Genomic DNA, 48,000 nt, shown 5'->3' with positions numbered 1-48,000 from the left:
GACCGGGAGGTGACCTGACCATGCACGTCCTCGTGGTGCACAACCGCTACTCATCGGCGCAGCCGAGCGGGGAGAACCGCGTCGTCGACCAGGAAGTGGGGCTGCTGCGCGCGGCCGGACACCGGGTCGAGACGTTCGAGCGGCGCAGCGACGACATCGCCGGAAAGTCCCTGCGCGGCAAGGCCGCGGTGCCGCTCCTGGTGCCCTGGAACCCTGCCGTACGCAAGGAGCTCACCGTCCGGCTGCGCGCCGAGCGGCCGGACGTGGTGCACATCCACAACGTCTTCCCGCTGCTGTCGCCCGCGGTCCTCGCCGCCTGCGCCGACGCGGGCGTGCCCGCCGTCGCCACGCTGCACAACTACACGCAGGTCTGCCCGCCCGGCACCCTGCACCGGGACGGCCGGGCCTGCACCGAGTGCGTCGGATCGGTGGCGTCGCTGCCCGCCGTCCGGCACGGCTGCTACCGCAACTCCCGTCTGGCGACGGTGCCGCTCGCGGTCAGCCTGACGGCCAACCGGCGGCGGTGGTGGTCCGGCGTCGCACGGTTCTTCTGCATCTCCGCGGCGCAGCGCGACGTCCTGGTGCGCTCCGGCATGCCGGCCGAGCGGCTGACCGTGAAGCACAACTTCGTCCCGGAGCCGGAATCACGGCGGGCGGGCACCGGCGAGCAGGTGCTGTTCCTGGGGCGGCTCGCGGAGGCCAAGGGGATGCGGCTGCTGATGGCCGCGTGGGACGAGATCGCCGCGGGCGGCGGCGTCGGCGTGCCGCTCGTGCTGGCCGGCGCCGGACCCATGGAGCCGGAGGTGTCCGCCTGGGCGGCCGGCCGCGACGACGTGCGCTACGTCGGCCTGCTGACACCGGACCAGGTCCGGCAGGCCGTCGCCCGGTCGGTCGCGGTCGTGGCGCCCTCGATGGCCATGGAGACGTTCGGCCTGGTCGTCGCGGAGGCGATGGCGGCGGGGGTACCGGCCGTGGCCGCCGGACACGGCGCCTTCGTCGAACTCGTCGAGGACGGACTGACCGGACTGCTGCACCGGCCGGGCGACACCGCGTCACTGGTGTCCTGCCTGCGCCGGATCACGGCCGACCCGGCCCGCAACGAGGAGATGGGCCGGGCGGCCAGGAGCCGCTACGAACAGCGCTTCAGCCCGGCCGTGGGGTTGGAGCGCCTGGTGGACGAGTACCGCACCGCCATCGCGGGGCGGACCGAAAAAATGGGGGACAGTAGATGACACGATGCCGACTCTGCGGCTCGGAAGCCATGGCCAGCGTCGTCGATCTCGGGGCGACGCCACCGTGCGAGAGCTTCCTCGCCGCGGACCGACTCGACCAGCCGGAACCGGCGTACCCGCTCCACCTGCGGGTCTGCACGGACTGCTGGCTGGCGCAGATCCCGCCGCTGATCACGCCCGAGGACACGTTCAGCGAGTACGCGTACTTCTCCTCCTTCTCGACGTCCTGGGTCGAGCACGCGCGCACCTTCGTCGCCGACGCGGCCACCAAGGTGGGGCTGGGACCCGAATCCTTCGTGGTCGAGGTCGCCAGCAACGACGGGTACCTGCTGAAGCACGTGGTGGACCGGGGGATCCGCTGCCTGGGCGTCGAACCGTCGGTGAACGTCGGCGCCGCGGCCCGGGAGGCGGGCGTGCCCACGCTCACCGCGTTCCTGAGCCCGGACACCGGCTCGGCCGTCCGCGCCGAGCACGGCCCGGCCGACCTGGTCGTCGCCAACAACGTGTACGCGCACATCCCCGACGTCGTCGGCTTCACGAAGGGCCTGCGCGCCCTGGTCGCCGACGACGGCTGGGTCTCCATCGAGGTGCAGCACCTGCTGACGCTGATCGAGGAGAACCAGTACGACACGATCTACCACGAGCACTTCCAGTACTACACGGTCGCCGCCGCGATCCGGGCCCTCGCCAGCGGCGGACTCGCCCTCGTGGACGTCGAGTTGCTGCCCACGCACGGCGGCTCCATCCGGCTCTGGGCCCGGCCCGCCGAGGCGGCCGGCGAGCCGACCGAGCGGGTGGCCGACGTGCTGGCCCGGGAGAAGGCCGCAGGACTGCAGGAACTGTCCGGGTACACCGAGTTCTCCGCCCGGGTCGCCAAGGTGCGCCGCGACCTCCTCGCCTTCCTCATCACCGCCGCCGAGGAAGGCAAGTCGGTCGTCGGCTACGGCGCCCCCGGCAAGGGCAACACGCTGCTCAACCACTGCGGCATCCGGCCCGACCTGCTCGCGTACACCGTCGACCGCAACCCCTACAAGCACGGCAGGTTCACCCCGGGCACCCGCATCCCGATCCTGCCGCCCGAGCAGATCGAGACCGACCGGCCGGACTACGTCCTCGTCCTGCCGTGGAACCTGCGGACCGAACTGGTCGAGCAGCTCTCCTACGTGCACGAGTGGGGTGGCCGGCTCGTCTTCCCCATCCCGGAACTGAGCATCGTCGAGGCCACGCCGGTGAAAGAGGTAACAGCATGAAGGTCGTCCTGTTCTGCGGCGGTTACGGGATGCGCATGCGCAACGGAACCTCCGACGACGTGCCCAAGCCGATGGCGATGGTCGGCCCCAGGCCGCTGATCTGGCACGTCATGCGCTACTACGCGCACTTCGGGCACAAGGAGTTCATCCTGTGCCTCGGCTACGGCGCCCACCACATCAAGAACTTCTTCCTCACCTACGAGGAGACGACGTCCAACGACTTCGTGCTGCGCGGCGGGCGGACCGAACTGCTCTCCACCGACATAGCCGACTGGACGATCACGTTCGCGCAGACCGGCATCGAGTCACCGATCGGTGAGCGGCTGCGCCGGGTCCGCCACCACCTGGACGGCGACGAGATGTTCCTCGCCAACTACGCCGACGTGCTGACCGACGCCCCGCTGCCGCAGATGATCGACTCCTTCGCCGGGCGGGACGCCGGCGCGTCGATGATGGTGGTGCCGCCGCAGTCCTCGTTCCACTGCGTGGACCTCGGCGAGGACGGTCTGGTGGGCGGCATCACCGCGGTGAGCGACATGCCGCTGTGGGAGAACGGCGGCTACTTCGTGCTCCGCCAGGAAGTCTTCGACCACATACCGGAGAACGGCGACCTGGTCGCCGACGGCTGCGCCCAACTCGCCAAGCAGGGACGGCTCGTGGCCCACCAGCACCGCGGCTTCTGGAAGCCGACCGACACGGTGAAGGAGCGCGCCGCCCTCGACGACGCCTACGCCAGGGGCGACCGCCCGTGGGCCGTGTGGGAACGCGCCGCCGCCGTCGCGGGGTCCGCGTGATCCGGCTCGGGGCCGGCCCCCTGGACCGGATCGTCGCGGTGGGCGCGCACTGCGACGACATCGCCATCGGCGCGGGCGGCACCCTGCTCGCGATCTGCCGCGCGCGGCCGGGAATCCGGGTCGACGCCCTCGTGCTCTCCGGCGGCGGCACCGACCGCGAACAGGAGGAGCAGGCCGCGCTCGCCGCGTTCTGCCCGGACGCCGACCTGCGCCTGACCGTGCTCAAACTGCCGGACGGCCGGCTGCCCGCCCACTGGGAGGAGGCCAAGGCCGCCGTCGAGGAACTGCGCGAGCGGACCGACCCCGACCTGGTCCTGGCCCCGCGCACCGACGACGCGCACCAGGACCACCGCGGCCTGGCCCGGCTGATCCCCACCGCGTTCCGCGACCACCTCGTCCTCGGCTACGAGATCGTCAAGTGGGACGGCGACCTCGGCCGCCCGTCCGCGTACCAGCCGCTGACCCCGGAGCTCGCCGAGCAGAAGGTCAGGCTGCTGCAGGAGCACTACCCCTCGCAGCGGCACCGGCCCTGGTACGACCGCGAGGCCTTCCTCGGCCTCGCCCGCATCCGCGGCATCGAATGCCACGCCCGCTACGCCGAGGCGTTCGCCGCCACCAAACTCACGCTCGACCTGGGGGACTGAACCTTGCGCGTACTGCTCACCGGACACCAGGGCTACCTGGGCACCGTGATGGCCCCGGTCCTCACGGCCGCCGGGCACGAGGTCGTCGGTCTCGACGCCGGCCTGTTCGCCGACTGTGTCCTCGGCCCGACGCCCGCGGACCCGCCCGGGCAGCGGGTCGACCTGCGCGACGTCACGGCCGAGCACGTGGCCGGGGTGGACGCCGTGATCCACCTGGCCGCGCTCTCCAACGACCCGCTGGGATCGCTCGCCCCTGAACTCACCTACGACATCAACCACCACGCGTCCGTCCGACTGGCCCGACTGGCCCGCGACGCCGGGGTGACCCGCTTCCTGTACGCGTCCACCTGCTCGGTGTACGGCGCCGCCGGCGGTGACGAACTGGTCGCCGAGGACGCCCCGTTGCGCCCCGTCACGCCGTACGCGGAGTCCAAGGTGCGCGTCGAGGACGACCTGCACGCCCTGGCCGACGACGACTTCACGCCGGTGTACATGCGCAACGCCACCGCCTTCGGCCACTCGCCACGGCTGCGCGCCGACATCGTGCTGAACAACCTGGTGGGCCACGCCCTGCTGTCCGGCGAGGTCCTCGTCCTCTCCGACGGCACGCCGTGGCGCCCGCTGGTGCACGCCGCCGACATCGCCCGCGCCTTCACGGCCGCGCTGACCGCGCCCCGCGAGGCCGTGCACGACCGGGCCTTCAACATCGGCAGCGAGGTCAACAACGTCACCGTCGCCGAGATCGCCGAACAGGTAGCCGAGGCGGTGTCCGGCGCGAAGGTGCGGATCACCGGGGAGAACGGCGCCGACCCGCGCTCGTACCGGGTCGACTTCGCCCGCTTCCGCGCCGCGATCCCCGGCTTCGACTGCGAGTGGACGGTCAAGCGGGGCGCACTCGAACTCGCCGAGGCATACCAGAAGTTCGGGCTGACCAAGAAGGACTTCGAGCAACGCTTCACCCGCCTCGCCGTGCTCCGCGCGGCGTCCGACGCGGGCGCCGTCGACGACACCCTGCGGTGGCGCCGATGACAGCGGTCGGCGAGGAGATGCACGCACTGGTGCGGCGGCTGTACCCGCTGTGCCGGAGCATCACCGGCGACGGGGTGCGCGCCACCCTGGACATCGTCGGCGAGTACCTGCCGTTGCGGACGCACGAGGTACCGACCGGGACCCAGGTGCTCGACTGGACGGTGCCGCAGGAGTGGAACATCCGCGACGCCTACGTCGCCGACGCCACCGGCCGACGCGTCGTCGACTTCGCCGCGTCCAGCCTGCACGTGCTCGGCTACAGCGTGCCGGTGGCGACGAAAATGCCGCTCACCGAACTCCGCGCCCATCTGCACACCCTGCCCGACCACCCGAACTGGGTGCCGTACCGCACCAGTTACTACAAACCGGAGTGGGGCTTCTGCCTCGCCCAGGAGACCCTCGACGCGCTGCCGGACGGCGAGTACGAGGTACGGATCGACTCCACGCTCGCCGACGGCCACCTCACCTACGCCGAGCACGTGATCCCCGGCCAGGTCCCCGACGAGGTGATCGTCTCCTGCCACGTCTGCCACCCGTCGCTGGCCAACGACAACCTGGCCGGCATCGCCGTGGCGACGTACCTGGCCCGGGCGCTCGCCGAGCGATCGCCCTACTACACCTACCGGTTCATCTTCGCGCCCGGCACCATCGGCGCGATCACCTGGCTGGCCCGCAACGCGGACCGGATCGAGCAGGTCAAGCACGGCCTCGTGCTGGCCTGCGCGGGCGACCGCGGCTCGCTCACCTACAAACAGAGCAGACGCGGCGACGCGGAGATCGACCGGGTGCTGCGGCACGTGCTCACCACGTCCGAACGCCCCCATCGCGTCGACGAGTTCACCCCGTACGGCTACGACGAGCGGCAGTACTGCTCGCCCGGGTTCGACCTCGGCGTGGGCTCGCTCAGCCGCACCCCGTACGCGGGCTACCCCGAGTACCACACCTCGGCCGACAACCCGGACTTCGTCTCGCCCGATGCGATGGCCGACACCCTCGCGGTGTGCCGCGAGGCGTTCGACGTCCTCGACCGCAACCGCAGCTACGTCAACCTCAGCCCCTACGGCGAACCACAGCTGGGACGGCGCGGGTTGTACGAGGCGCTCGGCGGGCGCAGCGACACCCAGCAGGCCCAGATGGCCATGCTCTGGGTGCTCAGCCTCTCCGACGGCGAGCACAGCCTGCTCGACGTCGCCGAGCGGTCGGGGCTGCCGTTCGACACCGTCGCGGGCGCGGCCGACGCCCTGCACGGCGCTGGGCTGATCAAGGCATGACCCCGATGACCACCGAGGGGGAGAAGACGACCACACCGGCGGCCCGGGCCGGACACGCCCGGCGGGCCATCGTCGGCCGGCTGTCCTGGGGACTGGCCGACCAGGCGGCCTCCAGCCTGTCCAACTTCGTGGTGGGCATCTACGTGGCCCGCTCCCTCGGACTGACCGCGTTCGGCGTGTTCAGCCTGGCCTGGGTGACGTACGGCGTGGTGCTCAGCGTCTCCCGCGGCCTGGCCACCGACCCGCTCGTGGTGCGGTTCAGCGGTGTGCCCGACGCGTCCTGGCGGACGGCGGTGGCCCGCTCGTCCGGCACCGCGCTCGGTGTCGGCGCCGCCCTCGGCGCGGTGTCCCTGGCGGCCGGGCTCGCCGTCGGCGGCCACGTGGGGCCCGCGTTCGCCTGCCTCGGCGTGGTCCTGCCGGGGCTGCTGCTGCAGGACGCCTGGCGGTTCGCGTTCTTCGCGGCAGGGACCGGACGGAAGGCGTTCGTCAACGACGTCGTGTGGGGCGTCGCCCTCGTCCCGGCGATGGTCGTCGCGGCCCGCGTGGGCAGCGTGGCGGCCTTCGTGCTCGCCTGGGGCGGCTCCGCCGCGGTCGCGGCGGCGTACGGCTGGTTCCAGTCCGGCATCCGGCCCCGCGTGTCCGGAGCCCGCACGTGGCTGCGCGACCACCGCGACCTCGGCAGCCGCTACCTGATCGAGAACGTCGGCGTGAGCGGCGCCGGCCAGCTGCGCGCGTACGGGCTCGGCGCGATCGTCGGCGTCAGCGCGGTCGGCGTGGTGCGCGGTGCCGAACTGCTGCTCGGCCCGTTCATGGCCGTCCTGATGGGACTCTCGCTGGTCACCGTCGCCGAAGCGGCCCGGGTGCTGCGCCGCGCACCGCACCGCCTGGGCGTCTTCTGCCTGCTGCTGGGCGGCGTGCAGGCCGTCGCCGCGCTGCTGTGGGGCGCGGCGCTGCTGCTGATGCCGGACCGGCTCGGCGAACTCGCCCTCGGCGACGTCTGGCCCGCCGCGTCGCAGCTCATCGTGCCGGTCACGCTCGGCGTCGCCGGCGCGGGCCTCGGCACCGGCGCCGCGGCCGGACTGCGCGCGCTCGCCGCGGCCCGGCGCAGCCTGCGCAGCCAGCTGATCGCCTCCACCTGCTACGTCATCGGCGGGCTCGGCGGCGCGGCCGCCGCGGGCACGGTCGGCTCGGCCTGGGGCGTCGCCGCCGCGACGGTCTGCGGCTCCGCCGTGTGGTGGCTGCAGCTGCGATCCGCCCTGCGCGAGCGCCGCCCCACCCCCATCCCCGAAGTGAGGACGACATGACCTCCCACCCCAGGCTGAGCATCGGCCTGCCCGTGTACAACGGCGAGGAGTACCTGGCCGAGTCGCTCGACGCGCTGCTGGGCCAGACGTACGAGGACTTCGAACTGGTCATCACCGACAACGCGTCGACCGACGGCACCCAGGACATCTGCCGCAAGTACGCCGCGCAGGACGCGCGCATCCGCTACATCCGGCTGCCCCGCAACATCGGCGCCGCCCCGAACCACAACTACGTGTTCACCCAGTGCCACGGCGAACTCTTCAAGTGGGCCTCGCACGACGACCTGTACGCCAGGGACCTGCTGCGGCGCTGCGTGGACGCGCTGGACGAGCGGCCCTCAGTGATCCTCGCGCACGCCGACCAGGCGGTCATCGACGAGGACGGCCAGGTCAAGGTCCCCTACGCGTACACGCTGGCCACCGACTCGCCGCGGGCGCCCGAGCGGTTCCGCAGCATGCTGTTCGAGCCCGGCGGCGACGACTTCTACGGCGTGATCAGGGCCGACGTGCTGCGCCGGGTCAAGCCGCACGACAGCTACCACCACGCGGACCGCACCTTCGTCGCCGAGATCGGTCTGCACGGACCCTTCCACCAGGTGCCCGAGCTGCTGTACTTCCGTCGCGACCACCCCACCCGCGCCGAGCGGGCCAACCCGTCCAAGCGCTCCCGGTGCGTCAACCTCGACCCGCGCAGGGCGGGCCCGCTGCACCCGACGCCCCGGCTGCTCGCCGAGTACGTCTGGGGCTTCGTCGCGGCGATCCGGCGGGCGCCGCTGTCCGCCGCCGACCGGCGCGCCTGCTACCGCCACCTCGTGGAGTGGGCGACCAGCCGGGCCAGGCCGGGCGCCGGCGAGCGGGTCGAGGACCGGGCCCCGGTCGACCCGGACAAGCTGACCGTCTCCGTCGACGACCTCGTCGCCGGACGCGAGGGGAGGCGGACGTGACCGCCGTCCGCGTCGGGGTGTTCGGCCTCCTAGGCTCCGGCAACCTCGGCAACGACGGATCGCTCGAAGCCGTCCTCGGACACCTCCGCGCCGAGCACCCCGGCGCGGTCGTCGACGCGCTGTGCGGCGGACCCGAGGCCGTCACGGCCCGGTACGGGATTCCCGCGACCCGGCTGCACTGGTACCGCGGCGAGTACCGCACCGCGTCCCGGGCGAGTGCCGTCGCGGGCAAGGGACTCGGCAAGCTCGTCGACGTCGTGCGCACCGCCGCGTGGGTGCGCCGGCACGACGTGGTGATCGTGCCCGGCATGGGCGTCCTGGAGGCCACCCTGCCGCTGCGGCCCTGGGGCTTCCCGTACGCGCTGTTCCTGCTCTGCGCGAGCGGCCGCCTGGTCGGCACCCGGGTCGCGCTGGTCGGCGTCGGCGCCGGCCCGATCGGCAACCGGCCGACCCGCACCCTGGTCCGCTGGTCGGCGCGGCTCGCCCGCTACCGCTCGTACCGGGACACCCAGTCCCGCGACGCGATGCGGGAGATGGGCGTGGACACCGCGCGCGACGAGGTCTACCCCGACCTCGCGTTCGCCCTGCCGACACCGCCCGCGGGCCCCTCGTCCGGCACGGTCTGCGTCGGCGTCATGGATTTCCACGGCGGCAACGACGACCGCGCCCGGGCCGACGAGATCCACCGGCGCTACCTCGACGGGACGACCCGCTTCGTCCGCGCCCTGGCCGACGACGGCCGGACCGTCCGGCTGCTCACCGGCGACGCGTGCGACGCCCCGGTGGTCGCCGCGATCCTCGACGCGGTCGACTCACCGCTGGTCACCGCCGCCGAAGCCGGCTCGCTCGCCGACCTGATGAAGGAGACGGCGGCCGCCGACACCGTCGTCGCCACCCGCTACCACAACCTCGTCTGCGCGCTGAAGGCCGGCACCCCGACCCTCGCCCTCAGCTACGCCGCGAAGAGCGACGCGCTGATGGACCGCATGGGCCTCGGCCCGTACTGCCACCCGGCCCGCGAGGTCGACGCCGACCGGCTGCTCGAACAGTTCCGCGAGGTGGAGAAGCGCTCGACGGAGCTGAGGAAGACCCTCGCCGAGCGGAACCGCACCGTCACCGCCCAACTCCAGCGCCAGTTTGCCGACTTGACCGCACTGCTGCTCCACGCCCCGAGGAAGGCTTCATGAAGGCAAGCGAAGTTCCGGAGATCACCGGAGCGTTCCTGTTCGAACCGACGCCGTACGCCGACGAACGCGGCTTCTTCTGCCGCACCTTCGACGCCGACGTGGTCCGCTCGGTGGGCCTCGACCCGGACGCCTTCGTCCAGGACAGCGTCTCCCGCTCCGTGCGGGGCGTACTGCGCGGCCTGCACCTGCGGTCAGGCAAGGGCGAGGCCAAGCTGGTGCGCTGCTCGTACGGGCGGATCTTCGACGTCGTCGTGGACCTCCGGCCGGACTCGCCGACGTACCGCAACGTGGCCACGTTCGAGCTGTCCGGCGAGACACAGACGACCCTCTACATCCCGGCGGGGTGCGCGCACGGCTTCCAGGCGCTGACCGAGACCGCCGACACCTCGTACCGGATCGACCGCCCGCACGACCCGGCCGAGGACGTGACGATCGCCTTCGACGACCCGGAACTGGCCGTCCCCTGGCCGATGCCGCCGGTGTCGATGTCGGCACGGGACCGGGAGGCGCCGGGCCTCGCCGAAGCGCTCAAGGAAACGGGGAGCTGATCCGCACGTGGACACCGAGGACTTCCGGCTGCCCCGGTCGCACGAGGCCAACGAGCGGCTGCACGAACTGATCCCCGGCGGCGCGCACACCTACGCCAAGGGCGACGACCAGTACCCCGAACACCTGGCCCCCGTCATCAGCCACGGCCGCGGCGCACACGTGTGGGACATCGACGGCAACCGCTACGTCGAGTACGGCTCCGGCCTGCGGTCGGTCAGCCTCGGGCACGCCCACCCGCGCGTCACCGAGGCCGTCCGGCGGGAACTCGACCGCGGCAGCAACTTCGCCCGGCCGTCCGTCCTGGAACTCGACGCCGCGGAACGCTTCCTGGCCACCGTGCCGACCGCCGACATGGTGAAGTTCGCGAAGAACGGCTCGGACGTCACCACCGCCGCGGTGCGCCTCGCGCGCGCCGTCACCGGGCGCCGGCGGGTCGCCATCTGCGGCGACCATCCGTTCTTCTCCGTCGACGACTGGTTCATCGGCACCACACCGATGTCCGCCGGAATCCCGTCGCAGACCACCGAGTTGACGGTCTCCTTCCCGTACGGGGACCTGGCGGCCACGGAGGAAATCCTCACCCGGTACGAGGACGAGATCGCCTGCATCGTCCTCGAACCCGCCGCCCACACCGAGCCCCCGCCCGGCTACCTCGAAGGACTGCGCGCCCTGGCCGACCGGCACGGCTGCGTCCTCGTCTTCGACGAGATGATCACGGGCCTGCGCTGGTCGGAGGCGGGCGCCCAGGGCTTGTACGGCGTCGTCCCCGACCTGTCCACGTTCGGCAAGGCGCTGGGCAACGGGTTCGCCGTCTCCGCGCTCGCCGGGCGCCGCGACCTGATGGAGCGGGGCGGGCTGCGCCACTTCGGCGACCGGGTGTTCCTGCTGTCCACCACGCACGGCGCCGAGACGCACTCCCTGGCGGCAGCCATGGCCGTGCAGACCACCTACGTGGAAGAGGGCATCACCGCGCGCCTGCACGCGCTCGGCGAGCGGCTGGCCGCCGGAGTCCGCGACGCGGCCGCGGCCATGGGCGTCGCCGAGCACGTGGTCGTCCGGGGCCGGGCCAGCAACCTGGTCTTCGGCACCCTCGACCAGCACGGGCGGCCGTCGCAGGAATACCGCACCCTGTTCCTGCGCCACCTCCTCGCGGGCGGCGTCCTCGCCCCGTCGTTCGTGGTGAGCAGCGCGCTCACCGACGCCGACATCGACCACACCGTCGACGTGGTCGCGCAGGCGTGCGCGGTGTACCGCAAGGCACTGGACGCCGGCGATCCCACGCCGTGGGTGGGGGGACGGCCGGTGAAGCCCGTCTTCCGCCGCCTGGCGTGAGGGGACGTCAGCCGGGTGTGCGCCGGGCGGCATCCGCCGTCCGGTCGACCAGCCACGCCGTCGCCGGCACCACGGCGAGCGCGGTGCACCAGCCGCCGAGGACATCGGTCGGGTAGTGGGCGCTCAGGGAGACCTGGGCCCACCCCATCACGGCGCCGGCCACCAGCCCCGCCCCGAGCACGAGCAGCGTGCCGACCGCCCTGCCCAGCCCGAGCCGACCGGTCACGAGCAGCGCCGCCACGAGGGCGAGCGCGGTGGCGAAGGCGGTGTGCCCGCTCGGATAGGACAGATTGCCCGGACCGTGAATGGTGCGTCCGACCAGGGACTTGACCACCGTCGCCGTCACCACGGACACACCGGCCCCGGCGACGAGGAACACGGCCGCGCGAGGCCACCGCAACAGCAGCAGACACCCCACCACACCGACCCCGACGAGGATCGCCGCACCGGCGGGCTCCCCCCAGAAGTCCGTGGCCAGCGCGACGCGCCGCCAGGGCGGCCCCACGCTGTCCTCCGTCGGCAACACGAACCACCGGTCCACCTGCCCCGACTCACTGTGCCCGGCGTACATCACCCCGACCAGGGCGACCACCAGCGCACCGAGCCCGGCGACCACCCACAGCCACCCACGTAACGCCCCGGGCAACACCTCGGGCACCGCCCGCCCGCTCACGTCCCGCTCCACTTCCACCACGCGCCCCAACGCGAGCCCCCCGTCGTCTAGCTCCCCGAAGCCGGAGCTTTCATCTTGGCGTACGGGGGCGGAGGAGACGGGCCAAATCGAGTGGGCGGGGAAATATCGGCGTTAAAGGGTACGAGGGCTTGGCTGGAGACATGCCGTGTCGGCGCGGCCTCGCCCGGAGGCGGCTAGGGTTCGGAAGCCGGGCCCTGCGTCTCTTCCAGGTGCTGCGTCTCCTCCAAGTCCTCTGGCCTGCCGAGCTGTTGAAGGACTTCGGCGAGTTTGTCCGCGGCCGCGCTGTTTCCCGCGTCCGCAGCCAGCCGCAACCAGGGCTCCGACTCCTCCGGACGTCCTGCCGCGCACAGGAAGTCTCCGTAGAGGAAGGCGGCTGGATCGATCTCGGCTTCCGCTGCCTGACGCAGCAACTCCGTGCCCTCAACGATGTGTTCGGGGCCCGTCCCGATCAGCACCACGCCGAGGCACATCCTTGCTTGCGGGACCTGGGCGGCGGCCCTACGCAGCCAGAGTTCGGCTTCCTCGAGGCGATCATCAGCCATGAAGCAGTGATACCCCAGTTCGTGCGCGGCTTCCATGTCACCGTCCTCGGCAGCGAGCCTCAGCCAGCGCTCTGCCTCGACGTGGCCTTGCTGAAGGAGCAGGGAGCCCAAGTGGCGGGCCGCCTCCATGTGGCCTCGGTCGACGGCGGTCCGTAGCCAGGCAACAGCTTCATCGCTCCGGCCTAGGTGGTGCAGGACCTGTCCGAGAAGGCTCGCCAGGGACCCGTCGGTCGAGAAGGCGTTCGCCTCGGCGGCTCGGCGGAGCCAAGGCTCCGCCTCTTCGAACTGCTGCTGGGACATGAGGAACAGCCCCAGCTCCGCCGCCCACACTTCCTGTTTCTCAGCCAGGAGCCGCAAGGTCGGCTCGGCCTCGTCCCGCAGGAAATTCAGGAACATGGTCCCCTTGGTGTTGCTGGCTTCCGCGGCCCGACGCAACAGGGGCTCCGCCTCACACAGGCGGAGTTGACCGCAGAGAACTGCTCCCAGGGTGGCGAGACCTTCAGCGTCACCATGGGCGGCGACTTTGCGTGCCCACGGTTCGGCCTCCTGAAAGCGCCCTTCGCCCAAGAGGCGCATGGCCAGGGCGATGGCTGCGTCAGCGCGGGAGTACGCGGCAGCGCGCAGCCACTTCTCCGCCGCCTCGGGCCGCCCTCGTTCGGTGAGCGCGTGGCTGACGTCGATGAAGTGCACGGTGACACCCATGTCGAGAGATGCCCGCAGCCACTCCTCGGCTTCGTCCGGTCGTCCCAGACGGATGAGCGTGATCGCAAGCCTCGGCGCCGCGTATCGGTCGCCTGCCTCCGCGGCTTTCCGCAGCCATGGTTCGGCCTCGTCGCACTTGTCCTGGCCGAGTAGGCAGCTGCCCAACGCGAGCGGTGCGTAGGGAGAGCCTGCCGCGGCCGCCGTCCGATACTGCTCCGCCGCCTCCGACGCGCGGCCCTGGCGGCCCAGAACGTCTCCGAGGAGCAGCGCGACATTTCCCTTGTCCGTCAGTCCGTTCTCGGCTTCCCAGCGCAGCATGGGTTCCGCTTCGTCGATTCGGCCGAGCTGGGTCAGCAGGAGGCCGTAGGCACCCGGGGCGAGGATGTCGCCGTCCGCCACAGCTGACCGGAGGAGTGGTTCGGCCTCCGCGTACCGCTGCTGCTGCGCGAGAATCACCCCCAGAGTGCGACCGCTCTCCTCGCCGTCCTCCCACATCGCCCGAAAGAGCCTCTCGGCAGTACGTGCGCGGCCCGCAGCGTGCGCGGAGAAGGCCACTCCTCGACGTTGGGATCCCGTGGCCTCACGTTCCGCGATCTCCCACACCGACTCGGGCACGGCGGGGAAACCCTGCTTCCTCTGGGCTTCGTCGACGAGATAGTCGAAAACCCTCCAGGTCCCCGCTGCCGCGTCGGGAACGAGGAGACTCGTGGATCCGAGGCGGACGAACGTCGCCCACCGCACGGCCTGCCCCAGGGTCTCCTCCTCCGGACGGAGATGCGCGGCACTGCGCAGGTAGGCGTAGTGGGCCTCGACAACCACCTCATGCGGTACGGGGCCCATCATCCCGGCCCGGGCCAGGTCGATGGCCGCGGCAACCAGCGCGTGACCGCGGGGCCGCCCGCCGGCCCGCAGAGCACCTCGCCACTCCTGCCAAAGGAGCGGGCCGGCCGCCAAGTACTCCGCGACGCCGAACGGGCCGTGGTTCGCCAGCGCGTCCTGAAGCCGCGCGTCCGGGGCGTGCGCCGTGCGGAGAAGTTCCTCGGCGCTCCAGGCGCGCTCGATCTCCACCTGCATGGCCATGTTCAGGACGCGTGAGCCCGCTTGCGCGACCAGATGTGCCTGAAGATTGTCGTCCCTGATGGCCGCGTGTTCACCGCTGGGTCGGTACAGGTCGTACAGGCTCTCGCGCAGCGTGGCCAGGACGACGACCCCGGCTGCCGACAACCGGGCCAGAAGGTTCGGGTCCAGACCCTGAGGGTGCAGGTGCCCCTCCAGGTCGTCCAGCCACAGCAGGAACCTGTTCTCCGCTCGCGCCCCGATCACCGCGGGCAGTTCCCGCAGATCCGCCCCAGGGGGTGGCGCCCATAGAAGATGACCTGGCAGGACACGTTGCATGGCCTCGTAGGCGGTCCGCGTCTTCCCGGCGGTCGAATCGCCTGTCAGCAGGACCATTCCGCCGTTCTCACCGGCCTCCGCCAGGATGCGGTTCAGCTCCTCATCGGCGTCACGCGGAACATAGGGCGGCAGGCTGTTCACGCCCTGGTCCGACCTCGGGCGGTGCACACCGAGTGCTATCGGGTCGGCCTCAGCGACAGGAAGCCAGGTCTGGGTCGGGAGTGTCAGTCGGCGCGCCGCGCTCTCGTCGCCGCGCCGCCAGCCCGTAGGCGTACCCCTGGTGGCCCGCACGACGCGTCCACGAGCCTCGATCCACGGTTTCGGATCCTGATCGCAGGCTGTCACGAACGCACGCAGGGTTTCGGTACGGGGCAGGCCAGTGGATCCGCTCAGGATGCCCTGCACGGTGGCCGGGCTCAGATCTGCGGCCGCCGCCAGACGGTGCACGCTCCATCCCCCTGCATGGAAAACAGCCACCAACTGCGTGCAGAGATCTTCTCGCGTGCGGATCCGGGAAAAGTCGATCGGCCCCAACGGAGTTCTCCCGACGTACCGGTTTCGTTCGCCTACGTTCAGGTTGGCAGCGCGCGACGGACCCGTCCATCAGGGAAGTCGAGAAATATTGCTGCTCCGGCACGGACCTCCCTCGAAAGCGAACAGCATCCTCTCGCAGGATTCCCGGGCGAACGCAGCACTGCTGAGACCCGCATGAGGGAGTCCGATCGTGAAACTTTCATCTCGCCTCACCACTCAGGCGACAGAACACCCGGCAAGCAGTCGGTTCACGCGCCGACTTGCGCAGGTGGCAATGTGCGCCGGAGTCAGGGGACTCGCGCACGCCATGGGCACCGCGGCAGGGACGGCGATCGTGTCTCTGGCGTGGGAGTGGATCAATCGCCGCTGAAATCCGTCGACTCGGAATCCGGAGTCGGCAGACGTCCAGGTGACCGTGCTCAGCGGGTGTCTGGAAGGGCAGAGCCCCCTCCAGACACCCGACGTGAGGCTCTAGAAGAACCCGAGCTTCTGTGCCGAGTACGACACCAGAAGGTTCTTCGTCTGCTTGTGGTACAGGCTCGGTTTAGCCTCTGACTTGTGGCTATGGGTCGAATTGACTGCGGCTGATCCGAGTTGGTCCGCGCCTGGTCCGGATCTTGGTCAGGCGATGGCGGCCGTCGTGCGCGGCTGGTTGCCCGGGGCGTACATCTGCATCCTTGCCGTGCTGCCGACCAGGTGGAGGCGTTCGGTCTGCCAAGGGCGTCCGGTGAAGCCGTCGACCAGCGCCAGTTCGAGAGAGGGGCGGGCGGCCGCCAGGGCGGCGAGGGGTGAACGAAGCCGCTGGACGGCCTGCACCGGCAACTCGCCCAGGAAGGCCAGGGTGATATCCGGACTGGCGTCCGGCGGGTGGAAGCACGTGGAGATCATCAGCGTAGGCAGGGAACTGTCAGAAGCGTGTTCGCGCCGATCGAGGCGAGGGCCGGCTCATTGGGTGAATGACAGCAGCCGGAGGACCGGTCGTACGGCGCTCCCGGGATCGTCGTCGAGTCCGGTCGGCAGCGCACCGCTCAGCCACAGGTTGGCGAAGCCGTGGACGATCGACCAGGCGGCCAGCTCGGTGGTTTCGCCGGCCGATGCCGAGAGCGCCGTAGTGAGTGCCTGGCCGGCGCGGTCCTGCGCGGCGAGGAGTTGGGCATCGTCGGCGTTGTGCAGGCTGGGCTGGAACATCACCTCGAAATGCGCCGGGTGTCCCACCGCGAACCGTACGTAGGCCACGCCGGCCTCGACGAGGTCGTCGCCCACGGCGGTCACGGCGTCGGCCAGCAGGTCGAAGCCTTCGGCCGCCAACGCGGTGAGCAGGCCGGCCTTGGAGCCGAAGTGGGGTGTGAAGGCGGCGTGCGAGACGCCGGCCCGACGGGCCACGTCGCGCAGGCTGAGCGCGGCGGGCCCGCCCTGCTCGATGGCCTCGATGGCCGCGGTGAGTGCCGCCCGGCGGACGTTTCCGTGGTGGTAGGGCCGATCAGTCATGGTCGACATCTTACCGTTGGCAACATTGCAGGTCGATGTTATCTTGCCAATGGTAAGTTCCGCATATGCGCTGTCAGTTGGAGGCTCCATGGAACCGCTTGTCGCTCTGTTGGTCGGCTTCGGTGCCGCCCGGGTCGCCGGACTCGCCGGTATCGACGTGCTGAACGCCTGGCAGCCCGCGCTGCGGGTCGGGCTGGCGGCGATGTTCCTGCTCACCGCGTTCGCCCACTTCTATCCGAAGCTCCGCGCCGATCTCATCGGCATGGTCCCGCCCGCACTGCCCCGCCCCGGCCTCCTCGTCACGCTCACCGGGATCCTCGAACTCGCCGGAGCCGTCGGCGTCCTCGTCCCGGCGACCAAGCGCCTCGCCGCGATATGTCTCGTCGCGCTGCTGATCGCGATGTTCCCGGCGAATGTCTCGGCGGCCCGGCGCGGCGTGGCTCAGGGCGACGCGATCGGACCCCGTACCGCACTGCAAGTGGTGTTCGTCGCCGCGGCGGCACTCGTCATCCCGTGACGACCTTGTCGTAGGTCTCATCAGGCTGCCGCTGTGATGGGAGCAGTGGTGTCCTGCATGTTGCGGTCTGGGCCGCACCAAGGCTCGGGGTGTTCGTCAGCGGACATCGGAAGGCGCTGCAACTGCACGGGGCCGGGGTGAAAGGCTGAACTGTCGGGGTCGCTCATGTTTTCGCCGATGAGGTAGCGGTAGAACCATTCCGCGAAGCTCATGTGGCGCTCGGCCGGGCCTGAGCGGGACGTGCGGAAGGCGCCTGACGGGCATAAGCACAGGTCAGGCGCCCTATTTCGTGCTCCTAGAAGAAGCCGAGCTTCTGTGCCGAGTACGACACCAGAAGGTTCTTCGTCTGCTGGTAGTGGTCCAGCATCATCTTGTGGTTCTCGCGGCCGATCCCGGACTGCTTGTACCCGCCGAACGCGGCGTGCGCCGGGTACGCGTGGTAGCAGTTCGTCCAGACGCGGCCCGCCTGGATGGAGCGGCCCGCTCGGTAGGCCGTGTTGATGTCGCGGGTCCAGACGCCGGCGCCGAGGCCGTACAGGGTGTCGTTGGCGATCTTGATGGCGTCGTCGTAGTCGGCGAACGAGGCGACCGAGACGACCGGGCCGAAGATCTCCTCCTGGAAGATCCGCATGCGGTTGTTGCCCTCGAAGATCGTGGGCTGGACGTAGTAACCGCCCGCGAGTTCGCCGTCGTACTCGATGCGCTGGCCGCCGGTGAGGACCTTCGCGCCCTCCTGCTGGCCGATGTCCAGGTAGGAGAGGATCTTCTGGAGCTGGTCGTTGGAGGCCTGGGCGCCGATCATCGTGTCGGTGTCCAGCGGGTGGCCGGGCTTGATGGCCTCGGTGCGGGCGACGGCCGCGTCGAGGAACTCGCTGTAGTGGCCCTGCTGGATCAGCGCGCGGGACGGGCAGGTGCAGACCTCGCCCTGGTTCAGGGCGAACATCGTGAAGCCTTCGAGCGCCTTGTCGCGGAAGTCGTCGTCCTTGGCCCAGACGTCGTCGAAGAAGATGTTCGGGGACTTGCCGCCGAGTTCGAGGGTGACCGGCTTGATGTTCTCCGAGGCGTACTGCATGATCAGGCGCCCCGTCGTGGTCTCCCCGGTGAACGCGACCTTCGCGACGCGCGCGCTGGAGGCCAGCGGCTTGCCCGCCTCCACGCCGAAGCCGTTGACGACGTTGACCACGCCCGCCGGGATCAGGTCCGCGACGAGGGACAGCCACACGTGGATCGACGCGGGGGTCTGCTCGGCCGGCTTGATGACCACCGCGTTGCCCGCCGCCAGCGCCGGGGCCAGCTTCCACGTCGCCATCAGGATCGGGAAGTTCCACGGGATGATCTGCGCGACGACGCCGAGCGGCTCGTGGAAGTGGTAGGCGATCGTGTCGTCGTCGATCTCCGAGAGCGACCCCTCCTGCGCGCGGACCGCGCCCGCGAAGTAGCGGAAGTGGTCGATGGCGAGGGGGATGTCGGCGGCCAGGGTCTCGCGGACCGGCTTGCCGTTCTCCCAGCTCTCGGCGACGGCGAGGAGTTCGAGGTTCTGCTCCATGCGGTCGGCGATCTTCAGGAGGATGTCCGCGCGGGCGCCCGGCGACGTGCGTCCCCACGCGGGCGCGGCGGCGTGCGCCGCGTCGAGGGCACGCTCGACGTCCTCCGCGGTGCCGCGGGCGATCTCCGTGAACGGCTGACCGTTGACCGGGCTCGGGTTCTCGAAGTACTTGCCGAGGGCCGGCGGTACGTACTCGCCGCCGATGAAGTGGTCGTAGCGGGCCTGGTAGGAGACGACGGAGCCCTGCGTGCCGGGCGCTGCGTAACGGGTCATCTGGGGGCCTCCTGTGCGCGCTGCCCGCCGTTGGGCAGCTTTCGCGTCGGAGGCTAGGAGTTGCGACGTTGCAGCTACGTTGCGTCGTACCGAGCAGTTACGTTGCGGCGTAGCCCTGTTCGCCGTCGAGCGCCGCCAGCCGGGCGAGGACCGGCGGCGTCGGGCGGACCGCGGCGAGCGCCCGCCACACGTCGAGGTCTTCCTCGCCCCACGGCGCGTGCGCCCAGTCCGCGAGCAGGTCCGGATCGCGGCGCGCGACGAGCGCCGCCCGCAGCTCGTCGGCGAGCCTGCGCCGCACCCGCGCCACCGCGGGCGCCAGCGAGGCGGGCAGCAGCGGTCCCGTGTACGCGGACGCCGCCGCCGTCACCGCCCCGGAGGCGAGGCGTCGCTCGACCGTGGCCAGGTCCGAGTCGACCGGTGAGGCCAGCCGGTAGGGGCGGGACCTGAGCACGTCCGGGCCCAACACCCGGCGCAGCCGCGCCAGTTCGGCCCGCAGCGTCACCGGCGTCACGGACTCGTCCTCGTACAGGAAGCAGAGCAGTTCGTCGCCGGTCAGGCCCTCGGGGTGGCGGGCCAGGAGGACCAGCAGTTCGCTGTGCCGGCGGCTGAGCCTGATCTTGTGGCCCGACGGGGTGAGGAGCAGGGCCTCGTCGCGGCCCAGCACGTTCAGACGCAGCCCCTGATCCGTCGCGGACGGCGGGGCGAGCAGGGCGAGTTGGGACTCGGCGGCGCGCGCCACCGCCTGCACGAACGCCAGACTGTGCGGGTGCGCGAGCCCGTCCCCGCCGGTGATGTCGACCGCGCCGAGCAGCCGCCCCGACCGGGGATCGTGCACTGGTGCCGCCGCGCACGTCCACGGCTGCACCTTGCGGATGAAGTGCTCCGCGGCGAACACCTGGACCGGGCGGTCGACGGCCACGGCCGTGCCCGGCGCGTTCGTGCCCATCGCCGACTCCGACCAGCGGGCGCCCGGCACGAAGTTCATCCGGCCCGCCCGCTGCCGCGTCCCGGCGTGGCCCTCGACGTACAGGAGCCGGCCCTGCGCGTCGCACACCGCGAGGAGGTGCTCGCCGTCGGTCGCGAACGTGCCCATCAGTTCCCGGAACAGCGGCATGACCCGGGTCAGCGGATGCTCCGCGCGGTACGCCCCGAGGTCCCCGTCCGTCAGCTCGACCGACGCCGAGGCGTCCGGGTTGACGTGCGCGCCCGCCGAGCGCCGCCACGACGCGGCAACCACCGGCCGCACCGGCCGGGCCACCGTGCCCGCCGCCGTGAAGCGCTCATGGGCGCGGCGCAGCGCCCGTACCCGCTCGGACGGATCGGCGCCCGGCTCCAGGGCGACCCACGGATCGGTCAACTCGGCCTCCAGGGACGGCGATGCGGCGCTGGGGCCATCGTCGCTCCGGGGGAGCGGGTCGACAAGGAGCCGGACACAGATGTCGCGAGGTGGCACATGCCGCACACGGGTGTGGAGATCAGACGAAGTTGACCATCCTGATGTACCGCGTCCAGTCCCAGTACGGGCCGGGGTCGGTGTGGTCGGTGCCCGGCACCTCGACGTGCCCGAGGATGTGCTCACGGTCCATCGGGATGCCGTAACGGGCGCAGATCGACGCGGTGAGCGCCGCCGACTGCTGGTACATGGCGTCGGTGAAGTACTCCGGCTGATCCACCCAGCCCTCGTGCTCGATGCCGATGCTGCGCGTGTTGTAGTCCCAGTTGCCCGCGTGCCAGGCGACGTTCTTCTCCCGCACGCACTGCGCGACGTGCCCGTCGGCGGAGCGGACCAGGTAGTGGGCGGAGACCTGCTTGGCGGAGTTCTTGAAGATGGCGAGGGTGTCGGCGTACGTCTCCTGCGTGACGTGGATGATCACGTAGTCGATCGGATACGACGAAGGGCGGCTGGACGCCGTGTAGTTGGAGGTGCTGGCGGGGACGGACTCGGCCGGCGGGTAGTCGACGGCCAGGGCCCGGGCGCCGGCCCGGCCCGCGGGCAGCAGCGCTCCGGGCACGGCGGCCAGCGCACCGGCCTGGAGGAGACGGCGGCGGGTCGGGCGCGGGCGACCGGCCTGGTCGGGAACGTGTCTTGCTCGGTCCATGACGATCCTGCCTTTCGAAGGGCTCGGACGGTGGGGGGAACCGGCGGCGCCGCGGCGCCCGTCAGTGCTCGGGGCGGGGCAGCGTCGCCGCGATCTCGCGCAGCCGGGCGTGGATGCCGCGGTGCGTCTCACGTGCGGGCAGCCACTCCTTGCGGAGCTTGGCGACGCACGTGTAGTTGGTGTCGCAGACGTTCGCGAGCGGTGACTCGACGGTCTGGGTGGCGAACTGGTACGCGTCCAGTTCGCTGAATCCGTAGTCCCGTACGAGCCACTGCACCAGGTCGAGCTGGGAGATCCGGAACGCGTCCTCCAGCGGGCGCGCCGAACCGGTCGACACGATGTGGGTGTCCGACTCGATCCGCGGCCAGGGCGTCGCCACGCCCTTGAGGAGCTCGACGATGACGACGGTCCGCATGGCGCACTCCACGGCCACGCCGCATGTCTCGCCCTCGCCCTGCCGTGCGTGGCCGTCGCCGAGGCTGAGCAGCGCTCCCTCGACGTTCACCCCGAGGTAGCAGGTGACGCCCGCCCGCATCTCCGGCGTGTCCATGTTGCCGCCGTGCGCGTCCGGGACGAGGGCCGAGCGGACCTCCAGGTTCGCCGGGGCCACCCCCACCGTGCCGTGCATCGGGTCCATCGGCAGGTCGACGGTGAACTCGCCGTCCCGCGCGGCGAACCGGGCCGTGCGGCGCTCCCGGTCGAGCTGCCAGATCCAGACGGTCTCCTCCAGGGGCGGCTGCAGCGTGGCCGTGGTGTGCGTGGAGGTCAGGGCGCCGAACAGCGGCACGGTCGTGGACGCCGCCCAGTCGCGGGCCGGCTCCACCGACACGAAGTGCACCGCGACCGTGTCGCCGGGCTCCGCGCCCTCGATGTGGAAGGGGCCCGTCTGCGGATTGAGGTACGGGAACTCGCAGACCTGCGAGACGAGGTCCTTCTCCGACCGCACCCGACCGGCGAAGCAGTCCTCGGTGAAGAGGTCGAGCACGGTGCCGGGCGCGATGCGCGCGACGGGCGGCGCTCCGCCGAACGTCCAGGCGTACTCGCCGGGTCCGGGCCGGACCGTCAGCATCCGGGGGTCGCTCATGACGGCGGTGCTCCGCTCTGCAGGGGGGTGGCCGCGAAGCGGTGGAGCGCCTCGCGTGAAGTACGGTACGGCGCCCGCAGGTTGGGGCGGAAGAGGGCGCGGCGTGCCGGTGGACAACCCGTTCAATGTGAACAACCGCACGTCAGAGGTCCGAACCTCTGGCGGGTGCGCGGGCGGGGCTGGACCGGGGGAGTGCCTCGGTGGTGGTCCTAGAGGCCGTAGTTGCTGAGCTCCCGATGGGAGAACCGGCGTGCGGCCCGGCCGAGCGTGCGGACGAAGACGATGTTCTCGCCGCGGGCGCCCGCGACCCTCGACCAGTCGTCCGGGTTGGTGGTGTTCGTGAGCTGCGCCGTGTCGCGGATCTCCTCCTTGGCGGCCCGGATCACGTCCTGCACGCGGATGCCGAGCGGCTCGTCCCGGCCGGTGAGATGACGCTCGACCGCTGCCGACTTGGCCCGGTCGACGATGTTCTTGATCGCCGCGCCCGAGGTGAAGTCCCGGAAGTGGAGCACCTCCTTCTGCCCGCTCTCGTAGGTCACCTCGACGAAGCGCGTGGCCTCGTTGTCCGTGTACAGATACGCCACGGCGTGCTGGATCATGTTCCGCACCGCGAGGTCGGCGGCACCGTGGTGAGCCGCGAGGTCCTGGGGATGGAGCGGGAGACCGGCCGTCAGGTGCTTGCCGAAGATGTCGAGCGCCGCCGCCCGGTCGGGCCGGTCGACGCGGATGCGCAGATCGAGGCGGCCCGGGCGCAGGATCGCCGGATCGAGCATGTCCTCGCGGTTGGAGGCGCCGATGACGATGACGTTGTCCAGGCCCTCCACGCCGTCGATCTCGGAGAGCAGCTGCCCCACGATCGTGTTCTCCACGTCGGAGCTGATCCCCGAGCCGCGGGTGCGCACCAGGGACTCCATCTCGTCGAAGAAGACGATGACGGGACTGCCCCCGGCCGCCTTCTCCCGCGCCCGCTGGAAGATCAGCCGGATGTCCCGCTCGGTCTCACCGACGTACTTGTTGAGCAGTTCGGGCCCCTTGACGCTGAGGAAGTGGGGCGGCCCGGAGTGCGCACCCATGGAGCGGGCGAGCCCGCCCGCGAGGGCCTTGGCGATGAGGGTCTTGCCGCAGCCGGGCGGACCGTACAGCAGGATGCCCTTCGGCGGGCGCAGCCCCATCCGCCGGCAGACGTCGGGGTGGCGCTGCGTCAGCTCGACGGCCCGGCGGATCTGGGCGAGTTGTTCGTCGAGGCCGCCGATCTCGTCGTAGCCGACGTCCGGAAACTCCTCCAGGGCCAGGGGCTCGGCCTCGGTGTGCGGGATCACCTCGTAGACGTATCCGGAACGCGGTTCGAGCAGCAGCCGGTCGCCCGGGCGCAGCCGCACGTCGTACAGCGGCTCGGCGAGCATCACCAGGCGCACCTCGTCCGTGTGCCCGATCGTCAGGGCGCGCCGCCCGTCGTCGAGCACTTCCTTGAGCGTGACGATGTCGCCCGCCTCCGGGAACGTGAGCACATCGATCACGTTGAGCGCTTCGTTGAGGAGGACGCGCTGGCCCGGCACCAGGGACTCCGGGTCGATGTGCGGCGACACATTGAGCCGGAGGCTGCGACCGCCGGTGAACACGTCGACCGTGCCGTCCGTGTAGAGCCGCTCGAACTGGCCGTAGCCGCCTGGAGGTTGGGCGAGGAGATCGACCTCTGTCTTCAGCGCGACGAGGTGGTCCCGTGCCTCGCGCAAGGTGTCGGTGAGCCGTCGGTTCTGGTCCAGCGTGCGGGCCAGCTCGGCCCGCAGTTCGGCGACTTCCTCCGCCGCGTCGCTCATGAGGCGCTCTCCTCCCGCAGGGCCGCGTCGAGACCGAGTTCGATCGCCGGATGGAACGTGGTGCCGAACCGCACCCTGAGGTCCGGCTGGTCGAGGAGCATGGAGAGGGAGGTGACATCCATGGCGTCGGCGAAGGGGACGAATCCGTGCTGTGCGCTGACCGCCGCGAGCGTCGCGAGACCGGACGCCTGCCGGCCGACCCGGGACATCCGCTCCGCGAGCTGTCCGAGCGTCTCCACCCCGGCCAGGTTCGCGACGCCCACGAGCACACCGGCCGACCAGCGCTGCTGCTCCGGTTCCTGCTCGCCCAGGTCGTCGAACCCGGCATCGTGCGCGACCTTCAGGACTGCGCCGACGGGCAGCCGCGGCCGGCTCGTCATCACCGAGTCGAGGTCGACGGGCAGTTGGGTCCACTCCTCGGTGCGGGTCTGGCTGAGATAGCGGGCACGCAGGGAGTGCACCTCGGCGCGGTAGCTGCCGAACAACTCGTCGCCGGTCTCCATCAGGGCCGCGACCCGGAACAGCCTGCGCCGCACCTCGGGCGGGATCTCCGCCTCGTTCTTGTAGTCGAGGCTGTGGCTGATGACGCCCCAGGCGTGCTGGAGCACCGTACGGACCTGGAACTCGATGCGGAACTCGCCGTAGGCGCGGTACTCCGGCAGTTCGCGGCGCCGGGCGTCGAACCGGCCGATCAGATGCAGACTCCGGTACCCGAACGTCTCGGGGGACTGCGCGTGCCTGCTCTCCTCCTTGAGGATCTCGAACTCCTCGTGGAGCAGATCGCGCACCTGCTCCACGTCGTCGAGGTAGAACGTGACGATCCGTACGCCGCACAGGTCCTCGGCGTCGGCCAGTCGCTCGTAGTGCGGATGCCGAAGGAACTTCTCCCGCAGGCTCTCCGGCTCCTTGGCGCGCGCCTCGACGGTGTGCACCTTCACGTCGTGGTTCGCGCAGAGCTGCTCCAGCAGGGCCCGCACCGTGGCGGCGCAGGCGATCAGGGCCGGATGGACCTGCGGATAGAGCTCTGCGACACGGTCCCGCGGAATGTCGTCCCCGTACATGACGCCCCCAGGGGACGGCCGCTCCTGGTGAGTGACGGTGCCCCGCACCAGGTTAGGGGCGCTGCACGGGGCGCGGCACCCCGTCGGCTCAGGTCCGGGGCATCTGCTCGGCCGCCCCGATCGGATCATCGAGGACCGTACGGACCACGGAGTGCGCCGCTCCGAGCAGTGGGCCGTCCGAACCCAGGTGGGAGACGGCCACCCCGTCCTCGGGCGTCGCCGTGCGGCGGGTCAACTCGCGTTCCAGGGACGGCAGGAGCCAGGGGGCCAGGCGGGAGAGGGCGCCGCCGAGGACCACCGCGCGCGGGTCGAGGAGGTTGACCGCGCCGGTCAGGGCGATCCCGAGCGCGGTACCGGCGGCGCGCAGCGCGCGCCGGGTGTCCGTGTCGCCCGCGGCCGCCCGCTCGGCGAGCAGCGAGACCCGGTCGGCGCCCGGTTCGACGCCGGCCGCGCGCAGCACCGCCTCCTCGCCCGCGTACTGCTCCAGGCAGCCGCGTCCGCCGCACGGGCAGGCCGGACCCTCGGGGCGCACCGGCACGTGGCCCAGCTCGCCCGCGAACCCCCGGGTGCCGCGCAGCAGGCGGCCGTCGACGACGAGGGCCGCGCCGATGCCGATCTCCGCCGACACGTGCAGGAAGTCCGCGGGGGACTCGGTGCCGAGCCAGAGTTCGGCGAGCGCCCCGAAGTTGGCCTCGTTGTCGACGGTCAGCGGGACGTCGCCGGGCAGCAGCGCGGCGACGTCGGTGCCGTGCCAGTCCAGGTTGGGGGCGCGCACCACGGTGTGGGTGCCGCGCGCGACCAGGCCCGGCACCGCGACCGCGAGGCCCGCGGGACGCAGCCCCGCGGCCTCGGCCTCCGCGCTCACCTGCCGCACCAGCGCCGCGAGATCGGCCAGGACGGGCTCCGGCGCCCGGCCCCGGTTGCCGACCCTGCGCTCGGCGCGCGCCCGTACCTCACCGCGCAGGTCCACCGCGCACACCGCGAGGTGGTCGACCCCGACCTCGGCGCCGAGCCCGGCCGGTCCCCGGCCGCTGACCGTGAGCGCCGAACCGGGCCGGCCCACGCCGCCCGGCCGCTGCGGCCCCAGCTCCTCCAGGAGTCCGGCCCTGATCAGCTCGTCGACCAGCGTGGACACGGCGGCCCTGGTCAGCCCGATGTGCTGGGCGACCGCGGCCCGCGACAGCGATCCCTCGGCGGCGACCGCGTACATCACGCGGGACAGATTGCGGCGGCGCATGCCCTGCTGGGTGTCGGGCGTCCCCGGGCGGGACCGGTGCAGTGGTGCGGTCATGCGGCCATGTTCCCAGGGCGGGCCGGACGCGCGGCCCTCGGGGCGCCCGGACCCGGCGGGACGGGCCGGCCCGTGGCCCGCGCGCTCACGCGCCCTCCAGCAGCGGCGCCCCGCCCGAGAGGACGCCCGAGATCCGGCGCAGCGTCGCCTCGTCCCGCTCGACCGGGTCGAGGACCGGGCCGCGTGCGGTGTCCCAGCGGCGGGCGACGGCGGCCGGGTCCTCGCCGGTGAGCAGCCCGGCGGCCTGGGCGGCCGCGCCGAGTGCCACCAGTTCGCGGGCCTCGGGCACCTGCACGGCCCGCCCCGACAGCCGGCGCACGGTCTGCTGCCAGGCGGTGCCGCGTGCGCCGCCCCCGATGAGCAGCAGCGGCACGGACCGGTCGGCGTCCTCGTCCAGGACCCGGTCGAGCGCCCCGAGCAGGGCGTGCACCGCACCGTCGTAGGCGGCCTGCAGCAGCTGGCCGCCGGTCGTGTCGTGCCGCAGACCGGTCAGCAGGCCCGAGGCGTGCGGCAGGTCGGGGGTCCGCTCGCCGTCCAGGTAGGGGAGGATCGTCGCCGTCCCGCCGCGCTCGACGGCCTCCCGGTCCAGGCCGAGCAGCGCCGCGATCCGGTCGACCGCGAGCGTGCAGTTCAGGGTGCAGGCCAGCGGCAGCCAGTCGCCGCGCGCGTCCGCGAACCCGGCGACGGTGCCCGTCGGGTCGGTGGGGCGCCGCCGTGACACGGCGTAGACGGTGCCGGAGGTGCCGAGGCTCAGGACCGGGGTGCCCGGCAGCAGGCCGAGGCCGAGCGCGGCGGCGGCGTTGTCACCGGTACCGGCCGCCACCAACGTGCCCTTGGCGAAGGGGAGTTCACCATCGGCGGCGTGCACGGTGCCCGCGACCTCGCCGGGCCCCACGACCCGGGGCAGCAGCGCGGGATCCAGCCCCACCCGCCCGAGCACGTCCTCGTCGTACGCCTCGGTCGCGGACGCCCACCACCCCGTACCGGACGCGTCGCCCCGGTCCGTGGTGCCCGCGCCCGTCAGGCGGCCGGTCAGGTAGTCGTGCGGCAGCCGCACCGCGGCCGTCGCCCGGACCGCCTCCGGCTCGTGCTCGGCGAGCCACGCCCACTTCGACACGGTGAACGAGGCCCCCGGCACGCTGCCGAACCGCTCCGCCCACGCCTTCGCCCCGCCCAGCTCGTCCACCAGGCGGCGGGCCTGCGGCGCGGACCGCACGTCGTTCCAGAGCAGCGCGGGGCGGACCGGCCTGCCCTGCGCGTCGAGGGTCACCAGGCCGTGCTGCTGCCCGCCGACGGAGACGGCCGAGGCCCGGCGCGCCGCGTCGCCGCACTGGGCGAGCGCGGTGCGCAGCGCCGTGTACCACTCGTCGGGGTCGCTCTCCCGGCCCGCGCCCGAGGTCACCGTGTGCGGTGCCTGCCCGCTCGCCACCACCGCGCCGGTGGCGACGTCGACGACGAGGGCCTTCGTGGACTGCGTGGAACTGTCGATCCCGACGACGAGGGGTCCATCGACACCATCGGCAGTGGACATGCGGCTCTCCTGATTCGTGCGGTCCGGTGGGGGGCTTCCCAGCGGCGTGCCCGCATACTAATTTGTAAAGCGCCATGACGAAATAGGCGGGCGGCATTGTGCTGCCGTCCGCCGGGCTACGGCGAGGGAGCCGCAAGATGACGTACCAGCCCACCCCCGACGACAAGTTCAGCTTCGGCCTGTGGACGGTCGGCTGGCAGGGCCGCGACCCGTTCGGTGACGCCACCCGGCCCGCGCTCGACCCGGTCGAGACCGTGCAGCGGCTCGCCGAGCTCGGCGCGTACGGCGTGTCGTTCCACGACGACGACCTGATCCCGTTCGGCTCGTCCGAGTCCGAGCGCGAGGCCGTCGTCAAGCGGTTCCGGCAGGCCCTGGACGCGACCGGCATGAAGGTGCCGGCCGCCACCACGAACCTGTTCACGCACCCGGTCTTCAAGGACGGCGCCTTCACCGCCAACGACCGCGACGTCCGTCGCTACGCGCTCCGCAAGGTGATCCGGAACATCGACCTGGCGGTCGAGCTGGGTGCCACCACGTACGTCGCCTGGGGCGGCCGCGAGGGCGCCGAGTCCGGTGGCGCCAAGGACGTCAGGGACGCGCTGGACCGCATGAAGGAGGCCTTCGACCTCCTCGGCGACTACATCACGGAGCAGGGCTACGACCTGCGCTTCGCCATCGAGCCCAAGCCGAACGAGCCCCGCGGCGACATCCTCCTGCCCACCGTCGGCCACGCCCTCGCGTTCATCGAGCGCCTGGAGCGCCCGGAGCTGTTCGGCGTGAACCCGGAGGTCGGCCACGAGCAGATGGCGGGCCTCAACTTCCCGCACGGCATCGCGCAGGCCCTGTGGGCGGACAAGCTCTACCACATCGACCTCAACGGGCAGAACGGCATCAAGTACGACCAGGACCTGCGCTTCGGCGCCGGCGACCTGCGGGCCGCCTTCTGGCTGGTGGACCTGCTGGAGTCGGCCGGTTACAGCGGCCCGAAGGTCTTCGACTTCAAGCCGCCGCGCACCGAGGGCTTCGACGGCGTGTGGGAGTCGGCCGCGGGCTGCATGCGCAACTACCTGATCCTCAAGGACCGTGCGGCGGCCTTCCGCGGCGACCCGGAGGTGCAGGAGGCGCTGCGCGCGTCGCGGCTCGACGAGCTGGCGCAGCCCACCGCCGCCGACGGCCTCGCCGGACTCCTCGCGGACCGGTCCGCGTTCGAGGACTTCGACGTGACCGCCGCCGCCGAGCGCTCGATGGCCTTCGAGCGTCTCGACCAGCTGGCGATGGACCACCTGCTGGGCGCCCGCGGCTGACGCCGACTTCCGCCAGGGGGTCGCGCGTTCGGCCCCCGGCGGCGACCCTGGGGGTATGTCCGTACCCCCTCCGCCGCCGCAGCCGCCCCCGCCGCCGAGCGACCGGCCGCCCTCGGGCGGCGGGTTCGGCCCGCCGTCCGAGGGCGGCTCCTTCGGCGCGTCGCCGCCCGACGGGCCGCGCCGTGCCCGGCGGGGTCCGCTGCTGCTGATCACGGTGCTCGTCGGGCTCGCGGTGATCGTGGGCGCCGTGGTCCTGGTGGCGACCCGGGACGGTTCGTCGGGCAAGAACGACGAACCGCCCCCGAGCAAGAGCAGCCAACGGGTCAGCAGGTCCCCGTCGTTCGGCATCCCGACCCGGCTGCCGAGCGAGCTGCCCAGCAACCTGCCGTCGAGGATTCCGAGCAGGATCCCCAGCGAGCTGCCGAGCGAGTTCCCCAGCGGGCTGCTCCCGAGCGACGTGGAGAGCCTGTTGCCCGAGTGATCCCGGGATGCCGGGAGACCGGGAGACCGTGGCGCCGGGTCGGGGTGCCGGCTAGAGCGCGCCCTTCGGCAGCTTCACGTAGGTGACCTTCGTCTCGATGCCGCTGTCCACGAGGCGGCCGTTCGCGTCGAACGCGCCCGTGCCGTCGGTCATGCCGAAGTCGTTGTCGTTGATCAGCGCGAGCCTGTCGCGCCCGGCGACGGCCACGCCCTCGATCTTGTCCGGCACGCCGTCGAGCGTGTGCAGGTCCACCACGAGCCGCTTCCTGAGCACCGGCACCCCGGCCGCCGCCGGATCGTCGAGCTGCTCCAGGGACGGCGACGTGGCGGCGTCGTCCCACGCGCCGCCCAGGATGTCCGCACCGCGCGTCAGCCTGACCTCCTGGAGGCGGGCCGCCTTGTCGGTGCGCTCCTCCACGAGCAGCCGGTCACCGCCGACCGCCACGACCGAGGAGATCTTCAGCTCCGACGTGTCGTCCTCGCCCGGGTCGACGACACCGACCGGGTCGAAGCGGTACGCGTACTCGGCCGTCACCGCCTGCTTCTTCGGCGAGAACCGCAGCAGCCGCGTGGTGCGCGAGGCGTCGCCCGCGTCCCCGTCCGGCAGCGACAGCGGGCTCTGCACGGCCAGCACCAGGTCACCGCCGGGCAGTTGGGCGAGTCCCTCGAACCCGCGGTTGATCTTCCGGTGCAGCAGCACCGACGGCAGCGACTCGACGACCGGGTAGCCGGCGCCCTTCAGGTTCAGCCCCCGGGGCACGTGCCGGGCCAGCACCCGGCCCCGCGCCGAGACGTGCACGAGCGACGGACCGTACTCGTCGACCAGCCAGAACGTGCCGTCCGCCGCGCGCACGATGCCCTCGGTGTCCAGACCGGCCGCGTCGTAGGAGAGCGGGGACTTCGCGTCGTACGAGTACGGCTTCTCGTCCCGGCCGTCCTGGTTCGGCAGACCGGTCACCGGCTTGCCGGACGACGTGGTCAGCGGGATCGCGTCGAGCACCTTCACCCGGTCGCCGGTCACGCGGATCTTCACGATGGCCGGGTCGAAGCCGGGCACGGGGAACGTGCGCCGCTTCGTGCCGTCCACCTTGATCTGCCCGTTCGGGCCCCGGTCCGTCACCGTCCAGAACTCGCCCTCGCGGCCCGCCGGGTAGATGTCGGAGCCGATGCCGCCGAGGTCGACGCCACGGTCGTCGGCCACCGTGCCGGGCAGCAGACGGTTGCTGAACACACCCAGTGGCAGGTCGCCGAGCGTCGCGCTGCCGGTGATCCGTGCCGCACCGGGCGCGGCCGATCCGCTCGACGAGACCGGCGCACCCGACCCGCCCGGCGCACCCGACGCGGTCCCGGCCACGACGAGCGCGGCCAGCGCCGCGATCGGCACCCCCGCCGCGACGGTTCGGCGGACGCGGCGCTTGCCGGGGACGAACGGGGACATGAGGCCTCCTGAGGCGCGTGAACGGTGAACTGCGCACACGCTCGGCCCCTGCCGTCGAACCACCGGTGACGGCAGGGTGAATGAGAGGAAACGGATGCGGGTCGCGCGCACGGCACCCGGGCGCCCTCACGGGCCCGGACGTGCCGGTGCGCCCGGGCCCGTAGAGTCGGGCCCGTGACAGACCCGATACTTCGCGCGACCGAGTGGAACGGCACGGCGTGGGACGACCCGTCCGACGAGCAGGTGCACGACCTGCTGGCCGACATGAACCTCACGCACCGGCACGTCGTCGTGGCCCGCCTCGACCGCGAGCCGGTGGACCAGCACTACATCCAGGTCGCCCTCAACGACGACCTCAGCTACCAGGTCGAGTACCGCGACGGCGGACCCGACCGGCACTTCCAGGCCCATGTGCCGTGCGACGGCAGCCCGTTCGCGGTCGAGCCGGTCGCCGACGTGGTGGCCGCGTGGGCCCGCGACCGGCCGGGGTGGCGGGACGCGCTCCCCTGGCGGCCCTGGCCGGATCAGCCCTGACCCTGCTCCTCGACGCCCGCGCGATCGAGGACGGTCCCCAGACGTTTGGCCAACTCGCCGTCCGTGCGCGCCAGTTCCGCCAGGAAGGCGCGCACGGCGGCCCGCAGCGCCCGCCGCAGCTCGACCGCGTCGAGCGAGCGCGCCAACGTCTCCTCCAGCGGTCCGGTGACCTCGACCGGCAGTAGATGCGCGCCCTTCGCGTACGCCCACGGCAGCCCGAGACGCACGCAGGCCAGCGCGATCACCTGGTCGCGCAGCGCCCCGATCCAGTACTGCGCCTGCCAGCCGCGGCCACGCTCGACGCAGGCCCGGGCGTGCAGCGCGTGGTGCCAGCCGAGCCCCGCGAGCCGCCCCGGACCGGGCGGCGCGGGCTCCCGCCCGGGACCCGGCACCCCGAACACCGTCCGCCAGGCCGGACCCCGGGGCGCGAAGTCGTCGCCCGAGGCGAACCCCAGATCCACCTCCAGACCGCCGGGCAGCAGGAACACCCGGTAGACCAGGGACCCGGCGGGCAGGTCCCAGTGGTGCAGCGCCCCGAACTCCCCGTACAGCAGCTCCGTCCAGCGCTCCAGGGCCGCGGCCGGGTCGCCCCGGACGCCGAGCATCACGTCGATGTCCGACCAGCGGTCGCCGCCGTCCACGGCGAACGAACCGGTGACGGCCGCGCCGTCGACGCCCGGGTCGGCCTCGGCGAGCGCGAGGAGCCGCGCGCGGACCAGGTCACGTTCCTCGACGGAGAACATCCCGCGACTGTAGCGCCGGATCCGGGCGACCGAAGGGATCGTTCCGAGCGCAGTCGATCGATACGATGACCGGGCCGCGGCAGCTGCGCCGCGGCCGTGACACGGGGGAGAGCCAGGGCATGCGGCTGCACGTCGACCGGCGCCACGCGCGCGTCCTCGAACTCCTGCGGGAGCGCGGCACGCTGCGTGTCGCCGATCTCGCCGACGAGCTGGGCGTCTCCCCGGTGACGCTCCGCCGCGACGTGGAGACCCTCGCGGCGCAGGGCCGACTGCACCGGCTGCACGGCGCCGTCGTCTGGCCGGGCGACACCGCACGGACGGCGCCCGGTCCCGCCGAGACGCCGGACGGGAGGGGCAGGCAGGCGCAGGGGATCGTCGTCGGCATGGTCGTGCCGACGACCGAGTACTACTACTCCGACGTCGTGCGCGGTGCCCGCGAGGCCGTCGAGGCGCGGGGTGCCCGGCTCGTCGTCGCGCTCTCCCACTACCTGCCGGGCGAGGACTCCGTCCAGGTCGACCGGCTGCTCGCCGCGGGCGTCGACGGACTGCTCCTGACGCCGAGCTGGGAGACCGGCGTGCCGGGTCCCGGGGAGGGGCTGCGGATCACGGAGCGGCCGGTGCCCACGGTCCTCGTGGAGCGCTCCGCGCCGCACGGCCATCCGGCCGCCGCCCTCGACCGGGTCCGCTCCGACCACGCCCACGGCGCCGCCGAGGCCGTCCGCCACCTCGCCGCGCTCGGTCACCGCACCATCGCCCTCGCGGCCCAGGAGTCGCCCACCAGCGCCCGGTTGAGGAGCGGCTACGAGGCGGCCGTGGCGGCGCTCGGCCTGCGCTCCGCGCCGGAGCCGTCGCGCACGCCCGCCACCACGGAGGCCGAGCGCTTCGAGCGGACCTTCGGCCACCTGCGCGACGCGGTCGAGCAGCACGGGGTGAGCGCTGCGATCCTGCACAGCGACGCCGACGCGATCGTCGTCGTCCCCCGCCTGCGGGCGTACGGCGTGCGCGTCCCCGAGGACCTCGCCGTCATCACGTACGACGACGAGGTCGCCGCCCTCGCGGACCTGCCGCTGACCGCGGTGGCCCCGGCCAAGCGGGCGGTGGGCCGGCACGCCGCGGAACTGCTGCTGTCCCGGCTCACCGCGCCGGACGGCTGCGGCGGGCCGGGTCAACACCTCGACATCCTGCCGGAGTTGCGGGTCAGGGAGTCGTGCGGGGCACCGGTCAGTTCAGCCTGACCACGACCTTCTGCGACACGCCCCCGGCGGCGCTCAGATCACCGAAGGTCAGCTGCAGCTCCCGGCCCGTCCGCACCCCGGTCACCGACCCCGGCTTCGACGTCACGGACCTGACCGGGCGCCGCCACGTCAGCGTGGCGCCGGTGACGGTCCGGTTCGGATCGCTGACGCTGACCGTCGCCGTGCCGTCCCTGCGCTCCCGGATCTGCACGATCAGCGGGGCGTCCACGCTCACCTTGCCGGCCGTGCCCGGCTCCCAGAACGTCACTCCGGTGAAGCCGAGCGACGGCACCCGAACCCCTTGCTGGGCAGCGGAGTTGACGGTGACGGCGAGCCAGTCGCGGTCCGCCGCACGGGCCGCCGTGCGCGCCTCGGTCGCGCCCGGCAGCAGGACGTAGGCGTAGTGGGCGTCCGCCGGGTCCGTCCCGTGGTCGGCGAGCAGGGTGACGTACCGGCGCGTGACCGGGTCGGCCGACCCGCCGCCGTTGATGTCCTTCCAGCTGCCCGTGCGCTCCTCGCGCAGCGCCGTCAGGGGCGCCCCGCCGGGGAAGACGTACCCGCCGTGCCCGGCCAGATGGGCCCAACGCGCCCTCGGGAAGTCCGCGTTCCAGGCCTGCGAGACCGGCTGCGGCCGCCCGTCGACAGTCAGCCGTGCCGTGCCCGACACCCCCAGGTTCCGGTTGTCGACGACGCTCTCCACGCCCGCGCCGTCCGTACTCGTGATCCCGGCGCCGAGGCAGACGACCGCGTCGTCCAGGAAGAACCACGACTTGCGGCCCCTGAGCGTCGAGGAGAGTCCGCGCAGGTCCTGCGCCACCGTCCCGTACGTGCCGTCCGTCGCGCCGCCCACCCAGGTGGTGTCCGGCCGGGCCGCACCCCACGTGCCGCCTTCGGCGTCCGCGAGCGGCTTGCGCGACACGGTCGTGCCGGGCAGCCGGTAGGGGTCCACGGTCGGCCAGTAGCCGTCGCTGTACTGTCCGCCGCCCGTGCTGTCGCCGTCGGCCCACCAGTAGAGCATTCCCGAACCGGTGTGCCAGCCGCGGACGTTCTCGCCGTTGCCGTTCTCGTAGAACGTGATCGCCTTCGACGCCATCGACACCGAGGCGGTGAACCGGCCCGAGCGGTGCGCGGCGCGCGCCATCGCCGGGAACACCTGGTGCCCGGCCGGTTCGGCGGCCGGCTTCACGCCGGAGTCACCGAGCAGCGTCGCCACGCGGGACAGCGCGGCGACACCGAGCGTGCGGCCCGTCGTCACGTCGCTGTAGCGGTCGCGGGTGAACCAGCCCTTGGCGAGCCCCTGCCAGCGCGCGTTCTCCTCCGCGCTCGCGCCCTGCCCGAGCAGCAGGATCGAGGCGATGATCGCGTGCCCGCGGGAGTGGTCGTCCTGCTGGACCTTGAGCTGGTCGGTGGCGACCAGGCCGCGGCTGATCGCCCGCCCGGACACGTTGTCGACCATCAGCCCGTCGTGCAGGAACGGCGCGTAGGCACTCTCCACCGAGTCGAGGAAGATCTGCCGTCCGCTGTCGGTGATCGCCCAGGTGGAGCCGCCGAGCAGGGCGAACAGCTTGCTCAGGCCGTCGATGAGGACCGCGCCGTACGAGCCCGTGTACGGCACGTACGTGTGCTGGATCAGCGAGCCGTCCGCGTAGAGGCCGTCGCCCGAGGTGACGTAGGGGAACACCGGCGAGATGGCGTCGCGGGCCAGGGCGACCTTCGCCGCCGTGCCGTCGAGGATGCCGCGCAGCGCCAGGACGCGGCACAGGTCGATGCGGTTGGCGCCGGTGCTGGTGCCTGTGTACTTCGCGACGAGCGAGTCGGGCACGAAGTGGTCGATCGCCTCGACCGCCGCCGTCAGCTGCGCGGCGCTCAGGTGCTCGTACATGAGGATCGCGATGTCCAGCAGCCGCTGCGGGGCGCCTATCTGGAAGTTGTACCAGTTCCCGTACTGGGCCTGGGACTTGTTGTAGACCTGGCTGCCCAGGTGGTCCACGGCGGTGAGCACGGCCGCCTTGAGGGACGCGTCGCCGGTCAGTCCGGTGCCGGGCTGGCAGAACGCCTCCGCCATCACCCGGACCCGCTCGTAGCTGGTCTGGATCTTCTCCGAGTAGCCGTACGACTCCGTGTCCGTGTCGGGCTCCGGATCGCCGAACACGGCGTCCGGCCAGAGCGATCCGGTCACCGGGTTCATCGCGCCCTGCCACGTTCTGGCCTGGGTGCCGAGCGTGGCGAGCTTCGACCTGAACGGCTCGGCGGTCGGGCTGAACCCCTCGCCGAGGTACAACGACCGCCAGCGGGACCGCAGTTGGGCGAACTCGTCCTCGGCGGCCGAGGCCTGCCGGGGCAGTCCGACGGCGAGCGCGGCACCGACGGCCGCGCTCGTGGCGAGGAAGGCGCGACGGGACCAGAACGGCGAGAGGACAGGAAGCGACGGCGACGTCATGAAGAGCTCCGGGATGCTGGAGGGTCCGCTGGGAGTAAGCGGTTTCTAGCACCCGGCGATTCAAACGCTCAAGAGAATCGGCCGAATTGATCGTTTCGATCGTTCGGTGAGCAGTGGGCGGGCAGAGGGTGGAGCGGGGTCAGTCGCCGATCCACACCGTCGTGATGTTGCAGAACTCCTGGATGCCGTGGCCCGACAGCTCCCGCCCGTACCCGGAGCGCTTGGCGCCGCCGAAGGGGAGCGCGGGGTGCGACGCCGTCATGCCGTTCACGAAGACGCCGCCCGCCTGACTGTCCTGGACGAACCGCTCGATCTCGTCCTCGTCGCCGGTCCACAGGTTGGAGCTCAGCCCGAACGGGGTGTCGTTCGCGACGGCGATCGCCTCGTCCAGGTCCGCGACCCGGTACAGCGTCGCCACGGGACCGAACGTCTCCTCGCGGTGGATCCGCATCTCCGGCGTGATGTCGGCGAGGACGGTCGGCTCGTAGAACCAGCCGCGGTCGGCGAAGTCCTTCGGCCGCTGCCCGCCGCACAGCACCGTCGCGCCGCTCTCGACGGCGTCGTCGACCAGTTCCTCCAGGTCCGTGCGGCCCTGTTCGCTGGCGAGCGGACCGACGTCCGTGTCCTCGTCGAGCGGGTCACCGACGCGCAGCGCCCGCATCCCCTCGACGAAGGCTTCCCGGAACCGGTCGAAGACGTCCTCGTGGACGATGAACCGCTTCGCCGCGATGCACGACTGCCCGTTGTTCTGCACCCGCGCGGTGACCGCCGTCCTGGCCGCCTTCTCGACGTCCGCCGACGGCAGGACCACGTACGGGTCGCTGCCGCCCAGCTCCAGGACCGTCTTCTTCACCTCGTCGCCCGCGACCGAGGCCACCGAGCGGCCCGCGGGCTCGCTGCCGGTGAGGGTGGCCGCGGCCACCCGCTCGTCGCGCAGCACCCCCTCGACCGCCCCGGATCCGATGAGGAGCGTCTGGAAGCAGCCCTCGGGGAACCCGGCCCTGCGGAACAGGTCCTCCAGGTAGAGCGCGGTCTGCGGCACGTTCGACGCGTGCTTGAGCAGGCCCACGTTCCCCGCCATCAGAGCGGGCGCCGCGAACCGGACGACCTGCCACAGCGGGAAGTTCCACGGCATCACCGCGAGCACCACGCCCAGCGGCCGGTAGCGGACGTGCGCGCGGGCCGCGCCGGAGTCCTTCACGTCGGGCTCGGCCGGGTGCTCGTCGGCGAGCAGGTGCTGTGCGTTCTCGGCGTACCAGCGCATCGTCTTCGCACACTTCGCGGCCTCGGCGCGGGCGGCGGCGACCGGTTTGCCCATCTCCGTCGTCATCGTCCTGGCGATGTCGGGGGTGTCCGCGTCCAGCAGGTCGGCGGCCCGCTGCAGCAGCCGCGCCCGGTCGAAGAACGTCGTCGTCCGGTACGACGCGAACGCCTCCGCCGCCCGGGCCAGCTTCTGCTCGACGTCCTCGGGGGAGAGGGCGTCGAACGTCTTCAGCGTCTCGCCGTTCGCGGGGTTGACCGTCGCGATGGGCATGGGAAGACCTCCTGTGCACGGTTCCTTCGACCTTCCCGCGCGGCGCGGCGCCGCGCAACGCGGGCCGCTCCGGGTACCCGGCGCGCCGTACGTCAGACGTGCTTCTCGGACGTGCCCGCAGACGTGCCCGCCAGACGTGCCCGCAGAGCTGCCTCTCCGACCTGCCCTTCGTCGGACCGGCCGTCAGAGGTGGTCGGCGAGCCGGTCCAGGAACACCGTCTGCGCCGTGACCACGACGCCGCGCGCCGCGTCCAGGCCGAACCACGCCACCCGGTCCAGCTCGGGGAACTCCGCCGTCCGGCCGGAACCGCGCGGCCACTCCATCGTGAACGTGCCGGGCGCCACGTCCGCGGGGTCGAGATCGCCCTCCACCGCCCACACCGTCACGTGCTTGCCGCCCGACTGGACGGTGTCGCCCAGCGGCAGCGGGGTCCCGTCGGGCGCCGGCAGCCCCAGCTCCTCCGTGAACTCGCGGCGGGCCGCGTCCCACGGGGTCTCGTCGTCCCCGTACTCGCCCTTCGGCACGCTCCAGGCGCCCGCGTCCTTGCGCGCCCAGAACGGGCCGCCCATGTGCCCGAGCAGCACCTTGGGCCCGGTGGGCGTGCGGCGGAAGAGGAGCAGACCCGCGCTGCGTTTCGTTCGCTTCGTCCCGTCGGTCATGCCGTCAGTCTCGGTGCAGATACCGGATGACCGCGAGTACGCGGCGGTTCTGGTCCTCGGACGCGGGCAGCCCGAGCTTCCCGAAGATCGCCGCGACGTGCTTCTCGACCGTGCCCGCCGACACGTGCAGGGACTGGGCGATCGCGGCGTTCGAGCGGCCCTCGGCCATCAGGGTCAGCACCTCGCGCTCCCGGCCGGTCAGCGAGGCGATCTCCTCCGTGCGCCGGCCCGCCCCGGCCAGCTGGGTGACCACCTCCGGGTCGAGGGCGGTGCCGCCCGCCGCGACCCGGGCGAGCGCGTCCGTGAACTCGGCGACGTTCGCCACCCGCTCCTTGAGCAGGTACCCGACGCCCGCCGACCCCTCGGCCAGCAGCCGCGTCGCGTACTTCGTCTCGACGTACTGGGAGAACAGCAGGACGCCCGTGCCGGGGTGGTCACGGCGGATGTCGATCGCGGCGCGCAGCCCGTCGTCCGTGTGCGTCGGGGGCATCCGGATGTCGACGACCGTCACGTCCGGGCGGTGCTCGGCGACGGCGGCCCGCAGCGCGTCGGCGTCCGCCACGGCCGCCGCGACCTCGTGCCCGCGCATCGTCAGCATCTGGGCCAGCAGTTCCCGCAGGACGGCCGCGTCCTCGGCGATGACTACGCGCATGCGCCGGATCTTCTCACAGGGGTCTCCTCGTGGTGACGTCCCGGGGCTCCGCCCCGGACCCCGCTCCTCAATCGCCGGAGGGGCTCGGTGTGGCTCATGCGTGCAGCGGCAGGTCGACCGTCACCCGTGTCGGGCCGCCCTCCGGGCTCGTCACCTCCAGCGTGCCGTCCACCGTCCGCACCCGCTGCACCAGTCCGGCGAGTCCGCCCTCGTCGACCAGCCGCGCGCCGCCCCGCCCGTCGTCCGTCACCCGCAGCCTCAACGTGCCGTCGCCCGCCGCGAGTTCCATGCCGCAGCGGGTCGCCCCGCTGTGCTTGATGACGTTGGTCAGGAGCTCCGCCGCGCAGAAGTAGGCGAGGCTCTCGATCGCCGGGGTCGGCCGCTCGGGCACGTCCGTCGTCACGTCGACGGGGAGCGAGGAACGCGCGGCGAGCGTGGTGAGCGCGTCGGGGAGGCCGCCGTCCAGGGCCGGCGGATGCAGACCGCGGGAGAGGTCGCGCAGTTCGGTGAGGGCCTCGGTCGCGTTGTCCCTGGCCGTCTCGACCAGCCGCCGCAGCTCGGGACGGTCCCGGTCGTCGAGCTGTTCGCGCACCATGTCCAGGCTCATCGCGAGCGCCACGAGACGGACCTGCGCCCCGTCGTGCAGATCGCGCTCCAGACGGCGCAGGCGGGCGTTCGCGTCGTCCACGGCGAGCGCGCGGGTCTCCTCCAGGTCCCGGACCCGGTCGGCCAGCCGGCCGGGGGCGAGCAGGGCGCGGACCAGGGCGAGGTCCGCCGTCGCGGCGGCCCGGGTCAGCCACGGCGCGACCAGCAGGATCGCGCAGCCCACCAGCGCGGTGCCGAGCGCGCCCGGGAGCGAGTGCACGTGCGGCGAGCCGCCCCACGGCAGCGGCGTCACCAGATTCAGGTCGTCCGGCGTGAACGCCCAGCGGATCGGCGCGATCACGTTCACCGCGCCGACCGCCCACCACGACACCGCGTACAGGCCGACCATCGCGAGCGGCAGCCGCACCAGGACGTACGCCACCGCCCGCCAGGCCGCCCCGTCCCGCAGCCGCGCCTCGGTGCGCGCGAACAGCCCGCCGGCCGGCCGCGGTCCGGCCGGCTCCGCCACCCGCACCCCCAACAGGCCCTGTGCGAGACGCCGTTGGAGCGTCCCGAGACCGCATGCCAGCGAGAGACCCGTGACCAGGAAGAGCACGCCGAGGACCGCCCCGATCAGCGTCAGGGTCAGCGCCGACCCCAGCGCGAGACAGACCACCACGAACAGGAACCCGGCGAGCGCGGGGACGGCCGACAGGAGGCAGTACGCCGCCTCCGCCCACGCCCGCCGTCGCGTGCAGGCCGGCAGGACCTCACGCATCGCGACGCACCAGCAGCCGGCCGCCCGTGCCGAGGAGCGCCGCCGTGAACAGGCACAGCACCACGAACCCGGCCCACGGCGACAGCATGCCGTCCACCGGGACGGTCACCGCGAGGGAGTTGCCCGCGATCATCGTGGGGAAGAACTTCGCCACCGCCGTGCCGGTCGTCCCGGCGAGCAGCGCCGGCAGGACGTACGTGATGCCGACGAAGACCCCGATGGCGCTCGCCGTGTGCCGGGTGATCGCACCGATGGCGATGCCCATCAGGCCGACCATCGCGAGGTAGGCGCCCGACATCAGGACCGCGCGCAGCACGTCCGGGTCGCCGAGCGAGGGATGCGGGACGTCCGCGGCGAGCGCCGCACGGCCCGCGAGGAACGCCACGAACGTGACCGACTCGCCGACCAGCAGGGCGAGTCCGCCGAAGACGGCCGCCTTCGCGGTGAGCGCGAGACGCCGGTCGGGCACCGCGGCGAGCGTGGCGCGGATGGTGCCCGACGCGTACTCACCGGTGACGACCAGGACCCCGAGCACCCCGACGATCAGCTGGCCGAGGGCCACCCCGGCCAGGACGTTGTTCGTCGGATCGAAGCTCGCCACCTTCGAAGCGCCGTGCGGCGCCTTGGTGTTGGCCATCGTCACGACCCCCATGGCGATCATGCCGACGACCGTCAGGAGCAGCGCCCAGGACGTCGAGCGCAGGGTGCGCAGTTTGATCCACTCCATCCGGGCGGCCGCCCGGAAGCCGTAGTGGCCGGTGAGTGCGGGCGCGTACGCCGTCGTGGTCATCGTGCTCCTCCTGCCTGGTACGCCGCCGCGTCTCCGGTCAGCGCGAAGAACGCCTCTTCCAACGACCGCCCGGACGCGGTCAGTTCGGCCACCGACGTGTCCGCGAGCAGCCTGCCCCGTCCGATCACCAGGAGGTGGTCGGCGGTGAGCGCCATCTCGCTGATGAGGTGGCTCGACAGCAGGACCGTACGGCCCTCGGCCGCGAGCGAGCGCATCAACTCGCGTATCCAGCGCACCCCTTCGGGATCGAGCCCGTTCACCGGCTCGTCGAGGAGCAGCACCGCCGGATCGCCGAGGAGCGCCGCCGCGATGCCGAGCCGCTGCGCCATGCCCAGCGAGAACGACCCGGCCCTGCGGCCCGCGACCGACGCCAGGCCGACCGTCTCCAGGACCACGTCGACCCGGGACGGGTCGATGTCGCCGCCCGCGGCGAGCGCCGCGAGATGGCCGCGCGCGCTGCGCCCCGGATGGAACGTGCGGGCCTCCAGGAGCGCCCCCACCTCCCGCAGCGGCCAGCGCAGTTCCGCGTACGGCCGCCCGCCGATGGTGGCGTGCCCGGCGTCCGGCCGGTCCAGGCCCATGAGCATGCGCAGGGTGGTGGACTTGCCGGAGCCGTTCGGGCCGAGGAACCCCGTCACGCTGCCGGGACGCACCCGGAAGCTCAGCTCATCGACGGCGACCGTCCCGCCGTACCGTTTGGTGAGACCCCTGGCCTCGATCATCACGACCCCCTGTTCCGTCGCCGCGTGGTGTGCGATCTGGTGTCCGATCTGGTGTGATCCACGCTAGGGACGGCGAGGGAGCGCCGGAACGAGGTTGTCCTCCGACCCCGTTGGGGGAAAACCCCCAGGCCGGGCGCCGGTCAGAGCCGGGACCTCGGCAGGATGCCGAGCGCGGCGGCGTCCGCGAGGTGCTGGCCGAGCCGCAGCTGCAGCGGCCCCGGCGGACCCGGCCGCTCCGAGAGCAGACTGAGCGAACCGAAGGACCGGTCCGCGGCCCGCAGCGGCACCGCCACCACGCACGCGAACCCCAGGGACCGCGCCATCGCCGTGTACGAGGGCCAGTTGGCCCGCGCGTACGGATGCGCCAGCGGTACCCCGCGGATCGGCATCGCGGAGGCCCGGCAGTCCGCGCCGGGCCCCTCGCCCCAGGACAGCGCGGCCCGCTCGAGCCGCAGGCCGCGGTTGTCCGACGCCGCCACCTCGACCCGCCCGGTCGGCGGTTTGAGCACGGCCGCCGCCGACGGCACCCCGAGCAGCGACACACAGGTGCCCACGAGCGCGGCGATGGCCTGGGGACCGCCCCGCACGGCGGCGTCCGCCACTTCGACGAAGGCCGTCGCGAGCCGCTCGCTGTCCACCTGGTACGCCTCGTACGGCACGCCGCGCATGACGTCCCCCTCGACCCGACCTCGTCCGCCCCGCACCCCGCATGTCCGCCCACCCGGCGCAGGGCCCGGTGGGCGGACTTTGCAGAAGGGGTATGCCCGGTGGATGGACCGCCCGAACCGTTCCACCGGCACGCCCCGCACGGCTGTCTCACATGTGCACGGCGCCCTCGCCGGCCACGGCCTTCGGCCGGCCCGGCCGGTACAGCACCAGCGTGACCACGAAACCGATCGCGAAGAACAGCGCCGACCACCAGTACGCCGTCGAGTAGCTCTCCATCGACGCCTGCGCGCGCACCTGCGGGGTGGGCTGCTTGCCGACGAGGTAGTTCGTCGCGGCGCTCGTGGCGAGTGTGTTGAGCAGCGCCGTACCGATCGAACCGCCCACCTGCTGGCTGGTGTTGACCATCGCGGAGGCCACGCCCGCGTCGTGCGCGGCGATCCCGGCGGTCGCGAGGTTCATCGCGGTGGCGAAGATCAGGCCGAGGCCGATACCGGCGACGAGCAGCGGCGGCAGCACGTGCGCCGCGTAACTGCTGGTCAGGTCCAGCGACGTCAGCCACGCCATGGCCACGGCGGACAGCGCCATGCCGAGCGGCACGATCGGTTTCGGCCCGAGCCTCGGCACGAGGGAGTTCGTGGCGACGACCGACGAGACGACCATGCAGGCGACCATCGGCAGGAAGGAGACACCGGTGATCACCGGCGAGTAGCCGAGGATCTGCTGGAGGTAGTACGTCAGGAACAGGAACACGCCGAACATGCCCGCACCGGAGATGAACATCGCCAGGTACGAGGCGCCGCGGTCCCGGTCGAGGACGACGCGCAGCGGCAGCAGCGGATGCGCGGCCCGCGTCTCCCACCAGGCGAACGCGACGAGCAGCAGCGCGCCGACGACGAGGAAGCCCCAGGTCTGCACGTCGCCCCAGGCGTGCGTCTCCGCGTTCGAGAAGCCGTAGACGATGCAGAACAGGCCGACCGAGACCAGGATCGTGCCGGGCACGTCCAGCTTCGGCCGGTCCGCGGGCCGGCCGCCGTGCAGCAGCCGTGCCCCGCCGATCATGGCGACGACCGCGAACGCGAGGTTCACGTAGAGGCACCAGCGCCAGTCCAGGTACTCGGTCAGCACGCCGCCGAGCAGCAGGCCGACGGCGCCGCCCGCGCCCGCGATGGCACCGTAGATGCCGAACGCCTTGGCGCGTTCCTTCGGGTCCGTGAACGTCGTGGTGAGCAGCGACAGGGCGGCCGGTGCGAGCAGCGCGCCGAACACGCCCTGCAGGGCCCGCGCGCCCACCAGCATCCCGAAGCTCGTCGCCGCGCCGCCGAACGCGGACGCCGCCGCGAACCCGGCCAGACCGGCGAGGAAGACCGCCTTGCGGCCCACGAGGTCCGCGACGCGCCCGCCGAGCAGCAGCAGGCTGCCGAAGGCGAGCGCGTAGGCGGTGACGATCCACTGCCGGTTGCCGTCGGAGAAGCCCAGGTCCTGCTGGGCCGACGGCAGGGCGATGTTCACGATCGTCGCGTCCAGGACGACCATCAGCTGCGCGATGCCGATGACACCGAGGATCAGCCAGCGGTGCTCGTGCGCGCCGCCGCCCGCGTACGGGGCACCGCCGGGTGGCGCGGACCGTGCGCCGGGTTCGGCGGTGGAGCCTGCGGATTCGGCGGACTCGGCGGATTCGGGCGAGCGATCCATGGTGGCCTCCAGACACCCACAAACCCCCCGCTCGTGCTCGTCCACCACGCTAAGCGCCCGGCTCACGGACGGCGACCGGGGAGGGAACGGGACCGTTCACCACGCCCCGGACCGCCCGCGGGCGCCGGGCTCTCAGCGGATCTGCTCGTCGACCGCCGTCGACCCCTCGGACGAGGTCCGGGGCCCGGGCACGGCCGCGGCCGCCGGCGCCGACCTGGAGCGGAACAGCCGCTGGGCGAGGGGCTCCGTGTAGCGCGCCGTGAGCGGGCCGACGATCACCAGGATCAGCACGTACGCCGTCGCCAGCGGGCCGAGCCGCGGCTCGATGCCGGACGTCACGGCGAGACCGGCGATCACGATGGAGAACTCGCCGCGTGCCACGAGCGCGCCACCGGCCCGCCAGCGGCCCTTCACGGAGACGCCGGCCCGGCGGGCCGCCCACCACCCGGTGAAGATCTTCGTGCAGGCCGTGACGACGGCGAGCACCAGCGCGGGCAGCAGCACCGGAGGAATGCTCGCGGGATCGGTGTGCAGGCCGAAGAACACGAAGAACACGGCGGCGAACAGGTCGCGCAGCGGCGACAGCAGCGTGTGCGTGCCCTCCGCGACCTCGCCGGACAGGGCGATGCCGACGAGGAACGCGCCCACCGCGGCGGACACCTGGAGCTGCTGGGCCAGGCCCGCGACGAGGATCGTCAGGCCCAGCACGACCAGGAGCAGCTTCTCCGGATCGTCGCTGGAGACGAACCGGGAGATGTGCCGCCCGTACCGGACCGCGACGAACAGCACGAGGCCCGCGGCGCCCAGCGCGATGGCGAGCGTGAGACCGCCCGCGGCCCAGCCCACCCCGGCCAGCAGCGCCGTGATGATGGGCAGGTACACCGCCATCGCCAGGTCCTCGAGCACGAGGATGCTGAGGATCACCGGCGTCTCGCGGTTGCCGAGCCGCCCCAGGTCGCCGAGCACCTTGGCGATCACACCGGACGACGAGATCCAGGTGACACCGGCGAGCACGACGGCCGCGACCGGCCCCCAGCCCATGAGCAGCGCGGCGGCCGCGCCGGGCAGCGCGTTGAACGTCATGTCGACGAGCCCCGCCGGGTACTGCGTCTTGAGATTGCTGACGAGGTCGCTCGCCGTGTACTCGAGGCCGAGCATCAGCAGGAGCAGGATGACGCCTATCTCGGCGCCGATGGCGACGAACTCCTCGCTCGCGCCGAGCGGCAGCAGACCGCCCTCGCCGAACGCGAGGCCCGCGAGGAGGTACAGCGGGATCGGCGAGAAGCGCAGCCGCCCGGCGAGCCGGCCGAGGAGGCCGAGCGCCAGGATGATCGCCCCGAACTCGATGAGGAAGACAGCGGAATGCATCCGATCACTCCCGACCCAGGATCGTGGCCGCCGCCTCGACGCCCTCGCGGGTACCGATCACGATGACCGTGTCGCCGCCCGCCAGCCGGAAGTCGGGGGTCGGCGACGGGATCGCCTCGGCGCGGCGCAGCACCGCCACGATCGAGGCGCCGGTCTCGGTGCGCATCTGCGTCTCGCCGAGCAGCCGGCCGTTCCAGTGCGAGACGCCGGGGATCTCGATGCGCTCGGCGACGAGCCCCAGATCGGTGGTATGCAGCAGGTTCGGGCTGTGGTGCGAGGGCATCAACGCGTCGATGAGGTACGCCGCTTCGCCCGAGGTCAGCTTGAGCGACAGGGCACACGCGTCGGGGTCGTCGGCCCGGTACGCGCTGAGCGTACGGCCTCCGTCCCGGTGCGCCACGACGGACAGTTGGCGTTGTTCGCGGGTGGTCAGGTCGTAGCGGAAGCCGATTCCCGGCAGTGGTGTCCGGCTCAGGCGTGAAGCGGGCACGTCTCTCCCCTTGTCCGTGCGTATCCGTGAGTTCCGGGCTGCGGTCCCGGACGCCATTACATGGCGGATGCATCTTTCAGCGCTCGAGTCACCTTATACTGCTCAACTTTTGGCAAAGAAACGGTCAGCCGTCGAGGGGTGGGTGCGCGGCCAGCACGGCGTCCACGGTGTCCGCCTGATCGGCCGTCTTGTCGTCCCGGTAGCGCACGACGCGCGCGAACCGCAGCGTGACACCCGCCGGGTAGCGGGTCGACCGCTGCAGTCCGTCGTAGGCGATCTCGACGACCAGCTCGGGCCGCACGGTCACGACGTGCCCGTCGTCGTTCACCGCCAGCTCCCGCAGCCGCTCGGTCTGCCAGGCCAGCAGCGCGTCGGTGAGCCCCTTGAACGTCTTGCCGAGCATCGCGTACGAGCCGTCGGCGCGCCGCGCGCCCAGGTGCAGGTTGGACAGCTTTCCGGTGCGCCGCCCGTGCCCCCACTCGGCCGCGAGCACCACCAGGTCCAGGGTGTGGACCGGCTTCACCTTCAGCCACGACGCACCACGGCGCCCCGCACTGTACGGCGCCTCAAGACCCTTGACGACGACGCCTTCGTGGCCGCGCCCGAGCGTGGCGGTGAAGAACTCCTCGGCGGCGGCGCGCTGTTCGGCGTCGGACTCGTCCCCGACGACGAGGCGCCGCACCCGCATCGGCTCGGGGACGAGGCCCGCCAGCCGTTCGTGCCGCTGCCCGTACGGCAGGTCCAGCAGGTCCTGCCCGTCGACGGACAGCACGTCGAAGAACACGGGGGAGACCGGCAGCGCCTCGGCCGCCCGTGCCACGTCCACCCGCGACCCGACCCGCCCGGCCACCTCCTGGAACGCCCGCGGCCGCCCGTCCGCGTCCAGCGAGACGACCTCCCCGTCGAGGATGAACCGGCCGGCCGCCAACCCGGCTGCCGCGGCGGTCACTTCGGGCAGCCGGTCGGTGATGTCGTCGAGCGTGCGCGTGTAGACCCGGACCTCGTCCCCGTCCCGGTGCACCTGTACGCGGATGCCGTCGAGCTTCTCCTCCACGGCGCAGGCCGCCAGCTTGTCCAGCGCCTCACCGACCGACGACGCGCTGTGCGCCAGCATCGGCAGCACCGGCCGTCCCACCGTCAGCCGGAACGCGTCGAGCGCGCCGGGACCGTCCGCGAGCAGCGCTCGCGCGACCGGCTGCAGACCGCCCGCCAGCATCACCGCGCGCCGCACGTCCGCCGGGGGAGCGTCCGTCGCCCGCGCCAGCCCGTCCAGGGCCACCGCGTCCAGCGCGCCCTGCCGCACCTCGCCGGTCACCAGGCCGAACAGGAACCGCTGCTCGTCCTCCGTGGCCGCACCCATCAACTCGCCCACGAGACGCTTGCGTTCGGCCTGCGAACCGGCGCCGGAGACATCGCCGATGACGGTCAGCGCGGCGTCCACGTCCTGCACCGTCAGCCGGGGTTCGGCGGCCGGGTCGACCCGCTCGCTCAGCACCCGCCAGCCCACGCCGAGACGCCCCTGCGGGAGCCGTCCGGCCAGGTAGGGGATGACGATCGGCACGTCGTCGGGCTCGGCGTCCCGGAACAGTTCGGCGAGCAGCGCGGTCTTCCGGGACCGCGCCGAGGTGGCGGCGACCTCCTGGGACACCTGAGCGAGCCGGGCGAACAACATGCAGCCATGGTGCAACGTGCGGGGGTGGGGCGCACGGGCGCGTGGGGCCGCGTGGGGCGGGGCGGGGTTATCCGACGCGGCAGATGTAGAGGGGGCCGAGCCAG

General features: G+C 72.4%; 42 protein-coding genes and 1 pseudogene. 16 read left to right on the top strand and 27 right to left on the bottom strand.

Annotation, left to right across the window (positions count from 1 at the left end):
• Nucleotides 1-20 precede the first annotated feature (20 nt).
• Genes M4J07_RS17005 through M4J07_RS16955 form a run of 11 tightly spaced genes read left to right on the top strand, consistent with a single transcriptional unit; the run spans nt 21 to nt 11,536 of the window.
• Nucleotides 21-1,232, top strand: coding sequence for a glycosyltransferase (locus M4J07_RS17005; RefSeq protein WP_255972731.1), 1,212 nt, complete (start codon nt 21-23; stop codon nt 1,230-1,232).
• Nucleotides 1,229-2,482 carry a class I SAM-dependent methyltransferase gene (locus M4J07_RS17000; protein ID WP_255972725.1) on the top strand — a complete coding sequence of 418 codons (1,254 nt, stop codon included), beginning with the start codon at nt 1,229-1,231 and terminating at the stop codon, nt 2,480-2,482. The genes M4J07_RS17005 and M4J07_RS17000 overlap by 4 nt, the downstream gene beginning before the upstream one ends.
• Nucleotides 2,479-3,276 carry a glucose-1-phosphate cytidylyltransferase gene (locus M4J07_RS16995; RefSeq protein WP_255972724.1) on the top strand — a complete coding sequence of 266 codons (798 nt, stop codon included), beginning with the start codon at nt 2,479-2,481 and terminating at the stop codon, nt 3,274-3,276. The genes M4J07_RS17000 and M4J07_RS16995 overlap by 4 nt, the downstream gene beginning before the upstream one ends.
• A complete protein-coding gene (locus M4J07_RS16990; RefSeq protein WP_255972723.1) occupies nt 3,273-3,920 on the top strand; it encodes a PIG-L deacetylase family protein in 648 nt (215 codons plus the stop codon). The genes M4J07_RS16995 and M4J07_RS16990 overlap by 4 nt, the downstream gene beginning before the upstream one ends.
• A 3-nt stretch (nt 3,921-3,923) precedes the next feature.
• The gene (locus tag M4J07_RS16985; RefSeq protein ID WP_255972722.1) at nt 3,924-4,949 is read left to right on the top strand and encodes an NAD-dependent epimerase/dehydratase family protein; all 1,026 of its coding nucleotides are present in this window, start codon (nt 3,924-3,926) and stop codon (nt 4,947-4,949) included.
• Nucleotides 4,937-6,220 (top strand): DUF4910 domain-containing protein, encoded by a 1,284-nt coding sequence (locus M4J07_RS16980; protein ID WP_255972720.1) that lies wholly within the window; start codon nt 4,937-4,939, stop codon nt 6,218-6,220. Before M4J07_RS16985 ends, M4J07_RS16980 begins: the two co-directional genes overlap by 13 nt.
• Before the next feature lie 5 nt (nt 6,221-6,225).
• Nucleotides 6,226-7,524 (top strand): hypothetical protein, encoded by a 1,299-nt coding sequence (locus M4J07_RS16975; protein WP_255972729.1) that lies wholly within the window; start codon nt 6,226-6,228, stop codon nt 7,522-7,524.
• On the top strand, nt 7,521-8,468 hold the full coding sequence (locus tag M4J07_RS16970) for a glycosyltransferase family 2 protein (RefSeq protein WP_255972718.1): 948 nt from the start codon (nt 7,521-7,523) through the stop codon (nt 8,466-8,468). Before M4J07_RS16975 ends, M4J07_RS16970 begins: the two co-directional genes overlap by 4 nt.
• Nucleotides 8,465-9,655, top strand: a complete 1,191-nt coding sequence (locus tag M4J07_RS16965) for a polysaccharide pyruvyl transferase family protein (protein WP_255972716.1) — start codon at nt 8,465-8,467, stop codon at nt 9,653-9,655. Before M4J07_RS16970 ends, M4J07_RS16965 begins: the two co-directional genes overlap by 4 nt.
• Nucleotides 9,652-10,203, top strand: coding sequence for a dTDP-4-dehydrorhamnose 3,5-epimerase (gene rfbC / locus M4J07_RS16960; RefSeq protein WP_255972714.1), 552 nt, complete (start codon nt 9,652-9,654; stop codon nt 10,201-10,203). Before M4J07_RS16965 ends, rfbC begins: the two co-directional genes overlap by 4 nt.
• A gap of 7 nt (nt 10,204-10,210) precedes the next feature.
• On the top strand, nt 10,211-11,536 hold the full coding sequence (locus M4J07_RS16955; protein WP_255972712.1) for a glutamate-1-semialdehyde 2,1-aminomutase: 1,326 nt from the start codon (nt 10,211-10,213) through the stop codon (nt 11,534-11,536).
• Between the two features lie 7 nt (nt 11,537-11,543).
• Here M4J07_RS16955 and M4J07_RS16950 read toward each other — a convergent pair whose 3' ends face one another.
• The 4 genes from M4J07_RS16950 to M4J07_RS16935 all read right to left on the bottom strand — a co-directional run bounded on the left by M4J07_RS16950 (nt 11,544) and on the right by M4J07_RS16935 (nt 16,891).
• The gene (locus tag M4J07_RS16950; RefSeq protein ID WP_255972710.1) at nt 11,544-12,209 is read right to left on the bottom strand and encodes a phosphatase PAP2 family protein; all 666 of its coding nucleotides are present in this window, start codon (nt 12,207-12,209) and stop codon (nt 11,544-11,546) included.
• Nucleotides 12,210-12,403: 194 nt separating this feature from the next.
• Nucleotides 12,404-15,403 (bottom strand): tetratricopeptide repeat protein, encoded by a 3,000-nt coding sequence (locus tag M4J07_RS16945; protein WP_255972691.1) that lies wholly within the window; start codon nt 15,401-15,403, stop codon nt 12,404-12,406.
• A 621-nt stretch (nt 15,404-16,024) separates the two neighbouring features.
• A complete protein-coding gene (locus M4J07_RS47900) occupies nt 16,025-16,291 on the bottom strand; it encodes a hypothetical protein (protein WP_305127805.1) in 267 nt (88 codons plus the stop codon).
• 57 nt (nt 16,292-16,348) lie between these two features.
• Nucleotides 16,349-16,891, bottom strand: coding sequence for a TetR/AcrR family transcriptional regulator (locus tag M4J07_RS16935; RefSeq protein WP_255972689.1), 543 nt, complete (start codon nt 16,889-16,891; stop codon nt 16,349-16,351).
• An 88-nt stretch (nt 16,892-16,979) separates the two neighbouring features.
• Here M4J07_RS16935 and M4J07_RS16930 point away from each other — a divergent pair, with 88 nt between their 5' ends.
• Nucleotides 16,980-17,408 carry a DoxX family protein gene (locus M4J07_RS16930; protein ID WP_255972687.1) on the top strand — a complete coding sequence of 143 codons (429 nt, stop codon included), beginning with the start codon at nt 16,980-16,982 and terminating at the stop codon, nt 17,406-17,408.
• 20 nt (nt 17,409-17,428) lie between these two features.
• Here M4J07_RS16930 and M4J07_RS16925 read toward each other — a convergent pair whose 3' ends face one another.
• From M4J07_RS16925 to xylB, 9 genes and pseudogenes are all read right to left on the bottom strand, one after another.
• On the bottom strand, nt 17,429-17,620 hold the full coding sequence (locus tag M4J07_RS16925) for a hypothetical protein (RefSeq protein WP_255972685.1): 192 nt from the start codon (nt 17,618-17,620) through the stop codon (nt 17,429-17,431).
• A gap of 83 nt (nt 17,621-17,703) precedes the next feature.
• Entirely contained in the window at nt 17,704-19,227 is a 1,524-nt protein-coding gene (gene exaC, locus M4J07_RS16920) for an acetaldehyde dehydrogenase ExaC (protein ID WP_255972683.1), read from the bottom strand.
• A gap of 97 nt (nt 19,228-19,324) precedes the next feature.
• On the bottom strand, nt 19,325-20,584 hold the full coding sequence (locus M4J07_RS16915; protein ID WP_255972681.1) for a GAF domain-containing protein: 1,260 nt from the start codon (nt 20,582-20,584) through the stop codon (nt 19,325-19,327).
• Between the two features lie 118 nt (nt 20,585-20,702).
• Entirely contained in the window at nt 20,703-21,326 is a 624-nt protein-coding gene (locus M4J07_RS16910) for an N-acetylmuramoyl-L-alanine amidase (protein ID WP_255972679.1), read from the bottom strand.
• Between the two features lie 61 nt (nt 21,327-21,387).
• Entirely contained in the window at nt 21,388-22,410 is a 1,023-nt protein-coding gene (locus tag M4J07_RS16905; protein WP_255972677.1) for an acetamidase/formamidase family protein, read from the bottom strand.
• A 209-nt stretch (nt 22,411-22,619) separates the two neighbouring features.
• Nucleotides 22,620-24,257 (bottom strand): annotated as a pseudogene (gene arc / locus M4J07_RS16900) (proteasome ATPase); the annotation flags it as partial.
• The gene (locus M4J07_RS16895) at nt 24,224-25,288 is read right to left on the bottom strand and encodes a GTP pyrophosphokinase (RefSeq protein ID WP_255972675.1); all 1,065 of its coding nucleotides are present in this window, start codon (nt 25,286-25,288) and stop codon (nt 24,224-24,226) included. The pseudogene arc and the gene M4J07_RS16895, both read right to left, overlap by 34 nt.
• Nucleotides 25,289-25,376: 88 nt before the next feature.
• On the bottom strand, nt 25,377-26,579 hold the full coding sequence (locus M4J07_RS16890) for an ROK family transcriptional regulator (RefSeq protein WP_255972673.1): 1,203 nt from the start codon (nt 26,577-26,579) through the stop codon (nt 25,377-25,379).
• An 85-nt stretch (nt 26,580-26,664) separates the two neighbouring features.
• Complete coding sequence (xylB, locus tag M4J07_RS16885; RefSeq protein WP_255972672.1) at nt 26,665-28,110, bottom strand: xylulokinase; 1,446 nt, start codon at nt 28,108-28,110, stop codon at nt 26,665-26,667.
• 137 nt (nt 28,111-28,247) lie between these two features.
• Between xylB and xylA the strand changes: the two genes are divergently transcribed.
• Together xylA and M4J07_RS16875 are read left to right on the top strand one after the other, a co-directional pair.
• The gene (gene xylA / locus M4J07_RS16880; protein WP_255972671.1) at nt 28,248-29,414 is read left to right on the top strand and encodes a xylose isomerase; all 1,167 of its coding nucleotides are present in this window, start codon (nt 28,248-28,250) and stop codon (nt 29,412-29,414) included.
• Nucleotides 29,415-29,469: 55 nt separating this feature from the next.
• Nucleotides 29,470-29,895: a hypothetical protein gene (locus M4J07_RS16875; protein WP_255972669.1), complete on the top strand. Its 426-nt coding sequence runs from the start codon at nt 29,470-29,472 to the stop codon at nt 29,893-29,895.
• A gap of 51 nt (nt 29,896-29,946) precedes the next feature.
• Here the strand turns inward: M4J07_RS16875 and M4J07_RS16870 are convergent, their stop codons facing one another.
• Complete coding sequence (locus tag M4J07_RS16870) at nt 29,947-31,332, bottom strand: esterase-like activity of phytase family protein (RefSeq protein ID WP_255972667.1); 1,386 nt, start codon at nt 31,330-31,332, stop codon at nt 29,947-29,949.
• Between the two features lie 174 nt (nt 31,333-31,506).
• Between M4J07_RS16870 and M4J07_RS16865 the strand changes: the two genes are divergently transcribed.
• The gene (locus M4J07_RS16865) at nt 31,507-31,866 is read left to right on the top strand and encodes a hypothetical protein (RefSeq protein WP_255972665.1); all 360 of its coding nucleotides are present in this window, start codon (nt 31,507-31,509) and stop codon (nt 31,864-31,866) included.
• Here the strand turns inward: M4J07_RS16865 and M4J07_RS16860 are convergent.
• Complete coding sequence (locus tag M4J07_RS16860; RefSeq protein WP_255972663.1) at nt 31,857-32,609, bottom strand: hypothetical protein; 753 nt, start codon at nt 32,607-32,609, stop codon at nt 31,857-31,859. The two genes, M4J07_RS16865 and M4J07_RS16860, sit on opposite strands and share 10 nt — an antisense overlap.
• A 119-nt stretch (nt 32,610-32,728) precedes the next feature.
• On the opposite strand from M4J07_RS16860, the gene M4J07_RS16855 reads away from it, so the two are divergent.
• Nucleotides 32,729-33,844: a substrate-binding domain-containing protein gene (locus M4J07_RS16855; protein ID WP_255972727.1), complete on the top strand. Its 1,116-nt coding sequence runs from the start codon at nt 32,729-32,731 to the stop codon at nt 33,842-33,844.
• Here the strand turns inward: M4J07_RS16855 and M4J07_RS16850 are convergent.
• The 12 genes from M4J07_RS16850 to M4J07_RS16795 all read right to left on the bottom strand — a co-directional run bounded on the left by M4J07_RS16850 (nt 33,831) and on the right by M4J07_RS16795 (nt 47,896).
• Nucleotides 33,831-36,284, bottom strand: a complete 2,454-nt coding sequence (locus M4J07_RS16850; protein WP_255972661.1) for a polysaccharide lyase 8 family protein — start codon at nt 36,282-36,284, stop codon at nt 33,831-33,833. The two genes, M4J07_RS16855 and M4J07_RS16850, sit on opposite strands and share 14 nt — an antisense overlap.
• 139 nt (nt 36,285-36,423) lie before the next feature.
• Nucleotides 36,424-37,818 carry an NADP-dependent succinic semialdehyde dehydrogenase gene (locus tag M4J07_RS16845; RefSeq protein WP_255972659.1) on the bottom strand — a complete coding sequence of 465 codons (1,395 nt, stop codon included), beginning with the start codon at nt 37,816-37,818 and terminating at the stop codon, nt 36,424-36,426.
• Between the two features lie 183 nt (nt 37,819-38,001).
• Nucleotides 38,002-38,478 (bottom strand): NUDIX domain-containing protein, encoded by a 477-nt coding sequence (locus tag M4J07_RS16840; protein ID WP_255972657.1) that lies wholly within the window; start codon nt 38,476-38,478, stop codon nt 38,002-38,004.
• 4 nt (nt 38,479-38,482) lie between these two features.
• Nucleotides 38,483-39,130: a response regulator transcription factor gene (locus M4J07_RS16835; RefSeq protein ID WP_255972655.1), complete on the bottom strand. Its 648-nt coding sequence runs from the start codon at nt 39,128-39,130 to the stop codon at nt 38,483-38,485.
• Between the two features lie 94 nt (nt 39,131-39,224).
• Nucleotides 39,225-40,493, bottom strand: a complete 1,269-nt coding sequence (locus M4J07_RS16830) for a sensor histidine kinase (protein ID WP_255972653.1) — start codon at nt 40,491-40,493, stop codon at nt 39,225-39,227.
• Nucleotides 40,486-41,283: an ABC transporter permease gene (locus M4J07_RS16825; RefSeq protein WP_255972651.1), complete on the bottom strand. Its 798-nt coding sequence runs from the start codon at nt 41,281-41,283 to the stop codon at nt 40,486-40,488. The genes M4J07_RS16830 and M4J07_RS16825 overlap by 8 nt, the downstream gene beginning before the upstream one ends.
• The gene (locus M4J07_RS16820; RefSeq protein ID WP_255972649.1) at nt 41,280-42,005 is read right to left on the bottom strand and encodes an ABC transporter ATP-binding protein; all 726 of its coding nucleotides are present in this window, start codon (nt 42,003-42,005) and stop codon (nt 41,280-41,282) included. The genes M4J07_RS16825 and M4J07_RS16820 overlap by 4 nt, the downstream gene beginning before the upstream one ends.
• 140 nt (nt 42,006-42,145) lie before the next feature.
• Nucleotides 42,146-42,673, bottom strand: coding sequence for a GAF domain-containing protein (locus M4J07_RS16815; protein ID WP_255972647.1), 528 nt, complete (start codon nt 42,671-42,673; stop codon nt 42,146-42,148).
• Between the two features lie 148 nt (nt 42,674-42,821).
• Nucleotides 42,822-44,366 carry an MFS transporter gene (locus M4J07_RS16810; protein WP_255972645.1) on the bottom strand — a complete coding sequence of 515 codons (1,545 nt, stop codon included), beginning with the start codon at nt 44,364-44,366 and terminating at the stop codon, nt 42,822-42,824.
• 132 nt (nt 44,367-44,498) lie between these two features.
• Nucleotides 44,499-45,734 (bottom strand): cation:proton antiporter, encoded by a 1,236-nt coding sequence (locus M4J07_RS16805; protein ID WP_255972644.1) that lies wholly within the window; start codon nt 45,732-45,734, stop codon nt 44,499-44,501.
• A 4-nt stretch (nt 45,735-45,738) separates the two neighbouring features.
• Entirely contained in the window at nt 45,739-46,224 is a 486-nt protein-coding gene (locus M4J07_RS16800) for a cation:proton antiporter regulatory subunit (protein WP_255972642.1), read from the bottom strand.
• Between the two features lie 124 nt (nt 46,225-46,348).
• Nucleotides 46,349-47,896 (bottom strand): ATP-dependent DNA ligase, encoded by a 1,548-nt coding sequence (locus M4J07_RS16795; RefSeq protein WP_255972640.1) that lies wholly within the window; start codon nt 47,894-47,896, stop codon nt 46,349-46,351.
• Nucleotides 47,897-48,000 lie beyond the last annotated feature (104 nt).

The organism is Streptomyces longispororuber (assembly GCF_024448165.1).
Lineage (GTDB): Bacteria > Actinomycetota > Actinomycetes > Streptomycetales > Streptomycetaceae > Streptomyces > Streptomyces longispororuber_A.
This window is presented reverse-complemented; position numbering and strand designations above follow the sequence as displayed.

Excerpts from the sequence above, each read along its gene's own strand:
- M4J07_RS17005 (WP_255972731.1), top strand. The coding sequence starts at position 21 with ATGCACGTCCTCGTGGTGCACAACCGCTACTCATCGGCGCAGCCGAGC.
- M4J07_RS17000 (WP_255972725.1), top strand. The coding sequence starts at position 1,229 with ATGACACGATGCCGACTCTGCGGCTCGGAAGCCATGGCCAGCGTCGTC.
- M4J07_RS16995 (WP_255972724.1), top strand. The coding sequence starts at position 2,479 with ATGAAGGTCGTCCTGTTCTGCGGCGGTTACGGGATGCGCATGCGCAAC.
- M4J07_RS16975 (WP_255972729.1), top strand. The coding sequence starts at position 6,226 with ATGACCACCGAGGGGGAGAAGACGACCACACCGGCGGCCCGGGCCGGA.
- M4J07_RS16970 (WP_255972718.1), top strand. The coding sequence starts at position 7,521 with ATGACCTCCCACCCCAGGCTGAGCATCGGCCTGCCCGTGTACAACGGC.
- rfbC (WP_255972714.1), top strand. The coding sequence starts at position 9,652 with ATGAAGGCAAGCGAAGTTCCGGAGATCACCGGAGCGTTCCTGTTCGAA.
- M4J07_RS47900 (WP_305127805.1), bottom strand. The coding sequence starts at position 16,291 with ATGATCTCCACGTGCTTCCACCCGCCGGACGCCAGTCCGGATATCACC.
- M4J07_RS16935 (WP_255972689.1), bottom strand. The coding sequence starts at position 16,891 with ATGACTGATCGGCCCTACCACCACGGAAACGTCCGCCGGGCGGCACTC.
- M4J07_RS16930 (WP_255972687.1), top strand. The coding sequence starts at position 16,980 with ATGGAACCGCTTGTCGCTCTGTTGGTCGGCTTCGGTGCCGCCCGGGTC.
- M4J07_RS16925 (WP_255972685.1), bottom strand. The coding sequence starts at position 17,620 with ATGAGCTTCGCGGAATGGTTCTACCGCTACCTCATCGGCGAAAACATG.
- exaC (WP_255972683.1), bottom strand. The coding sequence starts at position 19,227 with ATGACCCGTTACGCAGCGCCCGGCACGCAGGGCTCCGTCGTCTCCTAC.
- M4J07_RS16910 (WP_255972679.1), bottom strand. The coding sequence starts at position 21,326 with ATGGACCGAGCAAGACACGTTCCCGACCAGGCCGGTCGCCCGCGCCCG.
- M4J07_RS16905 (WP_255972677.1), bottom strand. The coding sequence starts at position 22,410 with ATGAGCGACCCCCGGATGCTGACGGTCCGGCCCGGACCCGGCGAGTAC.
- M4J07_RS16895 (WP_255972675.1), bottom strand. The coding sequence starts at position 25,288 with ATGTACGGGGACGACATTCCGCGGGACCGTGTCGCAGAGCTCTATCCG.
- M4J07_RS16890 (WP_255972673.1), bottom strand. The coding sequence starts at position 26,579 with ATGACCGCACCACTGCACCGGTCCCGCCCGGGGACGCCCGACACCCAG.
- xylB (WP_255972672.1), bottom strand. The coding sequence starts at position 28,110 with ATGTCCACTGCCGATGGTGTCGATGGACCCCTCGTCGTCGGGATCGAC.
- xylA (WP_255972671.1), top strand. The coding sequence starts at position 28,248 with ATGACGTACCAGCCCACCCCCGACGACAAGTTCAGCTTCGGCCTGTGG.
- M4J07_RS16875 (WP_255972669.1), top strand. The coding sequence starts at position 29,470 with ATGTCCGTACCCCCTCCGCCGCCGCAGCCGCCCCCGCCGCCGAGCGAC.
- M4J07_RS16870 (WP_255972667.1), bottom strand. The coding sequence starts at position 31,332 with ATGTCCCCGTTCGTCCCCGGCAAGCGCCGCGTCCGCCGAACCGTCGCG.
- M4J07_RS16860 (WP_255972663.1), bottom strand. The coding sequence starts at position 32,609 with ATGTTCTCCGTCGAGGAACGTGACCTGGTCCGCGCGCGGCTCCTCGCG.
- M4J07_RS16855 (WP_255972727.1), top strand. The coding sequence starts at position 32,729 with ATGCGGCTGCACGTCGACCGGCGCCACGCGCGCGTCCTCGAACTCCTG.
- M4J07_RS16850 (WP_255972661.1), bottom strand. The coding sequence starts at position 36,284 with ATGACGTCGCCGTCGCTTCCTGTCCTCTCGCCGTTCTGGTCCCGTCGC.
- M4J07_RS16845 (WP_255972659.1), bottom strand. The coding sequence starts at position 37,818 with ATGCCCATCGCGACGGTCAACCCCGCGAACGGCGAGACGCTGAAGACG.
- M4J07_RS16840 (WP_255972657.1), bottom strand. The coding sequence starts at position 38,478 with ATGACCGACGGGACGAAGCGAACGAAACGCAGCGCGGGTCTGCTCCTC.
- M4J07_RS16835 (WP_255972655.1), bottom strand. The coding sequence starts at position 39,130 with ATGCGCGTAGTCATCGCCGAGGACGCGGCCGTCCTGCGGGAACTGCTG.
- M4J07_RS16830 (WP_255972653.1), bottom strand. The coding sequence starts at position 40,493 with ATGCGTGAGGTCCTGCCGGCCTGCACGCGACGGCGGGCGTGGGCGGAG.
- M4J07_RS16825 (WP_255972651.1), bottom strand. The coding sequence starts at position 41,283 with ATGACCACGACGGCGTACGCGCCCGCACTCACCGGCCACTACGGCTTC.
- M4J07_RS16820 (WP_255972649.1), bottom strand. The coding sequence starts at position 42,005 with ATGATCGAGGCCAGGGGTCTCACCAAACGGTACGGCGGGACGGTCGCC.
- M4J07_RS16815 (WP_255972647.1), bottom strand. The coding sequence starts at position 42,673 with ATGCGCGGCGTGCCGTACGAGGCGTACCAGGTGGACAGCGAGCGGCTC.
- M4J07_RS16810 (WP_255972645.1), bottom strand. The coding sequence starts at position 44,366 with ATGGATCGCTCGCCCGAATCCGCCGAGTCCGCCGAATCCGCAGGCTCC.
- M4J07_RS16805 (WP_255972644.1), bottom strand. The coding sequence starts at position 45,734 with ATGCATTCCGCTGTCTTCCTCATCGAGTTCGGGGCGATCATCCTGGCG.
- M4J07_RS16795 (WP_255972640.1), bottom strand. The coding sequence starts at position 47,896 with ATGTTGTTCGCCCGGCTCGCTCAGGTGTCCCAGGAGGTCGCCGCCACC.